This window comes from Pseudomonas sp. P105, assembly GCF_032614175.1.
GTDB classification, from domain to species: domain Bacteria; phylum Pseudomonadota; class Gammaproteobacteria; order Pseudomonadales; family Pseudomonadaceae; genus Aquipseudomonas; species Aquipseudomonas rhizophila.
Window position 1 is genome coordinate 5,979,498 of sequence record NZ_CP126693.1, and the last position, 55,183, is coordinate 6,034,680.

Genomic DNA, 55,183 nt, shown 5'->3' on the forward strand with positions numbered 1-55,183 from the left:
CGAAGCCGGCGAGGAAGCCCTGGCACCACTGGCCCAGCGCGGCGGCGCGTTCGGCCAGCGGAGCGTCATCGGTAGGCAGCAGCAGGACGACGGTCATGTCATCGCTGGTCAACTCACCCTTGACCATTTCCTGCAGGCCGATGAGCGCATTGCGCACGTTGTCCGCCGGCTCGCCTTCCAGCAACTCGGCGGCGTCAGCCAGCCAGCCGTCGGCATCGAAGCCGGCGCCGGCGCAACTGCGCCCAAGCAACAGGCCATGCAGTTCAGCAGGCGAGACAGGATGACCGCTGGTGCTCAGCAGGGTGGCAAACGCTTGATACGGGGAATTCTGAATGGGCATGGGCAGCTAGGCGCCAGACGGCGCTATGTCTAGAATGGAGGCCTTGTATCCTACATCGACAGACTCGCCAAGACTATCAGAGGCTGTGCGACCCTATCCCCATCAGACACAATCTTCAGTGGACACAATGGAAGACACCGACCTGCAAGCGCTGATGGCCAGACTCGAATTGCTAATTGAGCGGGTCGAGCAACTTAAGAGCCAAAACGGACTCCTATTAGCTCAGGAAAAGACCTGGCGCGAGGAACGCGCGCACCTCATTGAAAAAAACGAAATCGCCCGGCGTAAGGTCGAATCGATGATTTCGCGCCTCAAGGCCCTGGAGCAAGACTCATGAGTTCAAGCAATAGCGTAACCGTGCAGATCCTCGATAAAGAATATTCGATCATCTGTCCCCAGGAAGAGCGCAGCAACCTGGTAAGCGCCGCCCGTTACCTGGACGGCAAGATGCGCGAGATCCGCAGCAGCGGCAAAGTCATCGGCGCCGACCGCATTGCTGTAATGGCTGCCTTGAACATCACCCACGAGCTGTTGCACCGCCAGGATACGCCGGACGTGCAAGTCAGCGGCTCGACCCGTGAACAGGTGCGCGACCTGCTCGATCGGGTGGATCTGGTACTGGCCACCGACCCGGACGTCAGCAAGGGCTGATTCGCGAGGCTGCCTGGGGTATACTTGCGTCACTCCCTGGGGTGCTTGCCAGTTGGTGATGTCCCTGAGCCGATACGCACAACCACGGGAGTTGCACGTTGGGGCCGGTGTGCATGTCCGCTTGACGGAAAGCCTTAACGCCCCCTGCAACTTCCACCTTGAACTTTCGGGTTCAAGGGCTAAGCCGACAGCGGTTCATCCGGGGAGCCTGATTCTCACAATGCCAGTCATCAAGACTGGCATTGTTGTGTCTGGCGCAGGCATTTCTGAGCGCGCTGTTTTGCGGTTACGCTGTGCTGTCGCCACCGATTGCGTGAATTATCGATATGACCGAACCCGCGCTGCTGCCGCGCCCGCAACTCCGCCGCCTGCTACGCCAGGCCCGTCGCGCCCTGACACCTGCCCAGCAGCGTGAAGCCGCTCGCGGGCTCTACAGGCAACTGGCCCAGCACCCGCTGTTTCGCCGGGCAAGACACATCGCCCTGTACCTGCCCAACGATGGCGAGATCGACCCGCGCTTGTTGCTGCGCGCCGCTCAGCGCCGGGGCAAGGCCACTTATCTGCCGGTGCTGAGCCCATGGCCGCAGACCAAAATGGTGTTCCAGCGCATCCGCCCCGGCGAAAAGCTGCGACCCAATCGTTTCCGTATTCTGGAGCCGCGGATGAACATCGCCCGGCAACGCAAGGTCTGGACGCTGGACCTGGTGCTATTGCCGCTGGTGGGGTTTGACGATGCGGGAGGTCGGCTGGGCATGGGCGGTGGCTTTTATGACCGCAGCCTGGCGTATCTGGCGCGACGCAAGCAATGGCGCAAGCCGACACTGCTGGGACTGGCCCATGAATGTCAGAAAGTCGAACGGTTGGCGCAGGCGAGCTGGGACGTGCCGCTGCAGGGAACGGTCAGCGACCGGCATTGGTATATCGCGGGGTAGACGCCGCAGGGAAACAGCGGCGTCCGCTAGACCGGCTCAGCGTTTGAGCGAAGGCGCGGGCTGGGTGATTTCCATCGGTGTATCGGTCTTGCTGGCCCACAGACTCTGGGCGTATCCCGTGGTAACGACCCCCAGGCCGAACAGAATGACCAAGATCCACAACAAATCCGGTTTGCGTTTCATCGATTGCCCCCCTCAAGGCATATCACACACGATGACAGCAGCGGTTTTCTTATTGGCCGTGCAGCAGCGTAAAGCTTGGAAGGCCGGCATTTTGCGGCAACCTGCTGCAACACGCAAACTCTGGCGTCAACCGACTGTCGGTTTGTCATAAGATCGCTGAACTTTTTTTATCATTACCGCCCAGGAGTAGAAATCATGGCCTATTGGCTGATGAAATCCGAGCCCGACGAATTGTCCATCCAGGGTCTGGAAAAGCTCGGCCAGGCGCGATGGGACGGGGTGCGCAACTACCAGGCGCGCAACTTCCTGCGGGCCATGGCGGTGGGCGATGCGTTCTTTTTCTACCACTCCAGTTGCCCCGAGCCAGGCATTGCCGGGATCGGCCGAATCGTCCGCGCGGCCTACCCTGACCCAACGGCGCTGGAACCCGACAGCCATTACTTCGACCCCAAGGCCGGGCCGGATAAAAACCCCTGGACCGCGATCGACGTGGCCCACGTCGAAACATTCCCCCGCGTGCTGAAGCTCGACTACCTCAAGCAACAGACCGCCCTGGCTGAAATGCCGCTGGTGCAGAAAGGCTCACGGCTGTCGGTGATGCCCGTCACGGCCGAACAATGGGCAGCGGTGATTGCGCTGCGCTGATCGCCGATGAGTTGATGGACATCAAGCGGGGTCGGTCGCTGATCCTGCAGACTTCGATGCTACAGCCGCAGGATGCCGGACATGTCGACGAACCATCGTACCTCTCGCTTTTTTGCCTTCGCCTTGATGGCTCTGTTGCTGGCCGCCGGTGGATTTGGCTATTGGAAGTCACGCCAGGATCGCCTGCCGGAAGGCTTGAGCATGGGCAATGGCCGCCTTGAGGCCACCGAAGTCCAGATCGCCAGCAAGACACCCGGGCGCCTGGCCGACGTTCAGGTCGACGAAGGCGACAACGTCATCAAGGGCCAAGTGCTCGCGCGCATGGACACCCGCACCCTGGAGGCCCAGCGCAACCAGGCCGAAGCCGAAGTCACCCGGGCCCGGCAGAACCTCGCCGCCACCGAAGCCAACGTGCAACTGCGCCAGAGCGAACAATTGCTCGCCCATCAAGAACTCAAGCGGACCCAGGAACTGTTCAAGCGCGGTTACGCCAGCGGCCAGGTCCTCGACCAGCAACAAGCCCGCGTCGACACCGCCAACGCTGCGGTCAACGCCGCCCGGGCCCAGGTATCGGCGGCGAATGCGGCCATCGGCGCGACCTTGGCCCAGGTGGCCCAGCTCACCAGCGAAATAGATGACAGCACCTTGCGGGCCCCCCTCGACGGCGTGATCCAGTTGCGCCTGGCCGAGCCAGGTGAAGTGCTCGGCGCCGGCGGTCGAGTATTGCTGATGATCGATCCGAGCGACCAGTACATGAACCTCTACCTGCCGGCGTCGGTGGCCGGGAAACTGGCGGTGGGCGATGAAGCGCGACTGTTGCTCGACGCCCTGCCCGAGCGGCCGCTACCGGCCAAAGTCAGCTTCGTCGCGGCCAAATCCCAGTTCACCCCCAAGGAAGTCGAAACCCGTGATGAGCGCCAGAAACTGGTGTTCCGCGTCAAAGTGCACCTGACCCGTCCCGGCGAAGTGCCCCAGGCAAAACCGGGTATGCCCGGGGCCGGTTACGTGCGCACGGCGCCCATTGACTGGCCGGCCAACTTGCGATGAGCGCCACCGCCGGCGAGGCATTGCACGCCTCGGGTCTCGAACATCGCTACGGCCAGCATGTGGCGCTGAGCGAAATCGCCTTCAGCCTGCCCGCCGGCACTCGCTGTGGCCTGATCGGCCCGGACGGTGCCGGCAAATCGAGCCTGTTGGGGCTGATTGCCGGGGTGAAGAAGCTCCAGCATGGCCAACTGGATGTGCTCGGCGCCTCGATTGGCGATCGACGCCATCGCAAGACTCTCTACCGACGCATTGCCTTCATGCCCCAAGGGTTGGGGGGCAACCTTTACCCGGACCTGTCGATAGGCGAGAACATTCGGTTCTTCGGCACATTGTTCGGGCTATCGCGAGCAGAATGCGAACAACGCATGGGGACCTTGCTGCTGGCCACCGATCTGCAGCGTTTTGCCGACCGTCCAGCAGGCAAACTGTCCGGCGGCATGAAACAAAAGCTCGGCCTGTGTTGTGCGCTGATCCATGAACCGGACCTGCTGATTCTCGACGAACCCACCACGGGCGTGGACCCGCTGTCCCGGCGACGCTTCTGGGAACTGATAGAGAGCGTGCGCCGGCAAAGACCGCAACTGACCCTGCTGGTCGCCACGGCATACATGGAAGAGGCCGAGCAATTCGAGCACTGCCTGATGCTCGACAACGGTCGCTTGATCGCCAAGGGCTTGAGTGCGGAGCTGGCCAAGGTCACCCCGGACGGCAAGCTCGATTCGGCCTTCACCCACTTCCAAGGCGGCAGCGGCCATGACGCCGAACCGCTGGTGATCCCCCCCAGGACCGCCAACACTACCGACATTGCCATCCAAGCCCACGATCTCACCTTGCGCTTCGGCGATTTCACCGCCGTCGATAACGTCAGCTTCGCGATTGGTCGCGGTGAAATCTTTGGCTTCCTGGGTTCCAACGGTTGCGGCAAGACCACCACCATGAAGGTGCTGACCGGACTGATCCCCGCCAGCGAAGGCAGTGCCCGGCTGCTGGGTAACCCGGTCAACGCCAAGGACCTCGCCACCCGCAAGCGGGTGGGTTTCATGTCCCAGAGCTTTTCGCTCTACGGCGAACTGAGCGTGCGCCAAAACCTGGAGCTGCACGCCAAGCTGTTCGATCTGCCCACTACAGACAGCCGCCAGCGCATCGATGAACTTATCCAGCGCTTCAATCTCCAGGAACTGGCGGACCAAACGTCCGGGGGGCTACCACTGGGCCTGCGGCAGCGCCTGTCCCTGGCGGTGGCGGTTTTGCATCGCCCGGAAGTACTGATCCTCGACGAGCCGACCTCAGGCGTCGATCCGGCCGCGCGGGATGATTTCTGGCGACTGTTGATCGAGTTGTCTCGCGAGCAAGGTGTGACGATTTTCCTTTCCACGCACTTCATGAACGAGGCCCAGCGCTGCGATCGCATTTCGCTGATGCACGCCGGCAAGGTCCTGGCCTGCGACACGCCAGCGGCCTTGCAAGCGCAGTTCAGCGGTCAGACGCTGGAAGCCGCGTTCGTCACCTGCCTGGAAAACGCCCAGGGCGAAACGCAGCAAGACGCCGCCCCCGGGACCCTTGAGAACGCCGGCGCGCCCCGGGACCGGCGCGGCCTGAGCCTCGGTCGCCTGTGGGCCGTCGCCAGTCGGGAGGGCAAGGAGTTGCTGCGCGACAAAGTGCGGATGGCATTCGCCCTGCTGGGGGCATTGTTCATGATGGTGGTCTTCGGCTTCGGTATTTCCCTCGACGTGGAGAAACTGGCCTTCGCCGTGTATGACCAGGATCAGAGCCCGCAAAGCCGTGCCTATCTGGAGGCGTTCCGCAGCTCACGCTACTTCGAAGAACGACCGATCATCCGCGATGCAAAGGAGCTACACCGACGCTTGCAGCGCTCGGAGATCAAGCTGGCCCTGGAAATCCCCCCCGGTTTCGGTCGAGACCTCTACGCCGGCCGCCAACCGACAGTGGGCGCCTGGTTGGATGGCGGCATACCGTTTCGGGCCGAGACCAGTCGCAACTACGTCCAGGCGGTGCACCAGGCCAACCTTGAGCAACTGGCTGAATCCAGCAGTCGCGCGCCCACCCGGCAACCCAGCGCGAAGCTGGAGACACGCTTTCGTTATAACCAGGACGTGGTCAGCGTCAACGCCATCGGCCCAGGGGTCATGGCGCTGATCCTCGCATTCATTCCGGCCATGTTGACGGCGCTGGGCATCGTGCGGGAAAAGGAACTGGGCTCGATCACCAACTTCTACGCTACGCCGCTGACCCGCCTGGAGTTCCTGCTGGGCAAACAAGTGCCCTACCTGGCGGTAAGCCTGATCAACCTGGCCCTGCTGACCGCGATGAACCGCTGGCTGTTTGGCGTGCCATTCAAGGGCAGCGCCCTGACGCTGGCGTTGGGCGGCCTGCTCTATGTGCTGGCGACCACCAGCATGGGGCTGTTGATCTCGGCATTCACCCGCACCCAGATCGCCGCGATCCTCGGCACCATGATCATCACCAGCCTCCCGACCATCCAGTTCTCAGGGCTGATCGTGCCGCGCTCATCCCTGGACGGTGCAGCCTCGGTGATGGGCCAGCTGTTTCCCGCCGGGCACTTCCTCGACATCGCCGTCGGCACCTTCACCAAGGCCCTTGATCTGCGCCAGCTATGGCCACAATGCCTGGCGTTGTTCGGGTTTTTCCTGGGCTTCACCGGGCTCAGCCTGATCATGCTGAAGAAGCAGGAGGCCTGATGCACACGCTTTCACATATCTGGCGTCTTGGGCTCAAGGAACTGACCAGCCTGCGCTACGACTCTGTTCTGTTGCTGTTCCTGGGCTACGCCTTCACCGTGGCGATCTACATGCCGGCCGCCGGTTCGGTGATCGGCGTGCACAACGCCAGTGTCGCAATAGTGGACGAAGACCAGAGCCATCTCTCGCGCCAATTGGCCCTGGTCCTGCAACCGCCGGAGTTCCAGAGCCCGGTGGCACTGCCCTACGCCGAACTGGACAAGGTCATGGACAATGGCCGCTACACCTTCGTCATCAACGTGCCCGCCAATTTCCAGGCCGACCTGCTCGCAGGACGCGAACCGACGCTGCAACTCAACGTCGATGCCACGGCCATGAGCCAGGCGTTCATGGGCGCCGGCTACATCGGACGGATTTTCCAACAGGAACTGACGACCTATGCCGGCCAGGCACAAGCGAGCGAACAAACGCCCGTGAGATTGACCACTCGTTCGCTGTTCAATACCAATCTGGAAGGTGGCTGGTTCCTCGCAGTGATCCAGATCGTCAACAACATCACGATCCTGGCCATCATCCTGACGGGCACGGCGCTGTTGCGCGAGCGCGAGCACGGCACCCTCGATCACTTGCTGGTGCTGCCGCTCACGGCCTTGGAAATCATGCTGGCGAAAATCTGGAGCAACATGCTGGTGGTGGTGCTATGTACCTGGGCGTCGCTGGAAATCATCGTCAAGTTCGCACTGGGCGTTCCGCTCGCCGGCTCCATGCTGCTATTCCTGCTGGTGACTGCGCTCTACCTGTTCGCCAGCACCGCCCTGGGTATTTTTCTCGCCACCCTTGCCCGTTCGACGCCCCAGTTCGGCTTACTGTCGATCCCGGTCATCATTCCGATGCTGCTGTTGTCGGGCGGCAGCACGCCGCTGGACAGCATGCCGCAATGGTTGCAATGGGTGATGCAAGGTTCGCCTTCGACCCATTTCGTCAGCCTCAGCGCGGCGATCCTGTTCCGTGATGCAGGCGTGAGCGTGGTATGGCCAGACCTGCTGGCACTGGCGGCAATCGGGCTGTTGTTCTTCGCAATCGCCCTGGGCCGGTTTCGCAAAAGCCTGGCGTCTTGACGAAAAAAAGCAGCCTTGGGTAGCGCCTGGGGATCCGGGCACTGCCAAAGGCTGCGATCGAGCGGGTTTATTGAATGATCAGGTTATTGAACAACAGGTCATCCACCATCGGCTTGCCGGTTTCGTCGTTCATGATCTGCTGGGTCTGCTTCAAGGCTTCCTGACGCAGTTTTTCCTTGGCTTCGATATTGTTCATGGCCTCGGTGGTCTGTTGGGCGAACAGCGCAACCAGCTGATTACGGATCAGCGGCTCGTTGGCCTTCACCGCCGCAGCGGCGGCATCCCCCGTGACACGCAGGGCCACATCGGCCTTGTACACCCTCAGCTTTGCCGAGCCGTCCAAGCCATAGTTGCCCACGAACGGCGGGCTGAGGGTGATGTAACTGACCTTCGGCGCCTCGCCTTCTTTGGCTTCCTCGGCCATTGCCGTCACAGGCAACGACAGGGCCAGCATCAACATGATCCACGCTTTCACATTCGACTCCTCATACGGTTTGCGGCCCAGCATACCGACCCGCCGTTCAAGCACAAGCTTATGGCCGGCTATCAGGGCAGGGCATGCTCGTTGACCCATTGACTCTCACACCTACACTTATCGGCCATCACTCCCAAAGGAATAGCCCTGATGAAAGCCGTGCTGTGCAAAGAATTCGGTCCTGCCGAATCGCTGGTGCTGGAAGACGTCGCCAGCCCCGTCGCGAAGAAGAACGAAGTGCTGCTGGATGTGCATGCCGCCGGCGTGAACTTCCCTGACACGCTGATCATCGAGGGCAAATACCAATTCAAACCACCCTTCCCGTTTTCCCCCGGCGGCGAAGCAGCGGGCGTCATCAGCGCCGTGGGCGAAAAGGTCAGCCACCTGAAGGTCGGTGACCGGGTCATGGCGTTGACCGGCTGGGGCAGCTTTGCCGAACAGGTGGCCGTGCCAGGCTACAACGTGCTGCCCATCCCCTCGTCCATGGACTTCAACACCGCCGCCGCCTTCAGCATGACCTACGGCACGTCGATGCATGCCCTCAAGCAACGGGCCAACCTGCAACCCGGCGAAACCCTGCTGGTGCTCGGTGCATCGGGCGGCGTCGGCCTGGCGGCCGTGGAGATCGGCAAGGCCATGGGCGCCCGGGTGATTGCCGCCGCCAGCAGTGCAGAGAAGCTGGCCGTGGCCAAGGCTGCCGGTGCCGACGAACTGATCAACTACAGCGAAACCAGCCTCAAGGATGAAATCAAACGCCTCACCGACGGCCAGGGCGCCGATGTGATTTACGACACGGTGGGCGGCGATCTGTTTGACCAGGCCATTCGCGCCATCGCCTGGAACGGCCGGCTATTGGTGGTCGGCTTTGCCAGCGGACGCATCCCCGAGCTGCCCGTAAACCTGGCCCTGCTCAAGGGCGCCGCCGTGGTCGGCGTGTTCTGGGGCTCCTTCGCCCAACGCCAACCCCAGGACAACGCCGCCAACTTCCAGCAATTGTTTAGCTGGTTCACCGAAGGCAAGCTCAAGCCACTGGTCTCGCAGGTGTATCCATTGAGCAACGCCGCCCAGGCGATCAATGACCTGGGCCAGCGCAAGGCTGTGGGGAAGGTGGTGGTGCAGGTGCGTTGAAGTCAATCAAGCGGTCCGGGTGCCAAAAGCGGCGGACCGCGTGACGATTGAATCTGGCGATCAAGGCAAAACGCCCGGCGCCCGGCATCTACTTGCCGAAAAACACATCGGACACGTAGCGGCGCGTGTAATGGAACGAGCGCAACTTCTGCACCCATGGTTGGCGCCATGCACGTTGATGTCCGAGCACTTCCAGGCCTCGGCCAATTTGTCTGCATCGATCGGCTCGCCCTCCGGATGGAATTCCAACGATTCCACGGCTTGCGTCTGCGCTGCCGGGGAGGCTGGCTCGGGATTGTTCTCGGGCACCCATAAAACCTGAGCGGCCCAACTCGCACTGCCCAAGCACAGCAGCATCACAGCACACCCCCTCATACCGTTCCTCACCTGAATGCCAGCTCCGGCAGAAACGTGAAGTGTAAAGAGCGAGGCTCATTAGTTGAATGGCGAGACTTCTGTGTTGGTTGAAGGACGTTTCCTACTTTCTTGTCCCGCAACGATGGAGTGCAGGAGTAAAGAGACCTTACAAGGCAATTCCTACAACGCCATCGGCGTATGTCTGAGCGACATGTTCATTTAAGAACATTCATTCAGGGAAATTCCCATTGTTTAAGTGATGAGAAGCGATGCTATTTTCGGTAACGAAACTGTAACATTCGCATCCGCAGTCATAACAAGAATCTGGAGCCCTTGAATGTTTGCTTTCTTTCGTCCTGCCGTACATCAGGCGCCCCTGCCTGAAGAAAAAATAGACAGCACCTACCGACGCCTTCGCTGGCAGATTTTCGCCGGCATCTTCATCGGCTACGCCGGTTATTACCTGCTGCGCAAAAACTTCTCCCTGGCCATGCCATACCTGATCGACGAGGGCTACACCCGGGGTCAGTTGGGCCTGGCCATGTCGGCCATTGCCATCGCCTACGGGCTTTCGAAGTTCCTGATGGGCCTGGTGTCCGACCGTTCCAACCCGCGCTATTTCCTGCCATTCGGTTTGCTGGTCTCGGCGGGGGTGATGTTCATTTTCGGTTTCGCGCCTTGGGCAACATCCAGCGTAACCATGATGTTCATCCTGCTGTTCATCAATGGCTGGGCCCAGGGCATGGGTTGGCCACCCAGTGGCCGGACCATGGTGCACTGGTGGTCGCAGAAAGAACGCGGCGGTGTGGTGTCCGTCTGGAACGTGGCGCATAACGTCGGCGGTGGCTTGATTGGGCCGTTGTTCCTGCTTGGGATGGGCTGGTTCAATGACTGGCATGCGGCGTTTTATGTACCGGCGGCCGTGGCGCTACTGGTGGCGCTGTTTGCCTTCGCGACCATGCGCGACACCCCGCAATCGGTAGGCTTGCCGCCGATCGAAAAATACAAGAACGATTACCCGGAAGGCTACGACGCCAGTCACGAGAACGAGTTCAGCGCCAAGGAAATCTTCGTCAAGTACGTGCTGCGCAACAAAATGCTCTGGTACATCGCCATGGCAAACGTCTTTGTTTACCTGCTGCGCTACGGCGTGCTGGACTGGGCGCCCACCTACCTCAAGGAAGCCAAAGGCTTCACGGTGGATAAAACCTCCTGGGCGTACTTCTTGTATGAGTGGGCAGGCATCCCCGGCACGTTACTGTGCGGCTGGATGTCGGACAAAATCTTCCGCGGCAACCGTGGCCTGACGGGCATGGTGTTCATGGCGCTGGTGACCGTGGCGACACTTGTGTACTGGCTGAACCCGGCCGGCAACCCGACCGTGGACATGATCGCCCTGGTTTCGATTGGCTTTCTGATCTACGGCCCGGTGATGCTGATTGGTTTACAGGCGCTGGAGCTGGCGCCAAAGAAAGCCGCCGGCACCGCTGCCGGGTTCACAGGCCTGTTTGGCTACCTGGGCGGCTCGGTCGCGGCCAGTGCTGCCATGGGCTACACGGTGGACCATTTCGGCTGGAACGGTGGTTTTGTATTGCTGGTGGGTGCTTGCCTGCTGGCGATGGCGTTCCTCGCGCCAACCTTGTGGCACAAGCAAATCGCCAGTCAGAGCCGCGAAGCGGTGGCCTGATCCAGGGCTGATTTACAGCGTTTGAGCCGCGCCTCCAGATTCCGGTCTGGCATGGCGTGGCTGCGCAGGGCGTGGATGGTCTGCTCGACATAATCGCGAGTGGTGCCATAGCGCCCACAGGCGCTTTCGAACACCTGGCTCAGCACATGATCCGGCAAGTTGCCGGCATAGCTGGGCAGGTGCCGCTCCAGCACAAACCCCAAGGCCTGCACCCGGCTGCCATCTTCGAGACGGCAACTGAGCCAGTGCGGACGATAGGACGGGAACGGCATCTCGCGCTGCCATAGGGCGAACAACGAATCCTCAAGATTGTCCTGCGGCAATCGATAGGCAAAACCGCTGCACGAACCGCCGCGATCCAGTCCAAACACCAGCCCCGGCAACTCCGGAGTGCCACGGTGTTCGTGAGACCACAAATACAAACCGCGATGATAACCGTGGACGCGGCCGCGCACCCGTTCCACCGCCGTGCATTCCGGCCGCCAGATCAACGAACCATAAGCGAACAACCACACTGGCCCGCCCTGGTGCAGACTCATGGTCGATTGCATCGACGTGCGCAGCTGCTCATGGGTCAGCTGCGGCCCCAGGTCGAGGCGTGGCGGGTATGGGGCGCTGGCAAAGGCGGATTCGATAGCGGTCATGGCCGGTAGCAGTTGGCTCCTCGCGGGTCGGAAGTGGGGTAGCGCCGTCATGACACTGACGCTGATCAGAATCAAGGCAAGTTGGATGCCATGAATGCCTGGAACTCAGGCATATACCTTAACGACATCCACCGCGCGTACTAAATATCGAATCGATATATCGCCAGGTATATGACCCTGTGGGAGCAAGGCTCGCCCGCGATGAGAGCGATGCAGTCTTTCAGAGAGCGAGGTGCCTGTTTCGCGAGCAAGCTTTGCTCCCACAAAGCTGAAATTCTCTTGCTACAAAAAACAGACCTCAATCAAGTTTCAAGAGCCGCTCAAGAGCCGCTCAAGAGCGCGGCTCAAGAGCGCGGCGCATAGGCAAACACGTCGGCGCGCATTTGGTGGGCGTCCATTCCGGCTTCTACCAAGGCATCGAGCGTGGCATAGATCATGGCCGGCGAACCGCTGGCGTAGACATGCACATCCTTGAGATTGCTGATGTCCTCGCACACAGCTTCGTGAAGCATCCCGCAACGACCTGTCCAGCCGCACAGGTCGCTGACGACTTTGTGCAGATACAGGTTCGGCAGTTTTTTCCACTCATCCCAATGCTCGATTTCATAGAAATCTTCCGGACGCCGCACACCCCAATACAGATGCACCGGGTGTTTGAAACCCGCTGCGCGGCAATGTTCGATCAGGCTGTGCATCTGCGCCATGCCGGTACCGGCGGCAATCAACACCAGTGGGCCCTCCGGCAACTCGGACAAATGGGTGTCGCCAAAGGGCATTTCGATGCGCACATTGGGGTTACGCTGAAGTTGCTCCAACAATGTCTGCGCACTGTTTTCGCGCACTAATACGTGCAATTGCAGCTCGCGCCCCGAATGCGGCGCCGAGGCCAGGGAAAACGCCGATTTCTCGCCATTTTCCCGCTCGATCATCAGGTACTGCCCCGCGTGATAGCGCGGCGGCTTGCCCGCTGGCGCGCGCAGGCGTACTCGCCAGACATCACCGCCCACGTCGGCGCATTCAGTGACCTGGCACGCCAGGCTGCGCACCGGCAACTCGCCCGGTGACAGCACGCCATCCCAGAGCACCACACAGTCCTCCAGGGGCTCGGCAATGCAGGTGAAAATCTCACCGTGATCGCGCACTTCACCCGCCTGCTTCACGCGGCCTTCCACTAACAGCGCACCACAGACATGGCAGTTGCCATTGCGGCAGCTTTGCGGGCACTCGTAGCCCAGGCGTCGCGCGCCATCGAGAATCCGCTCGGCGGGCCGGATATCCAACACCGCCCCGGAAGGCTGCAAGGTTACACGCATCAATCTATTCCTAACTGATTCCAGATGGCATCGATCCGTTGGGTAACGGCTTCATCCTTGACGATCACCCGGCCCCACTCACGGGTGGTTTCACCGGGCCATTTGTGCGTGGCATCGAGTCCCATCTTCGACCCCAGGCCGGACACCGGCGAGGCAAAGTCGAGGTAATCGATCGGCGTATTCTCGATCATCACCGTGTCACGCTTGGGGTCCATGCGCGTGGTGATAGCCCAGATCACGTCGTTCCAGTCTCGTGCGTTGATATCGTCGTCAGTGACAATAACGAACTTGGTATACATGAACTGTCGCAAAAACGACCAGACCCCCAGCATGACTCGCTTGGCATGCCCCGGGTACGACTTCTTCATGGTCACCACGGCCATGCGGTAAGAGCAGCCTTCCGGCGGCAGGTAGAAGTCGGTGATCTCGGGAAATTGCTTCTGCAGGATCGGCACGAACACTTCGTTCAGAGCCACCCCGAGAATGGCCGGCTCATCAGGCGGACGGCCAGTGTAGGTACTGTGGTAAATCGGCTTGATCCGATGCGTAATGCGCTCGACGGTGAACACCGGAAAGCTGTCGACTTCATTGTAGTAGCCGGTGTGGTCGCCATACGGACCTTCATCGGCCATTTCGCCGGGATGGATCACGCCTTCAAGAATAATCTCGGCAGTGGCCGGCACTTGCAGGTCGTTGCCGCGGCATTTCACCAGTTCGGTGCGGTTGCCACGCAACAGCCCGGCGAAAGCATATTCGGAGAGGCTGTCAGGCACTGGCGTGACAGCGCCGAGAATGGTCGCCGGGTCCGCGCCGAGGGCCACGGACACCGGAAACGGTTGCCCAGGATGTTTTTCACACCATTCCCGGTAATCCAGTGCACCGCCACGGTGGCTCAGCCAGCGCATGATGACCTTGTTCCGGCCAATGACCTGCTGACGGTAGATACCGAGGTTCTGACGATCCTTGTTCGGACCTTTGGTGACGGTCAGGCCCCAGGTAATCAGCGGCCCCACGTCGCCCGGCCAGCAGGTCTGCACCGGCAACATTGCCAGGTCGACATCGTCGCCTTCGATCACCACTTCCTGGCAGATGGCGTCCTTGACGACTTTCGGCGCCATGGAAATGATCTTGCGGAAAATCGGCAGCTTGGACCACGCATCCTTCAGGCCTTTGGGCGGCTCAGGCTCCTTGAGAAACGCCAGCAGCTTGCCGATCTCGCGCAATTCGCTGACGGCTTCGGCGCCCATGCCCAAGGCCACGCGCTCCGGCGTGCCGAACAGGTTGCCCAGCACCGGGATGTCATAACCGGTCGGGTTTTCAAACAACAGCGCCGGGCCTTTGGCTCGCAGCGTACGGTCGCAGACCTCGGTCATTTCCAGTACGGGGGACACCGGCACCTGGATGCGCTTGAGTTCGCCGCGCTGTTCCAGACCGCTGATAAAGTCGCGCAAGTCGCGATACTGCATGCAAAAGCCTCATGGTAGCCGTGGCGTTCGGGGGCCCGAGTTTAACGCCGCCCGTTCAAAATAGTGAATGCACGGATAGCAAAAAGCCGGGTTTCCCCGGCTTTGCTGCCCTGCCTGATCGATTACTTGCGTTTCATCGACAGGAAGAACTCATCGTTGGTCTTGGTCTGCTTCAACTTGTCGACCAAAAACTCGATGGCAGCGACTTCATCCATAGGATGCAGGAGCTTGCGCAGGATCCACATACGCTGCAGCTCGTCGTCGGCGGTCAGCAACTCTTCGCGGCGGGTGCCGGAACGGTTGATGTTGATGGCCGGGAAGACGCGCTTTTCAGCGATCTTGCGATCCAGAGGCAGTTCCATGTTACCGGTGCCTTTGAATTCCTCGTAAATCACTTCGTCCATCTTCGAGCCGGTTTCAACCAGCGCGGTGGCGATGATGGTCAGCGAGCCGCCTTCTTCGATGTTGCGCGCGGCGCCGAAGAAACGTTTCGGTTTCTCCAGGGCGTGGGCATCGACACCACCGGTCAGCACCTTGCCGGAGCTCGGGATCACGGTGTTGTAGGCACGGGCCAGACGGGTGATGGAATCCAACAGGATCACCACGTCTTTCTTGTGTTCGACCAGGCGCTTGGCCTTCTCGATCACCATTTCGGCAACCTGCACGTGGCGGGTCGGCGGCTCGTCGAACGTCGAGGCAACCACTTCGCCGCGCACGGTGCGCTGCATCTCGGTCACTTCTTCCGGACGCTCGTCGATCAGCAGCACGATCAGATGAACTTCAGGGTTGTTACGAGCGATATTGGCCGCGATGTTCTGCAGCATGATCGTCTTGCCCGCTTTCGGCGGCGCCACGATCAGACCGCGCTGGCCCTTGCCGATAGGTGCGCACAGGTCGATGACCCGGCCGGTGAGGTCTTCGGTGGAACCGTTACCGGCTTCCATCTTCATGCGCACGGTCGGGAACAGCGGGGTCAGGTTCTCGAAGAGAATCTTGTTCTTCGCGTTTTCCGGACGATCGAAGTTGATCGTGTCGACCTTGAGCAGCGCGAAGTAACGCTCGCCTTCCTTCGGAGGGCGGATCTTGCCAACGATGGTGTCACCGGTGCGCAAGTTGAAACGACGGATCTGGCTCGGCGAGACGTAGATATCGTCTGGGCCGGCAAGATAGGAAGCGTCTGCGGAGCGGAGAAAGCCGAAGCCGTCCTGGAGAATCTCCAGCACGCCATCACCGGAGATTTCCTCGCCGCTTTTCGCGTGCTTTTTGAGCAGGGAGAAAATCACGTCCTGCTTGCGCGAACGGGCCATATTTTCTATGCCCATCTGTTCGGCCAATTCGAGCAGTTCGGTAATCGGCTTTTGCTTGAGTTCAGTCAGATTCATATAGGAATGACGTAATCATTTATGGAGGGGGGAAATTAAGCTTTTGGCTTAATGAGGCCGCGCCGCGGAGAAGGCGACAGGATCGCGTACTTATTCGAAAGGAGTGCGTCGGCGACGGCTTGCAGGGGGCAAAGGAGAAACCAGTGCGGGGCCGAATGTAACACCTGAGTTTGCGAGCGTCTAGCCCCGAGTAACGAAAAAAGCCCCGCGATTAGCGGGGCTTTTTCAACAGCATTCGGCGCTTAGATGTTGGCGTCGATGAAAGCAGCCAGTTGCGACTTCGACAGTGCGCCAACCTTGGTGGCTTCGACATTACCGTTCTTGAACAGCATCAGCGTCGGGATACCACGCACGCCATACTTGGGCGGGGTTTCCTGATTCTCGTCGATATTGAGCTTGGCAATGGTCAGCTTGCCAGCGTAGGTGTCAGCGATTTCGTCCAGGACCGGGGCGATCATTTTGCATGGACCGCACCACTCAGCCCAATAGTCGACCAGTACCGCGCCTTCGGCCTTGAGTACGTCAGCCTCGAAGCTAGCGTCGCTAACATGTTTGATCAGATCGCTGCTCATGGAATCTCCGGGATTGTCAGCAAAAAAACGTGGCCCATCATAGCTGCCCTTACCGGGTTCAGGAAGCCGCAGTTGATTGAGTCTCGCTATGGTGTCCGATGTATTTGGGTATGACGCCCGTCATGGGGCAGCCGGGGCCACGAAGGAAATTCCGGTGCGCAGTGCGGCGTTACGTACGTGTTCCTGCATGGCTTTTTGCGCGCCACCCGAAGCGCGACGGGCCAGGGCCCGAAGGATCTTGCGATGCTCCTGCCAGGTCTCCATCGCCCGCTCCGCCCTGATGAACGGCAGTTTCTGGCTCTCCAGGAAGATGTCGGCGCTGGCGGTGAGAATACTCAGCATCGCCTGGTTGCCGCTGGCCTGCAGGATGCGCCGATGGAACTCGAAATCCAGCCGCGCCGCTGCGTCGAAATCCCCTGCCTTGAGCTCCCGACGCATGGCCTCGACGTTGTCCTCCAATGTGTCGAGTTCATCGGCGCTCAACGTCACCGCCGCCAACCCGGCCGCGAAACCCTCCAGGGCATAACGCAACTGGAAGATATCCACCGGCGAAGCCTGGGCCGCGAACGGCCAGCCCGGGGCCAGTTCGCTGCGCGAAACCTCCACCGACGACTGCACGAACACACCCTTGCCCGGCTGTACGCTGATGACGCCCAGCGCACTCAACGATGAAAGCGCTTCACGCAGCGAGGCGCGACTCACCCCCAGTTGCAACGCCAGGTCCCGTTGCGACGGCAGCGCATCCCCGGGAGCGAAGCCTTCATCGACGATCAGTTTACGGATGGCTTGCAGCGCCACTTCGGGCACTGCGCGAGAGATGGAATTCATGGTTTTTCAGACGAACCGGGCCAGTGAGCGACCAGTTGTAAAGCTAAACGCCGCGCCCGGCAAGTCGTGCTCCACTTGGGTTCGGCGGCAAATACCAACGCTCGATAACGGTGCGAAACGCGGCGCAACTGTTCAGACCAGTAAGACCTCATCCCACCAGTAAAACCGTGGCTTTGGCAGATTAAAAACCAGCTTGGCATGGCCTGTGCTCTGTCCGAACGCAGAAATCACATCACCGATGCGGAGATTCGCCATGATCAAGCGTTACAGCGCCCTGCTTACCGCCCTGTTCGCCAGCCTGATGCTCACTCATCTGCCCGCTCAAGCGGACGGCCTGGAAGACGTGGTCAAGCGTGGCACCCTCAAAGTCGCAGTCCCCCAGGACTTCCCGCCGTTCGGCTCGGTTGGCCCGGACATGAAGCCGCGCGGCCTGGACATCGACACCGCGAAACTGCTGGCCGATCAGCTCAAGGTCAAGCTTGAACTGACCCCCGTCAACAGCACCAACCGCATTCCGTTCCTGACCACCGGCAAGGTTGACCTGGTGATCTCCAGCCTGGGCAAGAACCCCGAGCGTGAAAAAGTCATCGACTTCTCCAGCGCCTACGCGCCGTTCTACCTCGCGGTATTCGGCCCGCCCGAGGCCGCCATCAATGGCCTGGACGATCTCAAGGGCAAGACCATCAGCGTCACCCGCGGCGCCATCGAAGACATCGAGCTGACCAAGGTCGCTCCCCAAGGCGCCACGATCAAACGCTTTGAAGACAACAACTCGACCATCGCCGCCTACCTGGCCGGTCAGGTGGACCTGATCGCCAGCGGCAACGTGGTGATGGTCGCGATCAGCGAACGCAACCCCAAGCGCGTCCCGGCGCTGAAAGTAAAACTCAAGGATTCGCCAGTGTATGTGGGCGTGAACAAGAACGAGCCGGCGCTGCTGGACAAGGTCAACCAGATCCTGGCCACTGCCAAGACCGATGGCAGCCTGGAGAAAAACTCCCAGACCTGGCTCAAGCAGCCGCTGCCGGCCGATCTCTGACCGTCGCCTGAGAGGTTGAGCATGGCTTATCAGTTCGATTTTATGCCGGTGGTGCAGAACACCGAGCTGCTGTTGCGCGGTGCCTTGTTCACCTTGGAGTTGACGGCCATCGGCGCGCTGCTCGGGGTTGGCCTGGGCATCGTCGGTGCCGTGGTGCGGGCGTGGCATATTCGTCCGTTCGCGGCGATCTTCGGCGTGTACGTGGAGCTGATCCGCAACACGCCATTCCTGGTGCAGCTGTTTTTCATTTTCTTCGGCCTGCCGTCCCTGGGCTTGCAGATATCCGAATGGCAGGCAGCGGTACTGGCGATGGTGATCAACCTCGGCGCCTACTCCACCGAGATCATCCGCGCCGGCATCCAGGCCATTCCGCGTGGGCAGCTGGAAGCCGCCGCGGCCCTGGCGATGAGCCGTTTCGAAGCCTTTCGTCATGTGGTGCTGCTGCCGGCGCTGGGCAAGGTCTGGCCGGCCCTGAGCAGCCAGATCATCATCGTGATGCTCGGCTCGGCGGTCTGCTCGCAGATCGCCACCGAAGAGCTGAGCTTTGCCGCCAACTTCATTCAGTCCCGTAATTTCCGCGCGTTCGAAACCTATGCACTGACCACGCTGATCTACTTGTGCATGGCGCTGTTGATCCGCCAGTTCCTGAACTGGGTGGGGCGCCGCTACATTGCCAGGAGCAGCCAATGAGCGATTTCACTTTCTGGGACGTGGTGCGCAACCTGCTCACGGGCCTGCAATGGACCCTGGCATTGTCGCTGGTGGCGTTTATCGGGGGCGGCGTGATCGGCTTGCTGGTGATGGTGCTGCGCATTTCCAAAAGCGCCCTGCCTCGTAATATTGCTCGCACCTACATCGAGCTGTTCCAGGGCACACCGCTGTTGATGCAGCTGTTCCTGGTGTTCTTCGGCGTCGCCCTGGCCGGGGTGGAAATCTCGCCGTGGATGGCAGCGGCAATTGCCTTGACGCTGTTTACCAGTGCCTATCTGGCGGAGATCTGGCGTGGCTGCGTCGACGCGATATCCAACGGCCAGTGGGAAGCCTCGGCGAGCCTGGCCCTCAACCCGCTGGAGCAGTTGCGCTACGTGATCCTGCCCCAGGCCTTGCGCATCGCCGTGGCGCCGACCGTGGGGTTTTCGGTGCAAGTGGTCAAGGGCACGGCAGTGACCTCGATCATTGGCTTTACCGAACTGACCAAGACCGGCGGCATGCTCGCCAACGCCACGTTCGAGCCGTTCATGGTGTACGGCCTGGTGGCCCTCGGTTACTTCCTGCTTTGCTACCCCTTGTCCCTCAGTGCGCGCTACCTGGAAAGGAGACTGCATGCCTCTGCTTAGAATTTCCGCCCTGCATAAATACTACGGCGATCACCACGTGCTTAAAGGCATCGACCTGAGCGTCGAGGAAGGCCAGGTCGTGGCGATCATCGGTCGCAGCGGTTCGGGCAAATCCACCCTGTTGCGCACCCTCAATGGTTTGGAGTCGATCAACGACGGCGTGATTGAAGTCGACGGTGAATACCTCGACGCCGGTCGCGCCGATCTGCGCAGCCTGCGGCAGAAAGTCGGGATGGTGTTCCAGCAATTCAACCTGTTCCCGCACCTGACCGTCGGTGAGAACGTGATGCTCGCGCCGCAGGTTGTTCAAAAAGTACCCAAGGCCAAAGCGGCTGAATTGGCACGCCAGATGCTGGAGCGAGTCGGACTCGGGGAGAAATTCGACGCCTTTCCGGACCGCCTGTCCGGCGGCCAGCAACAGAGGGTCGCCATCGCCCGCGCCCTGGCGATGTCGCCAAAAGTCCTGCTGTGCGACGAAATCACCTCCGCCCTGGACCCGGAACTGGTCAATGAAGTGCTCGGCGTGGTGCGACAGCTGGCCAAGGACGGCATGACCCTGATCATGGTCACCCACGAGATGCGCTTCGCCCGTGAAGTAGGGGACAAGCTGGTGTTCATGCACCAGGGCAAGGTGCATGAGACGGGGGACCCCAAGGTGCTGTTCGCCGATCCGCAGACGGTGGAACTGGCGAATTTTATCGGGACGGTCGAGTCGGCGACCTGAGGTTCTGTTGCGCCGTTTCTGGCCTCATCGCGAGCAGGCTCGCTCCCACTTTGATCGCGACTCGGTCACTTGTGGGAGCGAGCCTGCTCGCGATTGACGCGAAGCGATCGCCTTTGCGTTGGCGTAAGCGGTTGATCGTGGCAGGATGGCAAGGTTATCGACCGAGACTTTTTGACCATGCCGCCATCCCAAGCCAAGAATCTGTCCCTGATCGCAGCCATAGACCTGGGCTCCAACAGCTTCCACATGGTCGTCGCCAAGGCCCAGAACGGGGAAATCCGAATTCTTGAGCGGCTCGGCGAGAAGGTCCAACTGGCCGCCGGCATCGACGAAGAGCGCCAGCTGAGCGAAGAATCCATCCAGCGCGGGCTCGATTGCCTCAAGCGGTTCGCCCAACTGATCAACGGCATGCCCCTGGGCGCGGTACGGATCGTGGGCACCAACGCATTGCGCGAGGCGCGCAACCGCGGCGAATTCATCCACCGCGCCGAAGAGATCCTCGGCCATCCGGTGGAAGTCATTTCCGGGCGTGAAGAAGCTCGTCTGATTTACCTCGGTGTCTCCCATACGCTGGCAGACACACCGGGCAAACGCCTGGTGGCGGACATCGGTGGCGGCAGTACCGAATTCATCATTGGCCAGCGCTTCGAGCCGCTGCTGCGCGAAAGCCTGCAAATGGGTTGCGTCAGCTACACCCAGCGTTATTTCCGCGACGGCAAGATCACCCCGGCGCGCTACGCCCAGGCCTATACGGCGGCTCGTCTGGAAATCATGAGCATCGAACATGCCCTGCACCGCCTGACCTGGGATGAAGCCATTGGCTCCTCGGGCACCATTCGCGCCATTGGCCTGGCCCTCAAGGCCGGCGGCCATGGCACTGGCGAGGTCAACGCTGAAGGCCTGGCCTGGCTCAAGCGCAGGCTGTTCAAGCTCGGCGACTCGGACAAGATCGATTTCGAAGGCATCAAGCCTGACCGCCGGGCGATTTTCCCGGCGGGCCTGGCGATCCTCGAAGCGATTTTCGACGCCCTCGAACTGCAACGCATGGACCACTGCGAGGGTGCCCTGCGCGAAGGCGTGCTCTATGACCTACTCGGGCGCCATCACCATGAAGACGTCCGTGAGCGCACCCTGGGCTCGCTCATGGAGCGTTACCACGTCGATCAGGAACAGGCCGCACGGGTCGAACGCAAGGCGCTGCACGCCTTCGACCAAGTGGCCGACGACTGGGATCTGAACGACGGGGTCTGGCGCGAATTGCTGGGCTGGGCCGCCAAGGTGCATGAGGTGGGCCTGGACATCGCCCACTATCACTACCACAAACACGGCGCCTACCTGATCGAGCATTCGGACCTGGCAGGCTTCTCCCGCGAAGACCAGCAGATGCTCGCGCTATTGGTGCGTGGCCACCGGCGCAATATTCCCAGGGATAAATTCGCCGAGTTCGGCAATGACGGCATCAAACTGATTCGTCTGTGCGTGCTGCTGCGCTTTGCGATCCTGTTCCACCACATCCGCGGTACCCAGGAAATGCCCCAGGTGGTCCTGCGCGCCGACGGAGCTCAACTGGATGTGCTGTTTCCCGAGGGCTGGCTGGAAGAGAACCAACTGACCCAGGCCGACTTCGCCCAGGAAGCTGAATGGCTTACCCGAGTCGGGATCGTGCTGAACATCCACTGATTGCTCACTGGAGTGAGCTGCAATCCCTGTGGCGAGGGAGCTTGCTCCCGCTGGAGGGCGAAGCCCTCCCAAGAATTCAGGGCCGCTTTGCAGCCCAGCGGGAGCAAGCTCCCTCGCCACAAAAGCTAAGCCTGCCTCTACCTCTTAACGAACCGTCAGCAATGGGCTGCCCAAGCGCTCCAGCAATGTCGCCTGGGCGCTGCGGGCATTCTGGTTGCCGGTCGGCGTGTTGCGGATATAGCGACCGTCCGATTGCAGGCTCCAGCTGTGGGTGTTGTCGGTGAGGTAGCTTTCCAGCTCCTTCTTGACCCGCAGGATCAGCTTCTTGCCTTCCACCGGGAAGCAGGTCTCGACGCGCTTGTCGAGGTTGCGCTCCATCCAGTCGGCGCTGGACAGGAACATCTGCTCCTCCCCACCGTTGAGGAAGTAGAACACCCGGGTATGTTCCAGGAAGCGGCCGATGATCGAGCGTACATGGATGTTGTGGGAAACCCCCGGGATACCCGGCCGCAGGCAGCACATGCCGCGCACCACCAGGTCGATGCGCACGCCCGACTGGCTGGCCTTGTACAACGCGCGGATGATCTTCGGATCGGTCAGCGAGTTGAATTTGGCGATGATGTGCGCCGGCTTGCCGTCCAGGGCGAACTGCGTCTCCCGGGCAATCATGTCGAGCATGCCCTTTTTCAAGGTGAACGGCGCGTGCAGCAGTTTTTTCATGCGCAGGGTCTTGCCCATGCCGATCAACTGACTGAACAGCTTGCCGACGTCTTCGCACAAGGCATCGTCGGAGGTCAGCAGACTGTAGTCGGTGTACAGACGGGCGTTGGCGGCGTGATAGTTGCCGGTGCCCAGGTGGGCGTAACGCACGATCTCGCCGGCCTCGCGCCGCAGGATCAGCATCATCTTGGCGTGGGTCTTGAAGCCGACCACACCATAAATCACCACCGCACCGGCCGCTTGCAGACGACTGGCCAGTTGCAGGTTGGACTCTTCATCGAAGCGCGCCCGCAACTCGATCACCGCCGTGACCTCTTTGCCGTTACGCGCCGCGTCCACTAGGGCGTCGACGATTTCCGAGTTGGCGCCGCTGCGATACAGGGTCTGGCGCACCGCCAATACGTGGGGATCCTTGGCCGCCTGGCGCAGCAGGTCGACCACGGGCGTAAACGACTCGAACGGGTGCAGCAGCAGGATGTCCTGCTTGCTGATCACGCTGAAGATGTTCTCGCTGTTTTGCAGCAACTTCGGGATCTGCGGCGTGAACGGCAAATATTGCAGTTCCGGATGGCTGTCCAGACCGGTGATGCTGAACAGTCGGGTCAGGTTGACCGGACCGTTGACCTGATACAGCTCGGTCTCATGCAGGTTGAACTGCTTGAGCAGGTAGTCGGACAGGTGTTTGGGGCAAGTGTCGGCCACTTCCAGGCGCACCGCATCACCGTAGCGGCGCGAGAACAGCTCGCCGCGCAGGGCGCGGGCCAGGTCTTCGACGTCTTCGGTGTCTACCGACAGGTCGGCGTTACGGGTCAGGCGGAACTGGTAGCAACCCTTCACCTTCATGCCCTGGAACAGGTCATCGGCGTGAGCGTGGATCATCGACGACAGGAACACATAATTGTCACCGGGGCCGCCGACGTCTTCCGGCACGCGGATGATGCGCGGCAACAAGCGTGGCGCGGGGATGATCGCCAGGCCGGAATCGCGACCGAAGGCGTCGATACCTTCGAGCTCGACAATGAAGTTCAGGCTCTTGTTGACCAGCAGCGGGAACGGGTGCGTCGGGTCGAGGCCGATCGGGGTGATGATCGGGGCGATCTCGTCGCGGAAATAGCGGCGCACCCAAGTCTTGAGCTTGGTGTTCCAGTTGCGCCGACGAATGAAGCGAACCTGATGCTTTTCCAGTTCGGGCAACAGAATGTCATTGAGAATCGCGTACTGGCGGTCAACGTGGCCGTGGACCAGCTCGCTGATGCGGGCCAGAGCCTGGTGCGGCTGCAGGCCGTCGGCACCGGCCTGTTCACGGGCGAAGGTGATCTGCTTTTTCAGGCCGGCGACGCGAATCTCGAAGAACTCGTCCAGGTTGCTGGAAAAGATCAGCAGGAACTTGAGCCGCTCCAGCAGCGGGTAGGACTCGTCCAGCGCCTGCTCCAGCACGCGGATGTTGAACTGCAGTTGCGACAGCTCGCGATGGATGTACAGGCTGCTGTCATCCAGGTTGGGAATGACAATCGCAGGGGCCACGGGGGCCTCGGGCACCACCGGCGGCGTAGGCACGGCCTCATGCTCCGGCGGTGTTTCGGCGACCTGCTCGACCACGGGCTGAGCGTCTTTTACGGCAACTTCAGAGAGTCCTTCGGTATTCATCACAAGTTCCTGGGAGGCTATTTCTGCTCTCGTAACAATTGGGCGGCGCGCACAGCAAAGTAAGTCAGGATGCCATCAGCTCCTGCACGTTTGAAAGCGGTCAAGGACTCAAGGATCACTCCTTCGCCCAACCAGCCGTTCTGGATTGCCGCCATGTGCATGGCGTACTCGCCGCTGACCTGATAGACAAAGGTCGGTACTTTGAATTCGTCTTTGACCCGGCAAAGAATGTCGAGGTAAGGCATGCCCGGCTTGACCATGACCATATCAGCCCCTTCTGACAAGTCCGCCGCCACTTCGTGCAAGGCTTCCTGGCTGTTGGCCGGGTCCATCTGATAAGAGGCCTTGTTGGCCTTGCCCAGATTCAGCGCCGAGCCGACCGCATCACGGAACGGGCCGTAATAGGCGCTGGCGTACTTGGCCGAGTAGGCCATGATCCGCACATTGACATGACCGGCCACTTCAAGCGCCTCACGGATCGCCTGGATGCGACCGTCCATCATGTCCGACGGCGCCACCACCTGGGCACCGGCCTCGGCGTGAGACAACGCCTGCCTGACCAGTGCATCGACGGTAATGTCATTCTGCACATAGCCTTCTTCATCGAGAATGCCGTCCTGCCCATGCGTGGTGAACGGGTCCAGCGCCACGTCGGTGATCACGCCCAGTTCCGGGAAACGGGCACGCAGGGCACGGGTCGCGCGCTGGGCGATGCCATCGGGGTTCCAGGCTTCGGCGGCGTCCAGGGACTTGAGCCCGGCAGGCGTGACCGGGAACAGCGCCAGCGCCGGAATACCCAGCTCGACCCACTTGGCGGCTTCTTCAAGCAACAGGTCGATGGTCAGGCGCTCTACCCCGGGCATCGATGCCACGGCCTCGCGACGGTTCTCACCGTCCAGCACGAACACCGGCAGGATCAGGTCATCAGTGGTCAGCACGTTTTCACGCACCAGCCGACGAGAGAACTCATCACGGCGATTGCGACGCAGACGGGTAGCGGGGAACAGACGATTGGCGGGGGTAAAGCTCACGGCAGACTCCTGAGCCCGCGCTGACGGGCGAGCGTGACAGTTATAGACGGCCATTATGACGAACAGATGACAGATATGTGCACCTGCGTCCCGTCGTCGCAGTCATTGTCGTTGCAGGAAATGTTCACGTCGAGACACATCTCGATACTTTCCTGAATGTGTCCGAAGGGTTAGGCTGCGCGTTCATTTCGCCAGCACCCAGACAATGCTCCAGCAATTTCTCCATGACTTCGGCTACCTGGCCTTGTTTATCGGCACGTTCTTCGAAGGCGAAACCATCCTCGTGCTCGCAGGCTTCCTGGCGTTCCGTGGCTACATGGACATCAATCTGGTGGTGGTGGTGGCGTTCTGCGGCAGCTACGCGGGCGATCAGTTGTGGTACTTCATGGGGCGCAAGCACGGCCGCAGGCTACTGGCGCGAAAACCTCGCTGGCAGTTGATGGGCGATCGGGCGCTGGAGCACATTCGCCGGCATCCGGACATCTGGGTCCTGAGTTTTCGCTTCGTCTACGGCTTGCGCACAGTCATGCCGGTGGCCATCGGGCTGTCGGGCTATCCGCCGGGCCGCTATCTGTTGCTCAATGGTATCGGCGCGGCGATCTGGGCCACTGCCCTGGCCGCCGCCGCGTACCACTTCGGCGCGGTGCTCGAAGGCATGCTGGGCAGCATCAAGAAATATGAGTTGTGGGTACTCGGTGCCCTGCTGGTGCTGGGGCTATGCCTGTGGCTGCGTCGACGTATCAAGAATGCACGGCTGGCCAGGAAAGTCCTCGAAGCCGAACGGCTGGAGCAAGCCAGGACCCACGAGCCTACGACGCCAGCCGAGTGACCCGGCTGCGACAGCAATACAGCCCGATGCCACTGAGCAGGCTGTAGCTGAGCAACCCAACCCAGGCCACGGGGCTGGCCGGCCACAAACCCACCAGCGGCGCCAGCCACACCAGTGGTAAATTCAGGACCAGCCGCAACAGCTCCAGCCTCAGGGCCCACGGGCGATTCTCCAGGGCCACGCCCAACACAAACAAACCCAGCGCCACCGTGCCCCAACCCAACACCAGGGCAGCAACCGACAGGCTGTTCTCCAGGTTCATCAAGTAACTGCCCAGCGCAATGTAGGTACAGAACTGCAACGCCACGTACCACTGCTGGCGACCGTCCAGCGGCACCTCGAATTTGCGGAACTGACTCAGGTCCGGCTTGCTCAGCGGGTACCGCGCCGCCACATCCGCCGGACGCCAACCGGTGGGCATAAACCAGATCCGCAGCTTGTCTCGCCAGCGCTCTGCCCGTCGCGCATCCGCCCACAATTGCACATAGAACTGCAGGTTGGCCCACAACGGATTCCAGCTCGCCAGCGGCGTGGTCACGCCAAAAATCACCGGTTCGTTAGCGTCTTCTTCCTGAAAGGTGCGAAACAGACGGTCCCAAATAATGAACACCCCGCCGTAATTGCGATCCATGTAAAGAGGGTTCTGTGCATGGTGGGCGCGATGATTGGACGGCGTAACGAAACACCACTCCAGCCAGCCGAGCTTGGGGATGTGTTGGGTGTGGACCCAGAACTGATACAGCAGATTCAACGCCGCCACGCTGACGAACACCACCAGCGGCACGCCGGCCACCGCCAGCGGCAGGTAGAAAATCCAGCTCAACACAAACCCGGTGCTGGTCTGGCGCAACGCCGTGGAGAGGTTGTAGTCCTCGCTCTGATGATGGACCGAATGGGCCGCCCAGAGGATGTTGCGCTCATGGCCCATGCGGTGCAGCCAGTAATAACAGAAGTCGTAGAACACGAAGGCCAATACCCAGACCCAGGCCTGGTCGGCAGACAAGTGGATAACGGCCAGGTGTTCCAAGGCAAACGCGTAGGTCACCAACCCCACGCCCTTGGTCAGCAAACCGGTCGTGGTGGAGAGCACGCCGGTGCTCAGGCTGTTGATGGCGTCTGCCACGCGGTAATGGCTCACACCCCGCCAGCGGTCGGCCAGCAACTCGACGGCAATCAGCACAAAGAAAAACGGCACGGCATACAGAATGAAATTCATGACGCAACCCGAGCAGACAAAGCAGGGAGATAGTCGGCAGATTAGGTGTAGCTGCTCGATAACCCTATGGCAACGAGTGACAAATTAGTGGACATTTAACGCCATGAATCTGGAGAAAAGCCCATGAGCAAAAAAGTTGCAGTGATCCTTTCCGGCTGTGGCGTGTATGACGGTGCAGAGATCCAAGAAAGCGTGATCACCTTGCTGCGCCTCGACCAGCGCGGCGCACAGGTGCAGTGTTTCGCCCCCGACATCGCGCAGCTGCAGGTCATCAATCACCTGACCGGCGAGCAGATGCCCGAGAGCCGCAACGTGCTGGTGGAGTCCGCCCGGATCGCTCGGGGCAATGTAAAGGATTTGCGCGAAGCCAACGCCGAGGACTTCGACGCGCTGATCGTGCCTGGCGGTTTCGGCGCGGCGAAGAACCTCTCCAACTTTGCCGTCGAAGGCGCGGGCTGCACCGTCCAGCCTGAGGTTCTGGCGCTGACCGAAGCCTTTGCCGAGGCCGGAAAACCGGTGGGGCTGATCTGCATTTCCCCGGCCCTGGCGGCAAAAATCTATGGTCCGGGGGTGACCTGTACCATTGGCACAGATACCGACACTGCCGCCGCCGTTACCAAAATGGGCGGCATCCACGAAGACTGCGCTGTCACCGATATCGTCGAAGACACTGCGCGCAAGCTGGTCAGCACGCCGGCCTACATGCTGGCGCAGAACATCAGCGAAGCGGCTTCGGGGATCAATAAACTGGTGGACCGGGTGCTGGAGTTGACTCACGAGAATGACGAGTAACACCACCCTTCAATGTGGGAGCGAGCCTGCTCGCGAAGGCGTCAGTTCAGTTGATGTATCTGTTTGCTGACACACCGTCATCGCGAGCAGGCTCGCTCCCACAAGAGGTCCGAGCAGACTCAGGAAGTTCGGGCCAAGCGCGTCAGTATCCGATCCAGCGCATTGGCGAACCCTTGCTTGTCCCGCTCGCTATACGCTGCCGGCCCGCCGCCCATATGGCCCTGCTCACGCAAGTCGGTGAACAGGTTGCGCACCGCCAGCCGATCACCCATGTTCTGCGCATCGAACTCCTTGCCCCGCGGATCCAGTGCCGCAACCCCCTTCTTCACCAGCCGGTCAGCCAACGGTACGTCGCTGCAGATCACCAGCTCACCCGGTACGGCATGCTCCACCAGGTAATCGTCCGCCGCGTCAGGCCCGCTGGGCACCACGATCAGCTTCACGCAGGCCAAGGCCGGCTTGATCTGCGGTTGGCCGGCCACCAGCACCACTTCGAAGCGGCGTTTCAAGGCGAACTTGACCACCAGTTCCTTCGCGGCCTTGGGGCAGGCGTCGGCGTCGATCCATACACGCATTGAGTTTTTCCTCTAATTAAAAGCATCGCGGGCAAGCCTTGCTCTCACAGGCGAATACTGACTGTGGGAGCAAGGCTTGCCCGCGATTATGAGCGCAGCGAATGCTGTTCAGGAAACCTGGACCCTACGCTTCTCCGCCACCCGACTGCGCCCGTACAACACCAAAATGGCCACGATCGCCACCACTTGGGCGGCCAAGGAATAAGCATCGGCGTGAATGCCCAGCCAGTCGAAATCGAAGAACGCCACCGGACGGGTGCCAAAGATCCCGGCTTCTTGCAGCGCCTTCACGCCATGACCGGCAAAAACCACCGACAGCGCGCAGAGCAATCCGGCATTGATGCTGAAAAACAACGCCAGCGGCAGTTTCGCCGAGCCGCGCAGAATCACCCAGGCCAACCCCACCAACAGCACCAGCGCCGTGGCGCCGCCAGCCAACACGGCATCATGCCCGGCGGGACCGGCTTGCAGCCACAGGGTTTCGTAGAACAGGATCACTTCGAACAGCTCGCGATAGACCGAGAAAAACGCCAGGATCGCAAAACCGAAACGTCCGCCGCCGCCCACCAGACTGCTCTTGATGTAATCCTGCCAGGCCGCCGCGTGACGTCGGTCGTGCATCCACACACCCAGCCACAGCACCATCACACTGGCAAACAAGGCCGTTGCGCCTTCGAGCAATTCGCGCTGGGCGCCGCTGACGTCAATCACATAGGCGGCCAGCCCCCAGGTCGCCAGACCAGCCAGCAGCGCCAGCCCCCAACCGACGTTGACGCTGCGAACCGCTGACTGTTGACCGGTATTGCGCAGGAACGCCAGGATCGCCGCCAGCACCAGAATCGCTTCCAGCCCTTCGCGAAGCAGAATCAGCAAGCCCGAGATGTAACTCAACGACCAGCTCAAACCGTCGCCACCCAGCAAATTCGCCGACTCCGTCAGCTTGGCCTTGGCCGCGTCCAGGCGCTGCTCGGCCTGCTCGACCGACAAGCCATCCTGCAACGACTGACGGTAGGCCATCAGCGCTTTTTCAGTGTCCTTGCGCACATTGGCATCGACGTTATCCAGCGAACTTTCCACCAGCTCGAAACCTTCCAGGTAAGCGGCTACCGACAAGTCATAGGCTTGGTCGTGATCACCGGCGCGATACGCCGCGATGCTCTTGTCCAGGGTGGTGGCGGTGTAGTCGAGCAACTGCGCCGGGCCACGCTGCACTTGTGGCGGCTGGGCACGCTGGGCGCGAAAGGTGGCTGCCGCTTCAGGGCCCTGCGCCGCGAGGATTTCGGCCGGTGTCTGGCGCGCCAGATCAGCGAGGTTAAAGGTCTGTCCGCTTTTAGCGGCCGCCGGATCGGCGCTGAAGCTGGCGATGTACGTCGCCAGGTCCCAGCGCTGACGGTCGTCGAGCTGATCGGCAAAGGCCGGCATGTCAGTGCCTTCGACGCCCATGCCAAGCGTGTTGTAGATCGCGTAGAGACTCAGATGATCCAGGCGCGCCCCATCGCGCAGGTTGGCGGGTGCAGGCTCCAGGCCGACACCGGCAGGACCGTCGCCAGCCCCGCTGTCACCGTGGCACACCGAGCAATTTTGCGCATACAGCGGCGCACCGCGGGCCGGGTCCGGGGTGATCACCGGCGCCTGACTGACCTCATACGCCACCGCCAGTCGGGCCCCCAGTTGCCGCGCCAGGCGGGCGACCTCATCGCCGTCCTGATGCGCGGTGATGGCGCTGCGCAAGGCGCCGACGCCTTGTGTCAGCTCTGCTTTTTCAGGTTTGGCTGGCAGCGCAACGATCAGCCCTTCCAGGCGCTGGGTAAATTCCAGTTGCTCGCGGTATTCAGACTCGTCGACAACCTTGCCCGCCTGCACCGTCGCCGGATAATCCGCCCCGATGTAATCCAGTAAATGCAGCGCCTGGGGGGCGCCCTCCAGGGTGTCGGCCAATAGATTGGCGCTGCATAGCGCAAACAACGGCAGCGCTAGCCAGGCCAGAAAACGGTACGGGGCAGTCATGAATGACTCTCAGATGGAAATAAGAAGTAACACATTGTTCACTTCCAATGACCTTGACTCAAGGGTTGATGTGTTTCTGAAGCAGATTTCATCGGATCTTCACGCTTGGAAGTGATGTCACAAAAACCGCATTACGAGATTAAAAAGCCATTACATAGCCAACGGCCATGTTTATAATCCCGCCGCCCTCTTATTGTCCGAAGGCATAAAAGCTCCTCCGGTTATGAGGAACCGACAGCGCCCGGCGCTCGTCCGTGGATCGTCCCAGCCCGACCCGCACCCCCGGCTGATACCTCAGGGAAGAAGTATTCATGGCATCCCGTGCCGCTCTTTCGATCGCCCTCGGCGCGATCACCTTGTTGTCTGGCTGCTCTGCGTTTCGCAACTACGACAGCGAATTGGCCCAGACCAATCAGCAACTGGCTTCCGGCAACGTCGACGCGGCGTTGACCCTGCTGGAGAAAAACAACACCAGCCAAGACAAAGACCTGCTGTATTTCTTCGAAAAAGGCGAACTGTTGCGCGCCAAGGGCGACCTGCCCGGCAGTCAGGCTGCCTGGTCCAGCGCCGATCAGCAGGTGGGTCAGTGGGAAGATGCAGTCAAGCTCGACACAGGCAAATATCTGGCACAATTCGGCAGCTTTCTGGTCAACGATAAAGTTCGACGCTACGAAGGCTATGACTACGAAAAGGTCATGCTGACCACGCAGATGGCCCTGAACCAGCTGGCCGTGAACGACTTCGACGGCGCGCGGATGCAGATCAAGAAAACCCACGAGCGCGAAGCGGTTATTGCCGACCTGCGGGACAAGGAATACCTCAAGCGCGAGGAAGACGCCGAGAAGCAAGGGGTCAAGACCGAGTACAAGGACCTGCAGGGCTACCCGGTGGCCAGCCTCGACGCGCCGGAAGTGATCAGCCTGAAAAACAGCTATCAGAGTGCGTTCAGCCATTACCTGGCCGGGTTCGTCTATGAAGCCTTGGGCGAAAAAGACCTGGCCGCTCCGGGTTATCGCAAAGCCGCCGAACTGCGTCCGAATACGCCGTTGCTGGAGCAGGCATTGATCAACCTCGACAAGCCCGCTGGCAAGAAGGATGAAAGCGACATCCTGATTGTGGTGCAGAGCGGCCTGGCGCCGTCCCGGGACTCGATCCGCATTCCCCTGCCCCTGCCCATCAGCGGCAATGTGGTGATCACGCCACTGTCATTCCCCCTGATCAAGCCTGACACCTCCACCGCCACGTTCACTCAAATCGGTGTCGACGGTCGTCAACTGGACCTGACCCAGCTCAACAGCACCACAGCAATGTCCCGCCGCGCCCTGCGCGACGACATGCCCGGCATCATCCTGCGCACAACCGTGCGCGCGATCACCCGTGGCGTGGCGCAAAAACAGATCAACGAAACCAATCCCCTGGCCGGCCTCGCGGTGGGCCTGACCTCGGCCGTGCTGGAAGGCGCGGACACCCGGACCTGGCGCACCCTGCCGGACTACACCCAAGTGGTGCGTCTGCGCCTGAAAAAAGGTGAACACCAGGTCACCTTGCCGAATGCGGTGGGCGGTTCGGTGGTCAAGGTCACCGTCGATCAGCGTTACCAGGTCATCAGCCTGCGGGCGGTGGGCAATCAGGTCTTCGCCGGTGGCCTGGCCGCCCAGGTGATCCCGAGCACCAACCCGACCGCCGTCGCCAGCATCAAGCAACCTTAAGAACGGAGTCTTGTTCAAATGCGTTTAAAACTGATCACCCTCGGTGTCCTGGCCTTGCTGGCCGGTTGCGCCACCCCTGCGCCGCCGGAGCCGGGCAGCGCCGCCAGCAAAGTCGTGGCCATGGGCAAGCAGAAAAACATCGTGGTCGGCGCCATGCGCGTGGCCCGGGAAAACGGCTACCTGACCGTCAATGTGCAGTTGAGCAACACCAGCTTCAACAACAAGACGATGTACTACCGCTTTGCCTGGTTGGGACCGGAAGGCTTTCCGGTTGCCGAGGAAGAAACCTGGAAAAGCCTGACGCTGTACGGCGAACAAACCAGTTTCCTGCCGGCTATCGCACCGACCCCCAGGGCTGTGGATTTCCGATTGGAAATCAATACGCCTTGAGCCACACACCTGTGGGAGCGAGCTTGCTAGCGATAGCAATGCATCAGCCAGCAATGAGCTTGGCTGACAGACCGCTATCGCGAGCAGGCTCGCTCCCACAAAGGCTCTACTGACTGGCACCACGTGTTAACCCTAATTTTTCAGCTTTCGAGAGCACTCCCATGTTTGTACGCATTTCATCCCTCGCCCTGGCCGCCCTGCTGATCAGCGGCTGTGCCAACAACTCTCCAGTCCTGGGCAACAAGAACATCAGCTACGGCGACACCAAGGCCGTGGAAACCGTGACCAACGAATTTGGCTCCACCGACCTGCAAATGATCGCCGAGTCCATGACCCGCTCCCTGGCCCAGTCCGGCATTCTGCAGGGCCGCCCGGTGGTTCAGGTCTATGACGTGAAGAACAAGACCAGCGAGTACATCGACACCCGCGAGATCACCACCAGCATCAAGACCCAATTGATGAAGACCGGTGCCGCACGTTTCGCCAGCGACAACAACGCCATGGACAGCCAGGTTGACCAGCTCAAGCTGCAAAACCAGAGCGGCCTGTACAAGAAAAGCACCGTGGCCAAGACCGGCAACATGATCGCGGCCAAATACCGCCTCGAAGGCTCCATCAGCTCGATCGTCAAGCGCAGCAGCGACTACAAGGACGTCTTCTACAAATTCAGCCTGCAATTGATCGACGTCGAAAGCGGTCTGGCCGAGTGGATGGACGAGAAAGAAATCCGCAAGACCACGGAGCGCTAAGCCATGCGCACATGGATCGGCATCATGGCCCTGGCCTGCGCGTTCGGCGCCCAGGCGGCCCCGAAAGTCGCGGTCACGGACCTGGCGTACCAGCAACGGGTGGAGGAATACATCCACACCGTTTCGGCCCAGAGCAACTTCCAGGCGAACCCTTACAGCGCCAGCGCCTCGTCGAGCTACGACGAGATGGAGGCCACCACCAGCTACATCGAGCAGGGCGAACTGCGCAAGTTCACCGGCGACATCAAGGGCGAAATCCTGCGCAGCGGGATGTTCCAGCTCGTGCAAGGCACGCCCCACACCGCTTCTTCCACGGGCGACGTCTATGACGTGATCAAGCGAATCAAGGCCGGGCACTTCAAGGGCGCCGATTACGTGCTGTTCGGCACCGTATCGGACATCGACTTCACCCGCGACATCAATGAACTGGCCAATACCAACAGCTACTCGGCGGTGCTCGCCTTGACCCTGGTGGCGGACTTCAGCCTGATCAACACCAAGACCTACGAAATCACCTCGGCCTTCACCGCCATGGGTGAAGGCCAGGACACCAAGCTGCTGAACCACCGGGACGTACGCATCAACCTCAACCGCCCGCGGGTCGTGCGCGAAGTGTCCAAGGCCCTGGGTGAGGACGTAGCGCGGCAACTGAGCGAACAACTTGGTGGGCCTGACTACGAACAGACCGGCGAGCCTGTGCCGCGCAACAACCTGCCACGGGATACTGCGCCGGTCATTTTGCGCTAAGCGGTTCAGCGATTATTTTGTGGCGAGGAGATTTATCCCCGCCACATTGCAACCGGCGGGTTAGACCGAGGCTTTGCGAATTGTCGCCAGCAACCCCGCCGCACCAATGAACAGCCCGGCAAAGGTGCGGTTCATTCGACGCTGCTGTTTCGGAGTGCGCAGCAGGCGCAGGACTTTGGATGCCAGCCCGGTGTACCCGGCCATGACGATGAGGTCGACGCAAACCATCGTCACACCCAGGATCAGGTATTGCTTGATCAGCGGGGCATGCGGGTCGATGAATTGTGGCAACACCGCAAGCATGAACACCAATGCCTTGGGGTTGCTGATGTTGACCAGAAAACCGCGAAACACCAGCGCCAAAGGCTTGCCGATAGGCCGCACGGCCGCGTCATCACTGAGATCGCCCGGGATGGCTCGCCACTGCTTGACGCCCAGATAAACCAGATAGGCCACACCAAACCACTTGATCGCATAAAACGCGGTCGCCGATGCGGTGAGGACCGCGCCGACACCGGCGGCGACAATCACGATTTGCAACGCCAGACCCAATTGCAGGCCCAGGGCATTCCAGTAGCCGCGCCAGAAACCGTATTGCAGACCGCTGGACATCGATGCGATGGCACCAGCACCCGGTGAAAGACTGATCACCCAGCAAGCGGCGAAAAACGCCAGCCATGTTTCCAGCACCATTGCACACCTCGGCTCAGATTCGTTGAAACCACTAAGCTAATGCGCCGCCGGACGGTTGACCACAGATATTTAACGATCGAGACCCGCTTATTCGACGAACCCGCCGACCGGAAACGCCTCGTTGCCGCGCCAGCGTCGAACTGAACGTTGGAAGAACAGGCTGTTGGGCACTTGCACCATGGAACTGCCCGTACCGAGTTCCTCGGGTTCGATCAAGGTGGTGTAAAGCAGGTTGATGGCCACCACCCGCCCCTTGATGCCGGGCTTGTCGGTGGACTCCACCAGCTCAACTACATCGCCCAGACGAAACGGCCCGACGGTGTAGATCAAAATGGCGCACAACAGATTGGACAGTACGCTCCAGATGGCGAAGAACGCCACCGCCGCCACCGCGACGAACCCCGACAGCGCGGTCCACAGCACCGTGGCCGAGACGCCCAGGCGCTCAAGTACCACCAGCACCGCGCTGCCCATGATCAGCCAGCGCAGCACACCCCGCAGGATGATCACCAACTGGGACGGTAACGGGTAGCGCTCGGCAAGGCCCGTGAGGGCCCGCGCCACGCAACGCTGTGCGATGTAGCCGGCCAGCAGGATCAGCAGTATTTGCACACCGAGCCAGATCGGCTCGACCCACATGACGGGTATCGGCAAAGCCAAGGCTTCCATCAGGACAATGCCTCCAGCTCCGCTTGCAGGTTTTCCAGCAGTTCCAGGGCTTGCATCCACGCCTCCTCAAGCTCCGCTTCCCGAACCTTCAGCCTGGCCTGTTCGGCCAGCAGATCGCGCAACTCATCCTTGCGCGCCGCTTCGTAGAGACCGCTGTCGCCGAGGCTGGTTTCGATCTTTTGCAGTTTTTCATGCAGCTTGCCCAGTTCGACTTCGAGCTTGTCGGCCTCACGCTTGTGAGGCGCCAACTGCTGACGCAATGCGGCGGCGGCCTGGCGCTGGGCTTTCTTGTCGGTCTTGTCCGGGTTAACCGGCGTGGTACTGACCGGTGCGTTGCGCTGACGGTAATCCACCAGCCAACGGGCATAGTCTTCCAGATCACCGTCGAACTCTTCGACCTTGCCGTCGGCCACCAGGAAAAAATTATCCGTGGTGCTCTTGAGCAAATGCCGGTCGTGAGACACCACCAGCACCGCGCCGCTGAATTCCTGCAAGGCCATGGTGAGGGCCAGGCGCATTTCCAGATCGAGGTGGTTGGTCGGTTCGTCGAGCAGCAACAGGTTCGGCCGGCCCCAGGCGATCAATGCCAGCGCCAGGCGAGCCTTTTCACCACCGGAAAAATTCAGTACCGGCTCATCGATGCGCGCACCACGAAAGTCGAAACCACCGAGGAAATCACGCAGGGTCTGCTCGCGTTCGTTCGGTGCCAGACGCTGCAAATGCAGCAGCGGGCTGGCCTTGGCGTCGAGAGAATCGAGCTGATGTTGGGCGAAGTAACCGACCACGGTGTTCTCGCCCCGGGTCAGACGCCCGGCCAGGGGCTCGAGCTCGCCGGAGAGATTCTTGATCAGGGTCGACTTACCAGCACCGTTCGGGCCCAGCAGGCCGATCCGCGCACCAGGGGTCAGCTGCAGCTTGACCTTCTCCAGCACGGTCTTGTCGCCATAGCCCAGACGCGCATCCGACAGGTCGATCAGCGGGCTGGAAATCTTGGTCGATTCGCGGAAAACAAAATCAAACGGTGAATCGACGTGGGCCGCGGACAGTTCTTCCATCCGCTCCAGTGCCTTGATCCGGCTCTGGGCCTGACGGGCCTTGGTGGCCTGGGCCTTGAACCGGGCGATGTAGCTTTCCATGTGCGCACGCTGCGCCTGCTGCTTCTCGTAGGCCTGCTGTTGCTGGGCCAGGCGTTCGGCACGGGCGCGCTCGAATGCGCTGTAGCCGCCACGGTACAAGGTGAGCTTGCGCTGGTCGACATGGGCGACATGATCCACCACCGCGTCGAGGAAATCGCGGTCATGGGAAATCAGCAGCAATGTGCCGGGATAGCTCTTGAGCCAGTCTTCGAGCCAGATGATGGCGTCGAGGTCCAGGTGGTTGGTGGGCTCATCGAGCAGCAGCAGGTCCGAAGGGCACATCAGGGCCTGGGCCAGGTTCAAGCGCATCCGCCAGCCACCGGAGAAATCCCCAACCTGACGGTCCATCTGCTCATTGGTAAACCCAAGGCCTGCCAGCAGTTTGCGTGCGCGGGCATCGGCGGTGTAGCCGTCGGCGCTGTCGAGCTCCGCGTGCAGACGGGCCTGTGCGGCGCCATCGTGTGCCGCCTCGGCCGCCGCCAGGTCGCGTTGGACCTGACGAAGGCGCAGGTCGCCGTCAAGCACGTAGTCCACCGCCAGGCGCTCAAGGGTGTCGACCTCTTGGCGCATGTGGGCGATACGCCAATCGGCGGGCAGCAGGCAATCGCCCGAGTCCGGGTGCAGTTCACCTCGAAGCAGGGCGAACAGGCTCGATTTGCCGGCGCCGTTGGCACCGATGAGGCCAGCTTTGTGGCCGGCGTGCAGGGTCAGCTCGGCGTCTTCTAGCAGACGTTGCGGGCCACGCTGTAAAGTCAGGTTCTGAAGTCGAATCATAATGGCGGCGGAGTCTACCAGCTTCGCTCGCAACTGGCGCGAGTAGCACGATGTCCTCTGATCTATGGAGCTTTTCCCTCGACCTCTACGCCAAGCCTGGTGTGGAACAAACCTGCCTGGCGCTGCAGGGCGCCGGCGCCAATGTCTGCCTGCTGCTTTGCGGGCTGTGGCTGGAACAGCGCGGGGTAGCCTGCACTGAACAAAGACTGCAACAGCTTCAGCAATGGGTCGGTCCTTGGGACACGGACGTCGTTCAGCCCTTGCGCACGCTCCGTAACCAATGGAAAGCCCGCGCCCTTCAAGACACGGCACTCGATAGCCTGCGCGAGCAGGTCAAGCGACTGGAACTGGAAGCCGAGCGACGATTGCTGGAGCGATTGGAGACTGCGACCAGGGACTGGCCTGGGGAACAACCCAAAGATTCAGCGCAATGGCTGCAAGGACTCGTGGCGGGCGCCGACCAAGGGAACCGCGACGCGCTGCATCAGCTGCGCGTCGCGGCGTCCAGCACTTAGGAAGCGCGGGTTGGGGTGTTGCTGCTCGGCGCCGGGGCGGCGCTCGGGTTCAGCGCCGGGGTCGCAGTGCTGGCGGTTGGCGCAGGGGTCGCTGCAGGAGCCGGAGTCGATGTCGCAGGCTTGGCCGCCGGAGCAGTCGAAGGTTTTGCGGCAGCAGGCGTTTTCACGGCGGGTTTCGCAGCAGGCTTGGCCACAGGCTTGGCGGCGGCAGGCTTCGCGGCGGGTTTGGCAGCAGCCGGTTTAGCCGCAGCTTTGGCAGGTGCTTTGACAGCGGCTGGCTTGGCAGCGGGTTTAGCTGCAACTTTGGCGGGCGCTTTGGCAGCGGCTGGCTTGGCAGCCGGTTTGGCGGCGGGCTTGGCAGCAGCCGTTTTTGTAGCAGCTGGCTTGGCAGCCGGTTTAGCCGCGGCGGTTTTTGTCGCTGCGGGTTTGGCGGCGGCTGTTTTAGCGGTCGGTTTAGCGGCTGGCTTGGCAGCCACTTTGGCCGCCGGCTTGGCGACAGCTTTGACTGCAGTTTTTTTCGCAGCAGGTTTTGCCGCGCTGGCAGCAACCGGTTTTTTCGCAGCCGGTTTAGCGGCTGGTTTGCTCGCTGCTTTGGCCGGCGCTTTTGCGGCCGGTTTGGCAGCTACTTTGGTCGGTGTTTTTGTCGCGACAGGTTTAGCGGCCGGTTTTCTGGCCGATACAGCGGCAGCGGCAGGCTTGGCAGCACGAAGGCTCAGTGCCTTGCCCACGGCTTCTTGCACACGACCGACGCCTTGGGCCAGTTTCAGGCTTTCCTGGGCATCACGCTTGAGTTGCAGAATATAGGCGCGGGTTTCGGACTGACGATCCTTCAAGGCATCGAGCAGATCTTCGAGTTCTTTCACAGCGTCTTTGGCCTTGGCTTGTGCCTTGGCCTTGCCGGCGGTGGCCGCGTCTTGCAGTTTGGTGCGCGACTTGTGCAGTTTTTCCTGCGCTTTGCCGCGTTGTTTTTCCAGTTTGGCGAGCAGTTTTTCAGCATCAGCCAGGGCTTGGGAGCAGGCGTTTTCCAGATGCTCGAGCAGACTGCCCGAAAGTTGTTGGAGCAAGTGCAACGGAGTGTTTACTGGCTTCTTGGTGGCCGACATGGTTTACCTCCTGACTGACGTGAGTGCGGCTCATACTAGACCTCTGCTGCAACCGCCGCTAGGGCATGTTGACAGTACACAAGACGTTGCGTTGCAAGGGACGAAAAATCTTCTACCCCACTGCCGGGGCAAACCACCTTTGCGGATATCGGCACTGGCATAATCCCCTCCATTCGAGGCCGGAGAACACTACATGTCGCGTCACTTGTTTTTATTCCTTTGCATGGTTTGCTCCATGGCTCAGGCCGCAGAAAAAACCAGCGCAAACGACGCTCATGACCTGGCGTACAGCCTGGGGGCAAGCCTGGGTGAACGTCTGCGCCAGGATGTACCCGACCTGCAGATCCAGGCGTTGGTCGAGGCTCTGCAACAGGCTTATCTGGGCAAACCATTGGCCCTCAAGGATGAGCGCATCGAACAGATACTGGCCGACCATCAGGCACGGCTGACGTCGTCACCGGCGACACCGCAGATCGAAGCGGCACTGAAAACCGAGCAGAAATTTCTTGATGAGGAAAAAGCCCGGCCCGGTGCTCAGCAACTGGCAGATGGCATTCTGCTGACCGAACTCAAGCCCGGCAATGGCGCCAAGGCCGGCCCTCACGGCAAGGTCCAGGTGTTGTATGTCGGTCGATTGCCAGACGGCACCGTGTTTGATTCCAACGGACAAGCGCAGTGGTTCAGTCTCGACAGCGTGATTGACGGTTGGCGCAGTGCATTGCCGCAAATGCCGGTAGGCGCAAAATGGCGACTGGTCATTCCTTCGACCCTGGCCTACGGCGCCGAAGGAGCCGGGGATGTCATCCCCCCGTTCACGCCGCTGGTGTTTGAAATCGAGTTGCTGGGCGCGACGACCTGAAGTTGACTCCAAAAAAAAACGGTGCGCAATGCGCACCGTTCTTTTGATTCTGCAAAAATCCTCAAGCCTGGGCCGGCGCTTCTTCCTTGTGGGAGTTGTGCAGCACTTCGATCAGGCAGTCTTCCAGTTCGAAACGCTCGTGCAGCAAGCCACCCAGTTCCTTGAATTTTTCCGCTACGCATTTGCCTTCATCACACAGGTCATTGAAGGCCAGCAGTTTTTCGGTGATGACGTCGATACGCGGGTAGATTTGCTCGGCGAGCTCCAGGCCACGTTTATCGTTGAAGGCCTTGGCCTCACTCGTCAGTTGTTCGTATATCTCGAAATGACCGGCTGACACGTAGTCGACCAGCACACCGCAGAACTCCTGCAACGGCTTGCGGCTTTCACTCAGCGCTTCAGGCCTGTCGCCGAGAGCATCATAGGCCCGAACCAGTTCGTGACGCTCCTGCAACCAGCGGTCGATCAGCAGATGCACCCCACCCCAGCGTTCCTGAGCATTCTGACAACTTTCGAGCATGGTGATTTCTTCCCTTGTGAGTCATGCCCCTCGCAGCCTGCGCACCGCCTGAAATGATCAGGGACAAGCCAGACACAACATGATCGAGCGGCATAAATCCGATAACACGTGCGGGCCAGATTATGCCCGCACGACAACCGCTTCAAGGTACGCAGGAGATAAAGTTCATACAAGTGTTTAATCCATGACCCGGACCAGTTGCGACGTTGTGCCGCTGAGCGGTCGTATCAGAGCGTTCCAGACAAGGCGCAGCAACAGATAGGACATCACAAAAGACACGGCGAGAAAAAACAACAGGCTCCATTCGGGAAGACTCAGATCGAACAGGGTCCAAGTGATGCTCGCGCAGTCGATCGCCCCCTCGAGTACACGATGTACAGCGCCCCACCACGAACTCACTGCCTTGAGGTGATCGATACAATCGGGCAACTGCTCCAGCGAGTCGCCTTGCACCAGAACCTGACGCCATGCCAGCGTCAACCCGCTCGACGCGAAAACCAGTCCCATCGCCCCGTAGCAGATGCTGCCTTTCTGAGCAGGACCATGCAGGCATGCGGCGAGACAGTTCATCAAAAACAGCATCAGGCACAACCGTTGCAAAACACACAGGCTGCAAGGCGTCAGACCTACCGCATATTCAAGGTAACTGGCGATACCAAAAACCAGAGCGGCGGCGATGAAAGCCATGAAAAACAAGAAGCGTGAGCAAGCCAAAGACATGGCGGTTCCGTAACAGAAGAGACAGGCCGTTACGGTAGAGGAAAGGCCGCCGGCCTTTCAAGGCGGGGCCGTGCAGACACTTCACCAGGGGTGTAGGGAATTCCCGACAAGCAAGAGAAGATTAAGCGCAGCTTGCTGTAGGACTTTACCGAAGGCATTGCTAACGCCATTAGGGGCATCAATAAACACGTGGCGAGGGAGCTTGCTCCCTCGCCACAATGATTCATACAACCCTCAAGAACGACTCACTCTCTCTCAAGTGGCCAAGACCTGAGCCGGGACCGGCAGTGGCGCGGCCAGCAAGCGCTCATCCAGTAATCCCAAGCCTTCCTGGAAGAGCTGGTTGCTGCGCTCGGCATCCCCCAGTTGCGCCAGCAGTCGCGCCAGTTCGGCGCAGGCCTCGGGATTGCGCTGCAGGCGCAAACTGCTTTCCAGATAATCCCGTGCCTTGCCCCACAAACTGTTTTGCAGGCACAGGCGGCCCAGTGTCAGCAGCAGGCCAGGGTCGTTCGGGTGATCCTTGAGCCAGCCTTCTGCCGCTTGCAGTTGGCGGCCCGGATCATTGCCGCGGACCAACCCGTACAGGCGCGCCAGGTGACTGTCATAGTGACGTTTGAGCGCCGCCCGCAGCACCTCTTCGGCCTCGGCCTGCGCCCCGAGTTGCCGCAGTTGCTCGGCATAGGCCAGCACCAGCGCCGATTCCTGGCGTTGTGCGGACGACAGTTGTTGCCAGGCACGGTTAAGCGATTGCAACCCGACACTGCCGTCTTCGTCACGGTGGGCCGCCAGGGTGAGGTTTTCGCCCCAGGCCCGACGCTCCAGTTCAGCCAGCTCAGCCGGCGGCAGGACTTTGTCCTTGCGCAGCTCCGGCAACAACCGGACCACCGCAGACCAATCCCCGCGCTGCTGATGCAGACGTTGCAACTGACGCAGGGTCTGGGCGTTATGTGGGTGGCGATCATGCATGGCTTGCAGCGTGTTCAATGCACCGTCGGTGTCGCCGCGGTCCATCTGCAATTGTGCGTGCGTCAGGGCAATCGCCAGCTCAGCCTGGGGCTGACGTTCAAGGGCACGTTCCAACAGGCTGTCGCACTGCTCGTAAAGACCTTGCTCATTGGCCGCACGGGCGGCGCCAAGGTAATACAGCAACGGTTGGCGCTCGGCTTCAGCGGCGCGATGCAAGTGACGCTGGGCACTGGCCCAGCGACCTTCGGCCAGGTCCAGTTGCCCGTGTTCGATTGCCACCTGCACCCGCCGGCTGCGGTTGCGGCGCGACCATGGGTTGACCACGCCAGTGGAGGTCGTCACCAGGCCAACCAAGGCGCTCACGCCCCGCCACACCAGCCAGAGCACCGCCACCAGCGCCAGGGTGACCCAAAGGCCGGCCTCGTATCGGAAGTTCTTGTATGCCACCAGCACGTAACCCGAATGTTCGGCGATCGCCACGCCCAGCAAGGCAGCGACGGCGATGACCACGAACATAATCACGTAGAGGCGTTTCATGGCGTGGCCTCCTGCTCATCAGGTTTGGCCAGCGGCTTGACCGACTCTTCGGCGTTCAAGTTGCGGCGCTCCAGATAGGCCTGAACGCTGCTCAGGGTTCCTGTCAGATCCGGGGTCGCAACCGTCACCGGCTGCCTGGCCAGCTCGACCACGCGCTCGAGCATGACTTTGCTTTGCGGGTTGTCCTGGTTGAAGTTGTTCTGGAGCACGTCACGCGCTTGAGCCAGCGCCTGGGTGTACACCGGGGCCTGGCCGTTGAGAGCGGCCCATTGCGCCTGCTCCAGGGCCAGGCTCAAGGCCAGGCGCACCTGCACCAGACTCTGCCCGGCCAAGAGCGGACGGACATTCTCATCCGCGTTGAAATCGATACGGATATAGCGCGATATCTGGTCCCACCACTGCGCCCAGCGGCTGGCACCATCGCCATCGGCGGTCAAGCCCAGCAACGACTCACCACGATCCTTGTATTCTGGGGCCAGTTCCGTGAGTTGCAGGACCTGGTCACGCAAGGCCCCCAACTGCAGGAACAGCCCGGTACGATCTGGCTGCTCGGTACTGCGCAACGCAGCAAGGGTCTTGGCCAGTTGCTCGCGAGCGGCGAATGAGCCAGGGTCGTTTTGCTCGCGCAGGATTTCGTCAGCACCCTGGACCAGGGCCTGGGCACTGCTGATGTCCTGCAGGGCTGAAAGACGCAGGCTGGCCAGGCGCAGCAGATGTTCGGCTTCGGCCAGGCGCCAGTCCTTGCGGCTGGCACCGAGCACGGTTTCCAGGCGCTGGTTCAGTCGTTGTTGATCACCCTGCAACTGGGCGACCTGACGCCGACGCTCTTCCAGCTCTTGCGCCGCAGGCAATTGAGCCAGACGCTCACTTAGGCGTTGCTCATTGAGCTTGAGGGTCTGGGCCTGATCATTGAGCGCCTGAACCTGACTGGCCTGCTGCTGGTTATTGGCTTGCAGATGACGCACCTGCCACACGCCCCAACCACCAACGGCCACGCCGGCGGCTCCCAACAACAACGCGACAATGGCCAGCCCGTTGCCGCGACGCGGCGCCTTCGGAGCCGGGGTTTCAACCGGCGTATCGATCGCGGGTTGGTCTTGATCTTTTGGCAAGGCTGTTTCGCTCACGTATCCATCCTTTGCATTAGAAAACGGCACGGACTGATCCCGTAACGCCGCCAGCAAAGCCGCAGCACTGGCGCCACGGCAATCCACAACTGTCAGGGCCCCGGCGGCACGGGCCATCTCGGCAACCCTTGGGCTTGGAACGAACAACGGTAACCGCGCCAGCGCGGGCCACTCATCGCCAGCCAACCGCTGCAGATGCTCGAAGCTCTGCCCACTGCTGACCACCAGCGCGTTCAAGCGTTCCGCTTTGACCCTTGCCGCCAACTCACCTTCTCGATAATGCGGCAGGCTGCGCCGGTACAGTTCCAGATAATCGACACTAGCACCTTGCTCGCGCAAGCGCTCCGCCAGCAAGCCGCGCCCGCCCTCGCCACGCACAATCAAAACCTTGGGATTGGGTCGGGTGATAGCCTGGCGTAACACCAGATGCTCCAGCAAGGCTTCGCTGTCATCGCCGTGGTCGGGATAAAACACAGTGAGGCCGGCATCGATAAGGATCTGCCCGGTCGCCGCCCCCACGCTGAACCATGGCTGGTCTGGCGGCTGGGGCCAATATTGGCGCAGCAGCTCCACACACAAACGTGCGGCGGGCTTGCTCACCACAATCACGGCACAGTACTGGTCCAGCCGTTGAAAAGTCTCCCCCATGGCGTCGGACATGGGGACCGACTCGATATCCAGCAACGGCAGGCTGCTGCTGTAGATCCCGGCCTCGGCCAGGACAGCCGCCAGGGTCGACGACTCGTCGACCGGCCGGGTCAGCAGCAGCCGCCAGCCCGTCACGCGTGGCCCGCCTCGCCGTAGACCTTCTTGAGAATGTCGTCGGCACCCTGGCTGAGCAGGTCTTCGGCTACCCGGACACCCAGCGCTTCGGCATCGCGGCGCGGCGCCCGGGCCTCGGCACTGAGCAGTCGGCCACCGTTCGGATCACCCACCAGACCGCGCAACCAGACCTGCTCGCCTTCGAGTACGGCGTAACAGGCGATCGGCACCTGGCAACCGCCATTGAGGTGTTTGTTGAGGGCGCGCTCGGCGAAGACCCGGGTGGCGGTGTCGTCGTGATGCAGCGGTGCCAACAGGGCATGGATCTCGCTGTCGGCGCTGCGACATTCGATACCCACCGCCCCCTGCCCACCGGCCGGCAGGCTGTCATCGACGCTGATGGCCGACGTGATGCGATCTTCAAAACCGAGGCGGATCAGGCCGGCGGCGGCAAGGATAATTGCGTCGTACTCACCGGCATCGAGTTTGGCCAGGCGGGTATTGACGTTGCCCCGCAGAAAGCGGATTTGCAGGTCTGGGCGGCGGGTCAGCAACTGCGCCTGGCGACGCAGGCTGGAGGTGCCGACCACACTCCCGGCGGGCAGGGCGTCGAGGCTTGCAAACGTGTTGGAAACGAACGCATCGCGTGGATCTTCTCGCTCGCAGATGCAAAACAGGCCCAGGCCTTCCGGAAAGTCCATGGGCACATCTTTCATCGAGTGCACGGCGATATCGGCTTCGTTGTCCAGCAGCGCGGTTTCCAGCTCCTTGACGAACAGGCCCTTGCCGCCGATTTTCGACAGCGGCGAGTCCAGCAGCTTGTCGCCGCGACTGACCATGGGCACCAGCGTCACGATCAGGCCGGGATGGGCCTCTTCCAAACGGGCTTTGACGTATTCGGCCTGCCAGAGGGCCAAGGCACTTTTACGGGTGGCGATGCGGATCTCGCGAGGGGACATGGATCAATCCGTACTTAAAAGATACGGCGGATAATAACAGCTCAGTCAAATTCGCTTTGACTTGAATCACGACCCCAAGGCCTCCCTGGCCGTCAATGTCCTGGAAATGGAACGCGCTAAACGGCTTGGACGCCTTGGAACCTCAAGCTAAAGCTGTTGCATCATCTTCCGCACGCCGGCCACGTGCCGCCGGCTGACAATCAGCGCGTCGCCATTGAGGCCTTTGAGAAACAGCTGGAAATGCCCAAGGGGTGTGCGCTGCAAACGCTCGATACGCTCGCGAGCCACCAAGGCGTTGCGGTGGATGCGCACGAAGCGTTCACCGAACTCGTCTTCAAGGGCCTTGAGTGGTTCGTCCAGCAACACCTCGCCGCTCTCGTGACGCAAGGTCACGTATTTATGGTCGGCGATAAAGTAGACCACCTGATTCAATGGGATCAGTTCAATGCCTTTGCGAGTGCGCGCACTGATGTGGCTGCGCGGGCCGCTGCCGCTTTCGGCGGCCGGACGGGTCAACGCCGCCAGTTGCACGCGGTTGGGCCGCTCGGCCTTGCGCAAGGCCTCGACCAGCGCCTCGGCAGTGACCGGCTTGATCAGATAGCCCACGGCGCCGGCCTGCAGCACCTCCGGCGGGAAGTCGTCCCGAGTGGTGCAGAACACCACCGCGGGCGGTGACTCACGCTCGCACAACTTCGCCGCGACCTGCAAACCGTCCAGGCCAGGCATGCGAATGTCGAGCAGCACGATATCCGGCTTGTGGCTGTCAATAAGGGCCAACGCCTCTTCGCCATTGGTGGCGCTCGGCTCCAGGACACTGTAACCCTCGAATTCGCCAACCATTCGGCTCAGGCGCTCACGGGCCAGTGGTTCGTCATCAACGATCAGGACATTCATATTGCGCTGGATTCCTGCGTGAGTCTCGCACAAGGATAGCGTAGACAGGGGAAGTGACATCCGTCACCGCGATCCACGCTAAGACTCGTTCGAGGGCCAAAAAGTGCCGCGAGGCGGTTACCTATCTTTACCCGCGCCTGCCAATCGATGCTTGAGGCCTGTTGTCGCACGGCGCCGTCGTAGGAATTGTTAACACTCCATCTGACCAATACGAGCCCCCCTCTTCTATTCGTCCAATGCTCCGTGGATGAAAAAGTAAAAGTCCTACAGTCCACTGTAGACGGTTGCCGCGCCGATATTGCTCAATCGAAAAATATCGTTGTGCAAAAAACCCATTAAATGCTCGGCTTGTGCGCAAAAAACCTGCCGACCAGTGCCAGCGCCAGTCCCGGCAACCCTGCTATCATCCGCCGCAGCCTTTAACCGCTACTTTTTCCACAGCCGATCACGAGCGAATTCATGAGCACTGACAAGACCAATCAGTCCTGGGGCGGCCGCTTCAGTGAACCCGTCGACGCCTTCGTCGCCCGCTTCACCGCCTCCGTCAACTTCGACCAGCGCCTGTATCGCCACGACATCATGGGCTCGATCGCCCACGCCACCATGCTGGCCAAGGTCGGCGTACTGACCGATGCCGAGCGCGACAGCATCATCGATGGCCTGAAAACCATCCAGGCTGAAATCGAGGCCGGCCAGTTCGACTGGCGCGTCGATCTCGAAGACGTGCACATGAACATCGAAGCGCGCCTGACCGATCGCATCGGCGTGACCGGCAAGAAGCTGCACACCGGCCGCAGCCGAAACGACCAGGTGGCCACCGACATTCGCCTGTGGTTGCGCGATGAGATTGACCTGATCCTGGGCGAGATCACCCGTCTGCAAAAAGGCTTGCTGGAGCAGGCCGAGCGCGAGGCCGAGAGCATCATGCCGGGCTTCACGCACCTGCAAACCGCTCAACCTGTAACGTTTGGGCATCACATGCTGGCCTGGTTCGAAATGCTCAGCCGCGACTACGAGCGCCTGGTGGACTGCCGCAAGCGCACCAACCGCATGCCCCTGGGCAGCGCCGCGCTGGCCGGCACCACGTACCCGATCGATCGTGAATACACCGCACAGTTGCTGGGTTTCGACGCCGTGGGCGGCAACTCGCTGGATAACGTTTCGGACCGCGATTTCGCCATCGAATTCTGCGCCGCCGCGAGCATTGCGATGATGCATCTGTCGCGCTTCTCTGAAGAACTGGTGCTGTGGACCAGCGCGCAATTCCAGTTCATTGACCTGCCGGATCGCTTCTGCACCGGCAGTTCGATCATGCCGCAAAAGAAAAACCCCGACGTGCCGGAGCTGGTACGCGGCAAGAGTGGTCGGGTGTTCGGTGCGCTGATGGGCCTGCTGACCCTGATGAAGGGCCAGCCGCTGGCCTACAACAAGGACAACCAGGAAGACAAGGAACCGCTGTTCGATGCCGCCGATACGCTGCGTGATTCGCTGCGGGCCTTTGCCGACATGATCCCGGCGATCAAGCCCAAGCATGCAGTGATGCGCGAAGCGGCCTTGCGCGGCTTCTCCACCGCCACCGACCTCGCTGATTACCTCGTACGCCGTGGCCTGCCGTTTCGTGATTGCCACGAAATCGTCGGCCATGCCGTGAAGTACGGCGTGGACAACGGCAAGGACCTGGCGGAGATGAGCCTGGACGAGTTGCGCAAGTTCAGTGACCAGATCGAGCAGGACGTGTTTGCCGTGCTGACTCTGGAAGGTTCGGTCAATGCCCGCGACCACATCGGCGGCACAGCGCCTGCCCAGGTGAAGGCTGCCGTGGTGCGCGGCCAGGCGATGCTCGCCAGCCGTTAAAAGCCGAAAGCATCGCGAGCAGGCTCGCTCCCACAGTGGATCTTCAGTGAACGCACATGTGTGAACACAGGGAGATCAAATGTGGGAGCGAGCCTGCTCGCGATGACTCACTTCAAAACACCACAAAACTCACTTCTTGGCAGCAATCATCGCCAAAAACGCTGGCATCTCTGCCTCCCTGTCGGCCGCAATCCGCTGCACATTCGGGTTCTGCTCCAGCCGCTCCATCAGCCCCTTGGCCGCCGGCATATCCGCCAGCAAGTCGATATCGAACACCTTGCGGCCAACCTGGCACGCCAGCGATACGCTGTAGAGGAAATACAGATCGGCCAGGCTCAGACTGTCACCCGCCACGTAGGGCGAGAATTTGCCGTGACGGCCGAGCGAGGCGAACCCCAGCAGCAATTCGGCCTTGGTCTTTTCCTTGATGGCGTCGGGTACCGATATGCCGAAAAACGCCTCGGCGTAGCAAGCCCGTCCCGGCAGCTCGATGTACAACTCGATTTCCCTGCACAAAGCCAGCACCTGGGCACGCTCGAACGGGTCGCTGGGCAACAGGGCTTTGCCCGGCTGGGTTTGTTCGATGTATTCGAGGATCACGCTGGTTTCGTTGATAAACCCTTGCTCGGTCTTGAGCACCGGCACCTTGCCCCGTGGACTGATGGCCAGCACATCGGGGGTCTGAGCGCCGTAGAACGGCACCTCTTCGAAGGGCAGGCCCTTCTCCAGCAACGCCAGCTTGACCATGTTGTAATAATTGCTGACGGAAAAACCATAAAGCTTGAGCATGACAAGGCCTCCAGGCCGTGCGGGGTTGGCAGCCTTGCGTTATAGACCGTCGAACCATCTCTTGCCAGACGCATCACCGCGCTGAATGCAGGTAAACTGGCGACCTTTCTCCAAGGAGCCTGCCGTGAGCGAGCCAACCGATATCGACACCGACGAAGAAGAGTTCGTCGAAAACACGCTGATCCAGGCCATCGAAAACCAGATCGAAAATGACAACCCGCCAGCGGCCAAGGCCGTTTTCAATAAATTGACCCTAGTGGGTTACGAGCGCGAAGAAATTCTCAACCTGATGGCCCATGTGCTGGCAGTGGAAATTGACGCGATCCTCGAAGAAGACCGTGCGTTCGATACCCAGTGGTACGAAACGGCGTTGCGCGCTCTTCCCGAGTTGCCGCCAGAAAAGAAATAAGGTCTCACCGACTGTGGCGAGGGAGCTTGCTCCCGCTCGGCTGCGCAGCAGCCATCAAGCTATTGGGACCGCTTCGCGCTCCAGCGGGAGCAAGCTCCCTCGCCACAACGAATTACGCCTGCGGTCACCCAAAACAAAAAAAGCATGACGCTGACACTGGACAGCTTGGCCGAGTGCGCTCACTTTAGTGACGCTGTCGACCAAATTCCTAGAAAGTCTGGAGTCCTTATGTCGCTTACCCCTGAGCTGGTTGCCGAACTGGAAATCCTTGCACTCTTCAACCTGGACAGTTCCCAGGAAGGCCTGAAAATCCATCAGACCGCTGCCCCCTCTGCCATCGCTGCCGCTAAACGCCTGTTCGAAAAAGACCTGATAACCCAGTCCGACGGTGGTTACCTGACCAGCCTGGGCCGGGATGCTGCCGAGCATGTGCAAAGCCTGCTGACCATTCTCAACGTCGTAAAAGAAGCCGCCTGATTCCTCCTGTCGCCCACGGAAATCTCCTTCATCGAGGTTTCCGCAGGCGCCCTGGCGCACTGTGTAAAAATTCTGACGTCAAAAACATACATTCAGCTTAAGAAATCCCGGGTTCGGGCGCTAAACTGCCACCACCTGTGATCTCCCACGTTCGACGCCGCGAGCCGGTTTGAGCTGACATGACCCGCAATCACGAAATACGCCCCGATCTGGACGAGGGAATCGACCGCAAGGTCCTGAGCCAGTTGCGCGCACGTTTTCTCAAGCTCAACAGCGTACGGATGGATCGCGCCCTGGAAGGTCTGTCGACCCGCCAGCAAAGCGTGCTGACGCTGTTGCCGTTGTTTTTCCACGTCAATCACCCGCTCCTGCCCGGCTATGTCTCAGGCAGCACACCTGCCGGGCTGTCCAACTATGAGCCCGACGCCAGCGTCCTCGCCGAAGCCCAGCGGCTGACCCGCTCGTTCTCCTACAAGCCGCGCCACGGCAGCAATCCGCCGCGACCGATTCTCGGTCTGTTTCTGATGGGCAGCCTCGGCACCCTCGCCCAAGCAGATCAAAGCGACATGGATGTGTGGGTCTGCCATGGTCCGGACCTGAGCGAGGACGAACTGGCCGAACTGCGCAAAAAATGTCTGCTGCTGGAAACCTGGGCGGCGACCCAGGGCGCTGAAGCGCATTTTTTCCTGATCGACCCGGCGCGCTTTGTCCGCGGCGACCGGGACACTCAGCTCAGTTCCGACGATTGCGGTACAACCCAGCATTACCTGCTGCTGGACGAGTTCTACCGCACGGCGATCTGGCTGGCCGGACGCACGCCGATCTGGTGGCTGGTGCCGGTGTATGAAGAGGAAAACTATGAGCAGTACACCCACACGCTGATTTCCAAACGCTTCATCCGCGCCGATGAAACGCTCAACCTGGGACATCTGGCCTATATCCCGCCGGGAGAATTCATCGGTGCCGGCCTCTGGCAATTGTTCAAGGGCATCGAGTCGCCCTACAAATCAGTGCTCAAGCTGCTGCTGATCGAAGTCTACGCCAGCGAACACCCGGACGTTCGCTGCCTGAGCCTGCGCTTCAAACAGGCGGTGTTCGCCAACCGCCTGGACCTGGAAGAGCTGGATCCCTACATGGTGGTTTACCGTCGTATCGAGGAGTACCTCAACGCCCGAGGTGAATCCGAACGCCTGGAGCTGGTGCGCAGGGCGCTTTACCTGAAGGTCAATCGCAAGCTGACCGGCCAGGGGCGCAGCACTGGCTGGCAACGGGTTCTGCTTGAGCGTCTGGCCCGGGAATGGGGCTGGGACCCACGGCAACTGGCGCTGCTGGACAGCCGCAGCCAGTGGAAAGTGCGTCAGGTCAGCAACGAACGGCGGGCGCTGGTCAACGAACTGACCTACAGCTACCGCTTCCTGACCCAGTTCGCCCGCACCGAAAAAACCGTCAGCCTGATCAACAAGCGCGACCTCAACGTCCTGGGCCGGCGGTTGTATGCCGCATTCGAACGCAAGGCCGACAAAGTCGAGTTCATCAACCCCGGCATCGCCCCGGACCTGGCCGAAGACACCCTGACGCTGGTGCAGTCACCGAACAAGAAAGAACCCGGGCAGAACCAGTGGGGCCTGTACAACGGCAGCCTCAACGCCCTGGAGTGGGAAAACTTCGCACCGATCAAACGCTGCCGCGAGTTGCTGGAGTTGCTGACCTGGTGCCATCGCAACGGTGTGATCGACAGCAGTACGCGCCTTGCGCTGCACCCAGGTAGCAGCGACCTGAGTGAGTTTGAGCTGTTCAACCTGCTGGGCAGCCTGCAACAGTCCATCGCCCTGCCGCTGAGCACGGTAGATGAAGAACAGCTGTTGCGCGCCAGCGTGCCCAGCGAAGTGCTGATACTGGTTAACGTCGGCGTCGATCCGCTCAAGCATCATCGCGACCTCAATATCCTGATGACCACCGAGCGCACGGACTCCCTGAGCTACGCCGGGGTTCGGGAGAACCTGGTGCTGACCCTGGATCAGGTCACGCTCAACAGTTGGAACGAGGTGCTGGTCAACCGCTTCGACGGCGAGCACGCCCTGCTCGACTGCCTGCGCGATTACCTCAATGACCTGCCCGTCACTCAGCGCCAGCCGCGTTTGCAGGTACGCTGTTTCTGCCACAACCGCGCGCAGTTCATTGCCCGCCGGGTCGAGGAAGTCATCGAAACGGCCCAGACCCTGCTACTAAGCAGGCTCAACCACCGCTATCTGCTCCAGGTCCAGCAGCACTACCACGTATTGGAGCTGGTGCCGGGCCAGGTCAATCACGTGGCCCTGGGCAGCCTGTCGGCGCTGATGGATTACCTGGGCGAGGAGCTGACGGCCTACAGCCCTCTGCATCTGGATCCGATGGCTCTGGAGGACCATGACCTGGCGCTGATCCTGCCCATGGGGCAGCCCGAGTGCATTCAGGTGTTCTACCGGGTCAACGAGGACGACGCTGAGCTGTACGTGCTCGATGAGCTCAATGCCCTGTGGCAGCAACGCCTGCCTTACCACGACGACCACAGCCTGCTGCTGCCGCTGCAGCGCTTCCTGCAATCGGTGCTGTACCGCCGCGACGCGTTACTGCCGATGGATGCCACCCAGCCATTGCCCCTGGAAACCCTGTACTACCAGCTCCTGCCCTCGGGCAGCGGGCGGGCACGGCGGATCGAGGCGCGGCAGGCGCCGCAAACGCCAGTGAACAAGCCGTTCTATGACGTGCAGGCAATCATCGGCAAAGCCACTCATGGGCAGGTGCACGTCACCCTGTATTGCGATCAGCGGGAGTTTTCGGAGCTGGAACATGGCGACCAGTTGTTCCGCGTGGTCGCCAGGGAGATCGTCGAACAGCGCCGTGAGGCCGAACGCTATCGCTGCTACATCACCGACCTGGACCTCTCGGGTCTTGTGGGTGATGGGGCCTGCTCAAGTAATTTGTACCTGCGCTACAAGGCTGACCTGGAACGCGCCCTGAACGAGGCGCTGGCCTTGGTCTGAAGCGCCTAGAGGTGGAAATCGCCGCCCGCTTCCGGCTGGTATTCCACGGCAAGCAATGTCAGTTTCAGCGTCTTGCCGCCCGGCGCCGGCCAGTCGATGTGCTGGCCAACCTTCAGGCCCAACAGTGCGCTGCCTACCGGGGCAAGGATTGATATCTTGCCTTCGTCGGCATTGGCGTCCTGTGGATAAACCAGGGTCAGGTGATAGTCCTTGCCGCTGCTTTCTTCGCGGCAGTGCACACGCGAATTCATGGTCACGACATCGGCGGGCACTTCATCGTGGCCTACCACGGTGTCGGCACGATCCAGTTCGGTTTGCAACGCAATCACGCCCGGCAGCGTTTCATCAAGGCTATCGATCAGGCGCTCCAGACGCTGTACGTCCAGACGTGTAAGGGTGATGGAAGGTACGGTCATGATTCAGGCAGACTCCTTTGTTCTGCACGAAAAAAGCAAAACCCCGCCACAAAAAGACGGGGTTTTCACGGGCCTCGATGAGTTGAGGCGTAGCTGGACACTATCACAGCTCAATAAATAAACAACCCGGGCCAAATCTACCCATTGTCATGGAGAGCAGAATTACTGTGGCGCGGGGATTGTGGGAGCAAAGCTTGCTCGCGAAACAGGCGCCTCGATTTCTGGAAGAACGCGTCGTCTTCATCGCGGGCAAGCCTTGCTCCCACACAGTGGGCGATTACACCAGAGATTTGCGTTTAGCCGCCTCGGCACAGATCACCCGCCGGCGCTCATCATCGGCCGAGCGCCATTCGCGGATATCCTCCACATGACGGAAACAACCGAGGCAGACCTTCTGCTCATCCAACTTGCACACGCTGGTGCACGGAGAGGGCACTGCGGGGCTGACGTTGCTGTAGAGCGGTTTGGGCGGGCGCGCCGGAGTGTTCTGGCTCACGCTGTCAAAGGCCTTCGAAATCCAGTTCCACCCCGGCCTGCTGCTTGACGATGCGCTCGAGCATTTCGCCCAATTGCTCTTCGCTCTTGTCGCACATCCAGCGTTCGCTTTCCTCGTCGTAGTCGAAGTGGAAACCGCCGGACACCGCCGCCAACCACAGCTGCCGCAACGGCTCCTGGCGGCTGAAAATCAACTGGCTGCCATTTTCGAACTTGACGGTCAGCACCCCGGCGGAGCTTTCCAGGTCGATGTCCAGCTCGCTTTCGTCGAATACATCCTCCAGCGTTTGCTGGGTCGCATCGACCAGATCGTGGAAACGGGCTTCAGTCAAACTCATTGCGGCAACCTCGAAAATGTCTGCTCATGCTCAAGCGCCGCAAGATACGGACGCTTCCCGGCGATTGCAAAGGATATACCGACCGACGACAGCCGGCTTTGGGAAAAGCCTCCCGGCGCCGGACGGGAACCCCGTTGCATAGGCAAGCTGCCGGGTGGCCGGTATACTCCGGCGCAATTAACGCATTTTCAAGGATTTCGCCATGAAGCGCCTGATCTCTTCCCTTGCTGCGCTCGTCGCGGTTGCTTGCCTTGTGACAGCCTGTGGTCAAAAAGGTCCGCTGTACCTGCCCGACGACAGCAAATCCCCTGAAGAACAGGCCAAGTCGTCGCAGTCCAAGTCCCACGCGCACGATACCCACACCACTTATTAAGGGAACGCCATGGACGCTTTTAACTACCGTGGCGGGGAGCTGTTCGCGGAAGGGGTTGCCTTGTCCGCGCTCGCGGAACGTTTCGGCACGCCAAC

General features: G+C 60.8%; 56 protein-coding genes, 1 other RNA gene and 1 pseudogene (2 of these 58 only partly in view). 29 read left to right on the forward strand and 29 right to left on the reverse strand.

The window, feature by feature from the left end:
- Nucleotides 1-340: the 5' portion of a YecA family protein gene (locus tag QOM08_RS26895; protein WP_047226083.1), read on the reverse strand. It extends 215 nt beyond the left edge of the window; only the first 340 of its 555 coding nucleotides appear in the window; the start codon lies at nt 338-340; its stop codon lies off the left edge, out of view.
- A gap of 127 nt (nt 341-467) precedes the next feature.
- On the opposite strand from QOM08_RS26895, the gene QOM08_RS26900 reads away from it, so the two are divergent.
- From QOM08_RS26900 to QOM08_RS26915, 4 genes are all read left to right on the forward strand, one after another.
- Nucleotides 468-677: a TIGR02449 family protein gene (locus tag QOM08_RS26900; RefSeq protein WP_030138125.1), complete on the forward strand. Its 210-nt coding sequence runs from the start codon at nt 468-470 to the stop codon at nt 675-677.
- Nucleotides 674-991 carry a cell division protein ZapA gene (locus tag QOM08_RS26905; protein ID WP_047226084.1) on the forward strand — a complete coding sequence of 106 codons (318 nt, stop codon included), beginning with the start codon at nt 674-676 and terminating at the stop codon, nt 989-991. The genes QOM08_RS26900 and QOM08_RS26905 overlap by 4 nt, the downstream gene beginning before the upstream one ends.
- Nucleotides 992-1,021: 30 nt before the next feature.
- Nucleotides 1,022-1,201, forward strand: a non-coding RNA gene (ssrS, locus tag QOM08_RS26910) — 6S RNA.
- Between the two features lie 116 nt (nt 1,202-1,317).
- Entirely contained in the window at nt 1,318-1,923 is a 606-nt protein-coding gene (locus tag QOM08_RS26915) for a 5-formyltetrahydrofolate cyclo-ligase (protein WP_047226085.1), read from the forward strand.
- A gap of 36 nt (nt 1,924-1,959) precedes the next feature.
- Here the strand turns inward: QOM08_RS26915 and QOM08_RS26920 are convergent, their stop codons facing one another.
- Nucleotides 1,960-2,106, reverse strand: coding sequence for a hypothetical protein (locus QOM08_RS26920; RefSeq protein WP_092395219.1), 147 nt, complete (start codon nt 2,104-2,106; stop codon nt 1,960-1,962).
- 195 nt (nt 2,107-2,301) lie between these two features.
- On the opposite strand from QOM08_RS26920, the gene QOM08_RS26925 reads away from it, so the two are divergent.
- From QOM08_RS26925 to QOM08_RS26940, 4 genes are all read left to right on the forward strand, one after another.
- Entirely contained in the window at nt 2,302-2,751 is a 450-nt protein-coding gene (locus QOM08_RS26925) for an EVE domain-containing protein (protein WP_047226086.1), read from the forward strand.
- An 81-nt stretch (nt 2,752-2,832) separates the two neighbouring features.
- Nucleotides 2,833-3,798, forward strand: coding sequence for an HlyD family secretion protein (locus tag QOM08_RS26930; protein ID WP_047226087.1), 966 nt, complete (start codon nt 2,833-2,835; stop codon nt 3,796-3,798).
- Nucleotides 3,795-6,518: a ribosome-associated ATPase/putative transporter RbbA gene (gene rbbA / locus QOM08_RS26935; protein WP_316912327.1), complete on the forward strand. Its 2,724-nt coding sequence runs from the start codon at nt 3,795-3,797 to the stop codon at nt 6,516-6,518. Before QOM08_RS26930 ends, rbbA begins: the two co-directional genes overlap by 4 nt.
- Complete coding sequence (locus QOM08_RS26940) at nt 6,518-7,636, forward strand: ABC transporter permease (RefSeq protein ID WP_047226089.1); 1,119 nt, start codon at nt 6,518-6,520, stop codon at nt 7,634-7,636. Before rbbA ends, QOM08_RS26940 begins: the two co-directional genes overlap by 1 nt.
- A 67-nt stretch (nt 7,637-7,703) precedes the next feature.
- On the opposite strand, the gene QOM08_RS26945 is transcribed toward QOM08_RS26940, so the two are convergent.
- Nucleotides 7,704-8,111, reverse strand: a complete 408-nt coding sequence (locus QOM08_RS26945; protein WP_047226193.1) for a flagellar basal body-associated protein FliL — start codon at nt 8,109-8,111, stop codon at nt 7,704-7,706.
- A 150-nt stretch (nt 8,112-8,261) separates the two neighbouring features.
- On the opposite strand from QOM08_RS26945, the gene QOM08_RS26950 reads away from it, so the two are divergent.
- The gene (locus QOM08_RS26950) at nt 8,262-9,239 is read left to right on the forward strand and encodes an NADPH:quinone oxidoreductase family protein (RefSeq protein ID WP_316912328.1); all 978 of its coding nucleotides are present in this window, start codon (nt 8,262-8,264) and stop codon (nt 9,237-9,239) included.
- Between the two features lie 694 nt (nt 9,240-9,933).
- The gene (glpT, locus tag QOM08_RS26955; RefSeq protein ID WP_047226091.1) at nt 9,934-11,283 is read left to right on the forward strand and encodes a glycerol-3-phosphate transporter; all 1,350 of its coding nucleotides are present in this window, start codon (nt 9,934-9,936) and stop codon (nt 11,281-11,283) included.
- Here the strand turns inward: glpT and QOM08_RS26960 are convergent.
- The 6 genes from QOM08_RS26960 to QOM08_RS26985 all read right to left on the reverse strand — a co-directional run bounded on the left by QOM08_RS26960 (nt 11,259) and on the right by QOM08_RS26985 (nt 17,488).
- Nucleotides 11,259-11,927, reverse strand: coding sequence for a gamma-glutamylcyclotransferase (locus tag QOM08_RS26960; protein WP_047226092.1), 669 nt, complete (start codon nt 11,925-11,927; stop codon nt 11,259-11,261). The two genes, glpT and QOM08_RS26960, sit on opposite strands and share 25 nt — an antisense overlap.
- A gap of 344 nt (nt 11,928-12,271) precedes the next feature.
- A complete protein-coding gene (locus QOM08_RS26965; RefSeq protein ID WP_047226093.1) occupies nt 12,272-13,240 on the reverse strand; it encodes a CDP-6-deoxy-delta-3,4-glucoseen reductase in 969 nt (322 codons plus the stop codon).
- Nucleotides 13,240-14,706 carry a 4-hydroxy-3-polyprenylbenzoate decarboxylase gene (ubiD, locus tag QOM08_RS26970; protein ID WP_039590257.1) on the reverse strand — a complete coding sequence of 489 codons (1,467 nt, stop codon included), beginning with the start codon at nt 14,704-14,706 and terminating at the stop codon, nt 13,240-13,242. The genes QOM08_RS26965 and ubiD overlap by 1 nt, the downstream gene beginning before the upstream one ends.
- A 122-nt stretch (nt 14,707-14,828) precedes the next feature.
- A complete protein-coding gene (gene rho, locus QOM08_RS26975; RefSeq protein ID WP_025216061.1) occupies nt 14,829-16,088 on the reverse strand; it encodes a transcription termination factor Rho in 1,260 nt (419 codons plus the stop codon).
- 242 nt (nt 16,089-16,330) lie between these two features.
- On the reverse strand, nt 16,331-16,660 hold the full coding sequence (trxA, locus tag QOM08_RS26980) for a thioredoxin TrxA (RefSeq protein WP_047226095.1): 330 nt from the start codon (nt 16,658-16,660) through the stop codon (nt 16,331-16,333).
- A gap of 120 nt (nt 16,661-16,780) precedes the next feature.
- The gene (locus QOM08_RS26985; RefSeq protein WP_047226096.1) at nt 16,781-17,488 is read right to left on the reverse strand and encodes a FadR/GntR family transcriptional regulator; all 708 of its coding nucleotides are present in this window, start codon (nt 17,486-17,488) and stop codon (nt 16,781-16,783) included.
- A gap of 253 nt (nt 17,489-17,741) precedes the next feature.
- Here QOM08_RS26985 and QOM08_RS26990 point away from each other — a divergent pair, with 253 nt between their 5' ends.
- The 5 genes from QOM08_RS26990 to ppx all read left to right on the forward strand — a co-directional run bounded on the left by QOM08_RS26990 (nt 17,742) and on the right by ppx (nt 22,268).
- Nucleotides 17,742-18,527, forward strand: coding sequence for a transporter substrate-binding domain-containing protein (locus tag QOM08_RS26990; RefSeq protein ID WP_139048906.1), 786 nt, complete (start codon nt 17,742-17,744; stop codon nt 18,525-18,527).
- Nucleotides 18,528-18,548: 21 nt separating this feature from the next.
- Nucleotides 18,549-19,217 carry an amino acid ABC transporter permease gene (locus QOM08_RS26995; RefSeq protein WP_092452819.1) on the forward strand — a complete coding sequence of 223 codons (669 nt, stop codon included), beginning with the start codon at nt 18,549-18,551 and terminating at the stop codon, nt 19,215-19,217.
- Nucleotides 19,214-19,864: an amino acid ABC transporter permease gene (locus QOM08_RS27000; protein WP_076383065.1), complete on the forward strand. Its 651-nt coding sequence runs from the start codon at nt 19,214-19,216 to the stop codon at nt 19,862-19,864. Before QOM08_RS26995 ends, QOM08_RS27000 begins: the two co-directional genes overlap by 4 nt.
- On the forward strand, nt 19,851-20,588 hold the full coding sequence (locus tag QOM08_RS27005; RefSeq protein ID WP_188251431.1) for an amino acid ABC transporter ATP-binding protein: 738 nt from the start codon (nt 19,851-19,853) through the stop codon (nt 20,586-20,588). Before QOM08_RS27000 ends, QOM08_RS27005 begins: the two co-directional genes overlap by 14 nt.
- 177 nt (nt 20,589-20,765) lie before the next feature.
- Nucleotides 20,766-22,268 carry an exopolyphosphatase gene (gene ppx, locus QOM08_RS27010; protein ID WP_047226101.1) on the forward strand — a complete coding sequence of 501 codons (1,503 nt, stop codon included), beginning with the start codon at nt 20,766-20,768 and terminating at the stop codon, nt 22,266-22,268.
- A 144-nt stretch (nt 22,269-22,412) separates the two neighbouring features.
- Here ppx and ppk1 read toward each other — a convergent pair whose 3' ends face one another.
- On the reverse strand, nt 22,413-24,635 hold the full coding sequence (ppk1, locus tag QOM08_RS27015) for a polyphosphate kinase 1 (protein WP_076383067.1): 2,223 nt from the start codon (nt 24,633-24,635) through the stop codon (nt 22,413-22,415).
- A gap of 17 nt (nt 24,636-24,652) precedes the next feature.
- Nucleotides 24,653-25,666 (reverse strand): porphobilinogen synthase, encoded by a 1,014-nt coding sequence (gene hemB / locus QOM08_RS27020; RefSeq protein WP_316912329.1) that lies wholly within the window; start codon nt 25,664-25,666, stop codon nt 24,653-24,655.
- Between the two features lie 205 nt (nt 25,667-25,871).
- Between hemB and QOM08_RS27025 the strand changes: the two genes are divergently transcribed.
- Nucleotides 25,872-26,495 (forward strand): DedA family protein, encoded by a 624-nt coding sequence (locus tag QOM08_RS27025; RefSeq protein ID WP_047226104.1) that lies wholly within the window; start codon nt 25,872-25,874, stop codon nt 26,493-26,495.
- Here the strand turns inward: QOM08_RS27025 and QOM08_RS27030 are convergent.
- Nucleotides 26,476-27,711 carry a sterol desaturase family protein gene (locus tag QOM08_RS27030; RefSeq protein ID WP_316912330.1) on the reverse strand — a complete coding sequence of 412 codons (1,236 nt, stop codon included), beginning with the start codon at nt 27,709-27,711 and terminating at the stop codon, nt 26,476-26,478. The two genes, QOM08_RS27025 and QOM08_RS27030, sit on opposite strands and share 20 nt — an antisense overlap.
- Before the next feature lie 123 nt (nt 27,712-27,834).
- Between QOM08_RS27030 and elbB the strand changes: the two genes are divergently transcribed.
- Nucleotides 27,835-28,503, forward strand: a complete 669-nt coding sequence (elbB, locus tag QOM08_RS27035; RefSeq protein ID WP_173407496.1) for an isoprenoid biosynthesis glyoxalase ElbB — start codon at nt 27,835-27,837, stop codon at nt 28,501-28,503.
- A 119-nt stretch (nt 28,504-28,622) separates the two neighbouring features.
- Here elbB and QOM08_RS27040 read toward each other — a convergent pair whose 3' ends face one another.
- Nucleotides 28,623-29,078 carry a YaiI/YqxD family protein gene (locus QOM08_RS27040; protein ID WP_047226107.1) on the reverse strand — a complete coding sequence of 152 codons (456 nt, stop codon included), beginning with the start codon at nt 29,076-29,078 and terminating at the stop codon, nt 28,623-28,625.
- 108 nt (nt 29,079-29,186) lie between these two features.
- Complete coding sequence (locus QOM08_RS27045; RefSeq protein ID WP_047226108.1) at nt 29,187-31,085, reverse strand: FTR1 family protein; 1,899 nt, start codon at nt 31,083-31,085, stop codon at nt 29,187-29,189.
- A gap of 311 nt (nt 31,086-31,396) precedes the next feature.
- On the opposite strand from QOM08_RS27045, the gene QOM08_RS27050 reads away from it, so the two are divergent.
- From QOM08_RS27050 to QOM08_RS27065, 4 genes are all read left to right on the forward strand, one after another.
- Nucleotides 31,397-32,794, forward strand: a complete 1,398-nt coding sequence (locus QOM08_RS27050; RefSeq protein WP_188251432.1) for a COG3014 family protein — start codon at nt 31,397-31,399, stop codon at nt 32,792-32,794.
- A gap of 18 nt (nt 32,795-32,812) precedes the next feature.
- A complete protein-coding gene (locus QOM08_RS27055) occupies nt 32,813-33,184 on the forward strand; it encodes a YcfL family protein (RefSeq protein WP_316912331.1) in 372 nt (123 codons plus the stop codon).
- A 161-nt stretch (nt 33,185-33,345) separates the two neighbouring features.
- Nucleotides 33,346-33,933, forward strand: a complete 588-nt coding sequence (gene lpoB, locus QOM08_RS27060) for a penicillin-binding protein activator LpoB (protein ID WP_316912332.1) — start codon at nt 33,346-33,348, stop codon at nt 33,931-33,933.
- 3 nt (nt 33,934-33,936) lie between these two features.
- On the forward strand, nt 33,937-34,680 hold the full coding sequence (locus tag QOM08_RS27065; protein ID WP_188251433.1) for a penicillin-binding protein activator LpoB: 744 nt from the start codon (nt 33,937-33,939) through the stop codon (nt 34,678-34,680).
- A gap of 60 nt (nt 34,681-34,740) precedes the next feature.
- On the opposite strand, the gene rhtB is transcribed toward QOM08_RS27065, so the two are convergent.
- The 3 genes from rhtB to QOM08_RS27080 all read right to left on the reverse strand — a co-directional run bounded on the left by rhtB (nt 34,741) and on the right by QOM08_RS27080 (nt 37,952).
- Entirely contained in the window at nt 34,741-35,373 is a 633-nt protein-coding gene (rhtB, locus tag QOM08_RS27070; RefSeq protein WP_047226113.1) for a homoserine/homoserine lactone efflux protein, read from the reverse strand.
- Between the two features lie 87 nt (nt 35,374-35,460).
- Nucleotides 35,461-36,042, reverse strand: coding sequence for a mechanosensitive ion channel family protein (locus QOM08_RS27075; protein ID WP_047226114.1), 582 nt, complete (start codon nt 36,040-36,042; stop codon nt 35,461-35,463).
- Nucleotides 36,042-37,952: an ATP-binding cassette domain-containing protein gene (locus tag QOM08_RS27080; RefSeq protein ID WP_047226115.1), complete on the reverse strand. Its 1,911-nt coding sequence runs from the start codon at nt 37,950-37,952 to the stop codon at nt 36,042-36,044. The genes QOM08_RS27075 and QOM08_RS27080 overlap by 1 nt, the downstream gene beginning before the upstream one ends.
- 50 nt (nt 37,953-38,002) lie before the next feature.
- Between QOM08_RS27080 and QOM08_RS27085 the strand changes: the two genes are divergently transcribed.
- Complete coding sequence (locus tag QOM08_RS27085) at nt 38,003-38,467, forward strand: TIGR02444 family protein (protein WP_076383072.1); 465 nt, start codon at nt 38,003-38,005, stop codon at nt 38,465-38,467.
- Here the strand turns inward: QOM08_RS27085 and QOM08_RS27090 are convergent.
- Entirely contained in the window at nt 38,464-39,570 is a 1,107-nt protein-coding gene (locus QOM08_RS27090; protein WP_316912333.1) for an AlgP family protein, read from the reverse strand. The two genes, QOM08_RS27085 and QOM08_RS27090, sit on opposite strands and share 4 nt — an antisense overlap.
- A 193-nt stretch (nt 39,571-39,763) precedes the next feature.
- Between QOM08_RS27090 and QOM08_RS27095 the strand changes: the two genes are divergently transcribed.
- Nucleotides 39,764-40,429 (forward strand): FKBP-type peptidyl-prolyl cis-trans isomerase, encoded by a 666-nt coding sequence (locus QOM08_RS27095; RefSeq protein WP_139048899.1) that lies wholly within the window; start codon nt 39,764-39,766, stop codon nt 40,427-40,429.
- A gap of 61 nt (nt 40,430-40,490) precedes the next feature.
- Here the strand turns inward: QOM08_RS27095 and QOM08_RS27100 are convergent, their stop codons facing one another.
- From QOM08_RS27100 to QOM08_RS27130, 7 genes and pseudogenes are all read right to left on the reverse strand, one after another.
- Entirely contained in the window at nt 40,491-40,949 is a 459-nt protein-coding gene (locus QOM08_RS27100) for an Rsd/AlgQ family anti-sigma factor (protein WP_047226119.1), read from the reverse strand.
- A 177-nt stretch (nt 40,950-41,126) separates the two neighbouring features.
- Nucleotides 41,127-41,669: a disulfide bond formation protein B gene (locus tag QOM08_RS27105; protein WP_047226120.1), complete on the reverse strand. Its 543-nt coding sequence runs from the start codon at nt 41,667-41,669 to the stop codon at nt 41,127-41,129.
- A gap of 255 nt (nt 41,670-41,924) precedes the next feature.
- Entirely contained in the window at nt 41,925-43,172 is a 1,248-nt protein-coding gene (locus QOM08_RS27110; RefSeq protein ID WP_047226121.1) for a heme biosynthesis protein HemY, read from the reverse strand.
- Entirely contained in the window at nt 43,169-44,299 is a 1,131-nt protein-coding gene (locus QOM08_RS27115; RefSeq protein ID WP_288912006.1) for a uroporphyrinogen-III C-methyltransferase, read from the reverse strand. Before QOM08_RS27115 ends, QOM08_RS27110 begins: the two co-directional genes overlap by 4 nt.
- A 36-nt stretch (nt 44,300-44,335) precedes the next feature.
- Nucleotides 44,336-45,082, reverse strand: a pseudogene (locus QOM08_RS27120) (uroporphyrinogen-III synthase); the annotation flags it as partial.
- A complete protein-coding gene (gene hemC, locus QOM08_RS27125; RefSeq protein ID WP_047226122.1) occupies nt 45,079-46,020 on the reverse strand; it encodes a hydroxymethylbilane synthase in 942 nt (313 codons plus the stop codon). The pseudogene QOM08_RS27120 and the gene hemC, both read right to left, overlap by 4 nt.
- Before the next feature lie 147 nt (nt 46,021-46,167).
- Nucleotides 46,168-46,914 carry a LytTR family DNA-binding domain-containing protein gene (locus QOM08_RS27130; protein WP_316912334.1) on the reverse strand — a complete coding sequence of 249 codons (747 nt, stop codon included), beginning with the start codon at nt 46,912-46,914 and terminating at the stop codon, nt 46,168-46,170.
- Between the two features lie 459 nt (nt 46,915-47,373).
- Here QOM08_RS27130 and argH point away from each other — a divergent pair, with 459 nt between their 5' ends.
- Nucleotides 47,374-48,768: an argininosuccinate lyase gene (argH, locus tag QOM08_RS27135; protein WP_047226124.1), complete on the forward strand. Its 1,395-nt coding sequence runs from the start codon at nt 47,374-47,376 to the stop codon at nt 48,766-48,768.
- Nucleotides 48,769-48,897: 129 nt separating this feature from the next.
- Here the strand turns inward: argH and QOM08_RS27140 are convergent, their stop codons facing one another.
- Nucleotides 48,898-49,557: a glutathione S-transferase family protein gene (locus QOM08_RS27140; RefSeq protein WP_047226125.1), complete on the reverse strand. Its 660-nt coding sequence runs from the start codon at nt 49,555-49,557 to the stop codon at nt 48,898-48,900.
- A gap of 124 nt (nt 49,558-49,681) precedes the next feature.
- On the opposite strand from QOM08_RS27140, the gene QOM08_RS27145 reads away from it, so the two are divergent.
- From QOM08_RS27145 to QOM08_RS27155, 3 genes are all read left to right on the forward strand, one after another.
- Nucleotides 49,682-49,966 (forward strand): hypothetical protein, encoded by a 285-nt coding sequence (locus QOM08_RS27145; RefSeq protein ID WP_047226126.1) that lies wholly within the window; start codon nt 49,682-49,684, stop codon nt 49,964-49,966.
- Between the two features lie 228 nt (nt 49,967-50,194).
- Nucleotides 50,195-50,443 (forward strand): TIGR02647 family protein, encoded by a 249-nt coding sequence (locus QOM08_RS27150; RefSeq protein ID WP_047226127.1) that lies wholly within the window; start codon nt 50,195-50,197, stop codon nt 50,441-50,443.
- Nucleotides 50,444-50,622: 179 nt separating this feature from the next.
- Nucleotides 50,623-53,466: a class I adenylate cyclase gene (locus tag QOM08_RS27155; protein WP_047226128.1), complete on the forward strand. Its 2,844-nt coding sequence runs from the start codon at nt 50,623-50,625 to the stop codon at nt 53,464-53,466.
- 5 nt (nt 53,467-53,471) lie between these two features.
- Here the strand turns inward: QOM08_RS27155 and rnk are convergent, their stop codons facing one another.
- The 3 genes from rnk to cyaY all read right to left on the reverse strand — a co-directional run bounded on the left by rnk (nt 53,472) and on the right by cyaY (nt 54,715).
- The gene (gene rnk, locus QOM08_RS27160) at nt 53,472-53,882 is read right to left on the reverse strand and encodes a nucleoside diphosphate kinase regulator (protein ID WP_047226129.1); all 411 of its coding nucleotides are present in this window, start codon (nt 53,880-53,882) and stop codon (nt 53,472-53,474) included.
- A 277-nt stretch (nt 53,883-54,159) separates the two neighbouring features.
- The gene (locus QOM08_RS27165; RefSeq protein WP_047226130.1) at nt 54,160-54,378 is read right to left on the reverse strand and encodes a DUF1289 domain-containing protein; all 219 of its coding nucleotides are present in this window, start codon (nt 54,376-54,378) and stop codon (nt 54,160-54,162) included.
- A 4-nt stretch (nt 54,379-54,382) separates the two neighbouring features.
- Nucleotides 54,383-54,715, reverse strand: a complete 333-nt coding sequence (gene cyaY, locus QOM08_RS27170) for an iron donor protein CyaY (RefSeq protein ID WP_047226131.1) — start codon at nt 54,713-54,715, stop codon at nt 54,383-54,385.
- Between the two features lie 202 nt (nt 54,716-54,917).
- Here cyaY and lptM point away from each other — a divergent pair, with 202 nt between their 5' ends.
- Together lptM and lysA are read left to right on the forward strand one after the other, a co-directional pair.
- Entirely contained in the window at nt 54,918-55,088 is a 171-nt protein-coding gene (lptM, locus tag QOM08_RS27175) for an LPS translocon maturation chaperone LptM (protein ID WP_047226132.1), read from the forward strand.
- Nucleotides 55,089-55,097: 9 nt separating this feature from the next.
- A protein-coding gene (lysA, locus tag QOM08_RS27180) for a diaminopimelate decarboxylase (RefSeq protein WP_316912335.1) crosses the window boundary here: on the forward strand, nt 55,098-55,183 show its beginning. It continues 1,162 nt past the right edge of the window; 86 of the gene's 1,248 nt are visible here — the first part of the coding sequence; it begins with the start codon at nt 55,098-55,100; its stop codon lies off the right edge, out of view.

What these genes read in the sequence shown, in the direction of transcription:
- QOM08_RS26900 (WP_030138125.1), top strand. Translation starts at nt 468, where the DNA reads ATGGAAGACACCGACCTGCAAGCGCTGATGGCCAGACTCGAATTGCTA.
- QOM08_RS26905 (WP_047226084.1), top strand. Translation starts at nt 674, where the DNA reads ATGAGTTCAAGCAATAGCGTAACCGTGCAGATCCTCGATAAAGAATAT.
- QOM08_RS26915 (WP_047226085.1), top strand. Translation starts at nt 1,318, where the DNA reads ATGACCGAACCCGCGCTGCTGCCGCGCCCGCAACTCCGCCGCCTGCTA.
- QOM08_RS26920 (WP_092395219.1), bottom strand. Translation starts at nt 2,106, where the DNA reads ATGAAACGCAAACCGGATTTGTTGTGGATCTTGGTCATTCTGTTCGGC.
- QOM08_RS26925 (WP_047226086.1), top strand. Translation starts at nt 2,302, where the DNA reads ATGGCCTATTGGCTGATGAAATCCGAGCCCGACGAATTGTCCATCCAG.
- QOM08_RS26930 (WP_047226087.1), top strand. Translation starts at nt 2,833, where the DNA reads ATGTCGACGAACCATCGTACCTCTCGCTTTTTTGCCTTCGCCTTGATG.
- rbbA (WP_316912327.1), top strand. Translation starts at nt 3,795, where the DNA reads ATGAGCGCCACCGCCGGCGAGGCATTGCACGCCTCGGGTCTCGAACAT.
- QOM08_RS26940 (WP_047226089.1), top strand. Translation starts at nt 6,518, where the DNA reads ATGCACACGCTTTCACATATCTGGCGTCTTGGGCTCAAGGAACTGACC.
- QOM08_RS26950 (WP_316912328.1), top strand. Translation starts at nt 8,262, where the DNA reads ATGAAAGCCGTGCTGTGCAAAGAATTCGGTCCTGCCGAATCGCTGGTG.
- glpT (WP_047226091.1), top strand. Translation starts at nt 9,934, where the DNA reads ATGTTTGCTTTCTTTCGTCCTGCCGTACATCAGGCGCCCCTGCCTGAA.
- QOM08_RS26960 (WP_047226092.1), bottom strand. Translation starts at nt 11,927, where the DNA reads ATGACCGCTATCGAATCCGCCTTTGCCAGCGCCCCATACCCGCCACGC.
- QOM08_RS26965 (WP_047226093.1), bottom strand. Translation starts at nt 13,240, where the DNA reads ATGCGTGTAACCTTGCAGCCTTCCGGGGCGGTGTTGGATATCCGGCCC.
- ubiD (WP_039590257.1), bottom strand. Translation starts at nt 14,706, where the DNA reads ATGCAGTATCGCGACTTGCGCGACTTTATCAGCGGTCTGGAACAGCGC.
- rho (WP_025216061.1), bottom strand. Translation starts at nt 16,088, where the DNA reads ATGAATCTGACTGAACTCAAGCAAAAGCCGATTACCGAACTGCTCGAA.
- trxA (WP_047226095.1), bottom strand. Translation starts at nt 16,660, where the DNA reads ATGAGCAGCGATCTGATCAAACATGTTAGCGACGCTAGCTTCGAGGCT.
- QOM08_RS26985 (WP_047226096.1), bottom strand. Translation starts at nt 17,488, where the DNA reads ATGAATTCCATCTCTCGCGCAGTGCCCGAAGTGGCGCTGCAAGCCATC.
- QOM08_RS26990 (WP_139048906.1), top strand. Translation starts at nt 17,742, where the DNA reads ATGATCAAGCGTTACAGCGCCCTGCTTACCGCCCTGTTCGCCAGCCTG.
- QOM08_RS26995 (WP_092452819.1), top strand. Translation starts at nt 18,549, where the DNA reads ATGGCTTATCAGTTCGATTTTATGCCGGTGGTGCAGAACACCGAGCTG.
- QOM08_RS27000 (WP_076383065.1), top strand. Translation starts at nt 19,214, where the DNA reads ATGAGCGATTTCACTTTCTGGGACGTGGTGCGCAACCTGCTCACGGGC.
- QOM08_RS27005 (WP_188251431.1), top strand. Translation starts at nt 19,851, where the DNA reads ATGCCTCTGCTTAGAATTTCCGCCCTGCATAAATACTACGGCGATCAC.
- ppx (WP_047226101.1), top strand. Translation starts at nt 20,766, where the DNA reads ATGCCGCCATCCCAAGCCAAGAATCTGTCCCTGATCGCAGCCATAGAC.
- ppk1 (WP_076383067.1), bottom strand. Translation starts at nt 24,635, where the DNA reads ATGAATACCGAAGGACTCTCTGAAGTTGCCGTAAAAGACGCTCAGCCC.
- QOM08_RS27025 (WP_047226104.1), top strand. Translation starts at nt 25,872, where the DNA reads ATGCTCCAGCAATTTCTCCATGACTTCGGCTACCTGGCCTTGTTTATC.
- QOM08_RS27030 (WP_316912330.1), bottom strand. Translation starts at nt 27,711, where the DNA reads ATGAATTTCATTCTGTATGCCGTGCCGTTTTTCTTTGTGCTGATTGCC.
- elbB (WP_173407496.1), top strand. Translation starts at nt 27,835, where the DNA reads ATGAGCAAAAAAGTTGCAGTGATCCTTTCCGGCTGTGGCGTGTATGAC.
- QOM08_RS27040 (WP_047226107.1), bottom strand. Translation starts at nt 29,078, where the DNA reads ATGCGTGTATGGATCGACGCCGACGCCTGCCCCAAGGCCGCGAAGGAA.
- QOM08_RS27045 (WP_047226108.1), bottom strand. Translation starts at nt 31,085, where the DNA reads ATGACTGCCCCGTACCGTTTTCTGGCCTGGCTAGCGCTGCCGTTGTTT.
- QOM08_RS27050 (WP_188251432.1), top strand. Translation starts at nt 31,397, where the DNA reads ATGGCATCCCGTGCCGCTCTTTCGATCGCCCTCGGCGCGATCACCTTG.
- QOM08_RS27055 (WP_316912331.1), top strand. Translation starts at nt 32,813, where the DNA reads ATGCGTTTAAAACTGATCACCCTCGGTGTCCTGGCCTTGCTGGCCGGT.
- lpoB (WP_316912332.1), top strand. Translation starts at nt 33,346, where the DNA reads ATGTTTGTACGCATTTCATCCCTCGCCCTGGCCGCCCTGCTGATCAGC.
- QOM08_RS27065 (WP_188251433.1), top strand. Translation starts at nt 33,937, where the DNA reads ATGCGCACATGGATCGGCATCATGGCCCTGGCCTGCGCGTTCGGCGCC.
- rhtB (WP_047226113.1), bottom strand. Translation starts at nt 35,373, where the DNA reads ATGGTGCTGGAAACATGGCTGGCGTTTTTCGCCGCTTGCTGGGTGATC.
- QOM08_RS27075 (WP_047226114.1), bottom strand. Translation starts at nt 36,042, where the DNA reads ATGGAAGCCTTGGCTTTGCCGATACCCGTCATGTGGGTCGAGCCGATC.
- QOM08_RS27080 (WP_047226115.1), bottom strand. Translation starts at nt 37,952, where the DNA reads ATGATTCGACTTCAGAACCTGACTTTACAGCGTGGCCCGCAACGTCTG.
- QOM08_RS27085 (WP_076383072.1), top strand. Translation starts at nt 38,003, where the DNA reads ATGTCCTCTGATCTATGGAGCTTTTCCCTCGACCTCTACGCCAAGCCT.
- QOM08_RS27090 (WP_316912333.1), bottom strand. Translation starts at nt 39,570, where the DNA reads ATGTCGGCCACCAAGAAGCCAGTAAACACTCCGTTGCACTTGCTCCAA.
- QOM08_RS27095 (WP_139048899.1), top strand. Translation starts at nt 39,764, where the DNA reads ATGTCGCGTCACTTGTTTTTATTCCTTTGCATGGTTTGCTCCATGGCT.
- QOM08_RS27100 (WP_047226119.1), bottom strand. Translation starts at nt 40,949, where the DNA reads ATGCTCGAAAGTTGTCAGAATGCTCAGGAACGCTGGGGTGGGGTGCAT.
- QOM08_RS27105 (WP_047226120.1), bottom strand. Translation starts at nt 41,669, where the DNA reads ATGTCTTTGGCTTGCTCACGCTTCTTGTTTTTCATGGCTTTCATCGCC.
- QOM08_RS27110 (WP_047226121.1), bottom strand. Translation starts at nt 43,172, where the DNA reads ATGAAACGCCTCTACGTGATTATGTTCGTGGTCATCGCCGTCGCTGCC.
- hemC (WP_047226122.1), bottom strand. Translation starts at nt 46,020, where the DNA reads ATGTCCCCTCGCGAGATCCGCATCGCCACCCGTAAAAGTGCCTTGGCC.
- QOM08_RS27130 (WP_316912334.1), bottom strand. Translation starts at nt 46,914, where the DNA reads ATGAATGTCCTGATCGTTGATGACGAACCACTGGCCCGTGAGCGCCTG.
- argH (WP_047226124.1), top strand. Translation starts at nt 47,374, where the DNA reads ATGAGCACTGACAAGACCAATCAGTCCTGGGGCGGCCGCTTCAGTGAA.
- QOM08_RS27140 (WP_047226125.1), bottom strand. Translation starts at nt 49,557, where the DNA reads ATGCTCAAGCTTTATGGTTTTTCCGTCAGCAATTATTACAACATGGTC.
- QOM08_RS27150 (WP_047226127.1), top strand. Translation starts at nt 50,195, where the DNA reads ATGTCGCTTACCCCTGAGCTGGTTGCCGAACTGGAAATCCTTGCACTC.
- QOM08_RS27155 (WP_047226128.1), top strand. Translation starts at nt 50,623, where the DNA reads ATGACCCGCAATCACGAAATACGCCCCGATCTGGACGAGGGAATCGAC.
- rnk (WP_047226129.1), bottom strand. Translation starts at nt 53,882, where the DNA reads ATGACCGTACCTTCCATCACCCTTACACGTCTGGACGTACAGCGTCTG.
- cyaY (WP_047226131.1), bottom strand. Translation starts at nt 54,715, where the DNA reads ATGAGTTTGACTGAAGCCCGTTTCCACGATCTGGTCGATGCGACCCAG.
- lptM (WP_047226132.1), top strand. Translation starts at nt 54,918, where the DNA reads ATGAAGCGCCTGATCTCTTCCCTTGCTGCGCTCGTCGCGGTTGCTTGC.